The organism is Pandoraea apista (assembly GCF_001465595.2).
Taxonomy (GTDB): Bacteria; Pseudomonadota; Gammaproteobacteria; order Burkholderiales; family Burkholderiaceae; genus Pandoraea; species Pandoraea apista.
In genome coordinates this window covers 1-54,559 of record NZ_CP013482.1, presented here as the reverse complement: position 1 = coordinate 54,559, position 54,559 = coordinate 1, and the positions used below count along the sequence as shown (strand labels likewise).

The window sequence follows — 54,559 nt, the reverse complement described above, 5'->3', positions numbered from 1 at the left end:
TTTGGTACTCCAGAACGATCTCGTTATTCCGGTTGACCAGCTCGTAACGACTGCCTTTCAAGAGCTTTGAATCGCGAACCGATGAGGCTCGCAATTGCTTATCGAGAGGAACGCCAATTTTGTAAGTCAGGTTCGCACGAACCGTCGTCTGTGACACGCCACCCTGGCCGGCGCGATAGTCGAGATCCAATGAAAACAGCGGGATTGGCTGATAAGTGAGGCCGACAGTAATTGCATGGGGGTTGCGCTGCAAACTTCCAGTACCGAACAGCCCGACCTTCTGGCCGTAATACTGTTCGTAGTAGAGGCGTGCGCCAAGGTGAGGGAATGCAGGCAAATATCCTTCGGCGCGAACGTCCCAGCCGTTCGCAGGACGCTCCATATAGCCGCGAATATCCGGAGAGTCTTGCCACCCGCTCATGCGCAGGTAGGCATTGGCGGACAGACGCAGGTAATCAGTCCATGCCTCAAGGCCGAGACCACCGCGAAGATGGTCTCGGGAAATGTCATGATCAAAGAAGGCATTCCCCCCGATCATCCATTTGCCACCGTTGAAGAAGTGTCGATGTCCAACACCGATGTTCAACGTCGAACGGTAGCTGTCGGACAACGCATTCGATCGGCGGAAGCCGAGCTGCGTGAAGGTGAGATTGCTGTCGGTGTCTCGAAGCGGAAGCAGCACATCCAGACTGCCGTTCTTAAAGCCGTCTCCGGCACCCAAGGACAGCTTGGCAGAGCCGAATTGATTCAACATCCGCTGTGCGGCTTCGGTCGCCGCGCCGGTAGCTCGTTGCTTTGCTGCGCCGAGCGGGTCGCGGGCGAGAGAAACGTCCAGCGCACTCCATTCGCCCTGGATACGCTCCTTGTCGGCAGCGTCCTTTTCTTTGTCCTGTAGCTCAGCCTGATTGATGTGATCTTTCGGAACCCACGCGGCATTTGCCTTGACCACGTCGTCCAAATTGGCGGCAGCAAAGCACGGTTGCAGCGAGGAGAGGAGAACCAACCCGGCGCAGAAGCCGGCCCGGATTCTCCTTGAAAGATCGCGAGAAATGCGAATTTTCATGTCAACGTCCTCGTAATATATGCCGAAGGTAATTAGTACAACTAAACAAATGCGCTTTATCACCCGCGACACTCGTGTTGAGTGGTGGTTATTCTTTGGGCGGTCTTATCGGGAAAGCGTCTGCTGGGCCAGCAGGAGCAAGATCAGATGCGCGGGGTAGTACGTGTAGAAGATCCAGCGAGTTCGTGGGACGCGAAAATTCAGACGCGCCACGCAGGCGACCAGCGGGAAAGCCGCGAACGCCCAGAAGTTGGAGTTGACGAAGTAGAGCGCTGCGCAGGAGATGGTGCCGACTGCCAATGCGGCGACACTCGGTCGCCTGGAGTAAAACCAAACAGAAGCGCCGAGAGATATTGCCGGCCACCAGAATTCAACGCACGAACCGGCAGCGAGAAAGATGGCCGCTGCGGTAAATTTGTTGACGGATCCGCCGGACTCATACAGATACAGAACGCACGTCAGTGTGAGCAACGTGAACATGATGTTCAGCGGCCACCACCCAGACAGCAGTCCACCCAACGCCATGAAAGCCGGTGTGGCAACGAGACCCGAAATCACCAGTCGCTGAATAGCTCGGTGATACGTCCCGTGCTCGAATGCGCCGGGGCGTGCCAAGTTGTATGCCAATACAAAAACGAATATCGGCATTGCCGCTCGGCCGGCGTTGAATAGGACCGGAGAGGAGTCGCCCATCAAATACTTGTTGATGTGGTCCCCGGTCATCAAAAGCAGGGCCAACCACTTACAGCATTCCAACACGCCGTCATTGAGGTGAAGACGGGGCAGTGTGGTGCCGACTTTGGCAGGTTGAAGCTCGGTGAGTTGGGTCAAGTTCTTCATCGCTTTAGCGGCTAAAATCCGTGCCGGGAGAATCTGACGGCGCATTCAGATTGCGGCCGTAGACAGTGGCGAGTGCCTTGGCTGCTGGAGTGTTCGCGGGGTCGACCCGAAAGGCGTTCGACGTCACCCCGAGGGGAACAGTGGAGGGCAGGGCAGGGGACTCACTTGTGCCGGCATGCTCTGCCCTACCCTGCGTTGGCACACGCATTTCGACAACGCCAGCGGTGGAGTCATAGGTTACGAAGCGCGCTTCGAGCCACTTCTGCCAGCGCGCAGCACGCGGCAGGATGTAAGCGCGATAGGTGGCGTTTTTTGAAGGGGTGCGCGAGTGGTAGTTAGCCGCACGCGTCCAGAGATCCCCCGCATCGCGCAGGATGTGCCCACGCAATCGCCAGGCGGCAAGGTCGAACGGATAGCAGCCGGCTTGGGACACGTCCTCAGCCGAAATGCCGTAACGACGCAAGTCGGCGAGGTACTTGGTGTTGAACTGCATTGACCCGACGTCGACAGTGCCATCGCCGTTGCGCTTCACAAGTCCAGGCGAGCCACCCTCTTGTTCGGCAACGGCGAGCATGAGATTTGCCGGGATCTCATATTTGACCGCTGCGGCAATCGAGCAAGCGACGCGCTCTGGCAGGTGCTGGGGGATCTCGATGACGGGCATGGTTACTTGCTCGCCCCGTTAACGAGTGCGCCGCTCGCATCGGAGATCCAATGACCGTCCTTGAGCGGTTCCCCAACGTATTTGACGCCAAGAAGGTACTGATACTGGCTCTGCGTGTATGCGACGCAGTATGTGGGCAGCACGTTGCTGATGACCCGCTTCGTGTATGTGTAGCAGGACGGCCCGGTGTCACCCCCGCCATAACCGTCGCACTCGCGCACCTCTACCTCGACGATGTTGTTCATGTTGAGATAGTCGGCATCGCAGCGCCCAGCACCGTTCGCGATCGTGTTGATGAGGGACGGCATGTCGGCCCCACCGGGGACGTTACCCGCAGGGCAAAGATTCAGAAAATTGATTCGACCGCGCAGCGTATCGGTCCAGAATTTGAAGCTAATCCCGAAGTAGCGGGCCAGTGACGGCGCGCATTCACCGGGCCGGAACCCGGACGAAAGGCAGAGAATTGCTTCGCAGGCCAGCCCGACGTCGCCCGTCAAAACTTGGGCCGACGCTTGCGGCGACTGTCCGATGGCGAAAGCACACGCGAGAGTGACCAGGATTCGTTTTATAGCCTTAATCATTGTGATCTCGTGGTTAAGCGGACTTCTGTTGGTTGTTGACGAATTCGTCGATTTCTGCCTTTTCAGCGGCACTCGGAGTGAATTGCTGTGCGCCGGGTTGGGCTGCCTGAGAGGACGGGGCGTCACCTGTACTGCCGTCGCCCGTGCCTTGAGCCGCGCTGGCTTGCCCTTCACTGTTTGCCGAGCTGGACGCTGCGCTGCTGTCGGCGGCAGAACCGGCCGAAGCGTCTCCGGTACTTGATGGGTTGGCCGATTCGGCACCGCCCATGGAGTCGCCGGAGAAGTCCGGTTCTGAGGCTGTACCCGATTGAGATGCACCGTGGCCGGCGATGAAGTCACGAGCTTCGGCAGCGACTGCGGCACCGTAGAGTTCGTTCGCTTTAGCCATGTCGCGCGCATCTTGACGAGCTTGCGAGGCGCTACCAGGCGACCTAATTTCTTGCGCAATCTGGCCGCCAGTCGTTCCGGCGATTCGCTCCTTTGCGGAGTCCATCATCGCTTCCATGCGGTCCTTGGCTACAGCGGCGCTGCCTTTCGCAAGGTGAGCTGCCGTACCTGCCGCGAGCTGGCCCATGCGACCCATCGCGGCAGAGAACCCACCGCTGCCGCCTTGGCTCTTTCCGCTCGCCTGTCCGCCTCCAGCCTCACCGGAACCGCCGCCAGCACTGCCACTGCTGCCATGAGACCCGCCCCCAACGCTCGCATCCCCGGAGCTTTCGCCACCGCTGCCACCGCCCCCGGCGGAACCGCCCATTTCCTCCTTCGCTGCGTCATAGGCGGCCTTCAGTGCACTCATACCACCGCCCACGCTGGAGGCAGCGGCTTGGGCTACCGCAGCCGTTGCAGCCAACGCACCGATGCCTGCTGCCATAGTCGCCATTGCTGCGCCGGCTCCCGCAGTACCAATGCCGCCGGTCGAGGCTCCACCAAATATGCCGCCCATCATGGGAGGGAGCTTGTTAATCAGGGCAAGCAAGACGACCGCAACACTGAGCATGATCACGAGATCACGGAAAGTAATGCCGCCGGCCATGTCGCTATAAAAAACGTCGACGAAAGACTTTCCGATGCCGACGAGCAGCACCATCGTGAATGCCTGAATAGCGATGTTCACAACCGTCTTCATGTAGTTGACGGCGGTGTCCCTGGTCCAGCCCGCACCACCGAACCCAAGGAAGAATTGCCCGGCATAAATGAGCACCCAGCCCGAAACCAGCACAAGGAGCATGTTCACGCCAACAAGAAGCAGGCAGATCAAAATCGCCACGGCGATAAGTAGCCCGACGAGGCTATTTACCGGCGACCACACCGAGGAGTTGTCGATTACCTTTCCGAGAATGTCGAAGCCAATGTCAACGATCCCGGACGGAGTCATGGCCGTGGAGTAACCCCCAGCCTGGGACGCCAATTGGCGCATGCCGTCTAAGATCGCCGTTGAAATGGCGGGGCCATTCAAGACCAACCACCAGAAGAATCCGAGTGGCGTGATGAATCGAATTAGTTCGACGAACGTATCTCCGAAGTCTGCCCTGCGCAGTGCGTGGATGCCAAAAGTCCAGATCATGCTCATCAACGCAATCGACCAAAAAATGAACGTGGCCGCTGTAGAAATGGCACCGGACCAGTTGGACGCGGCAGACTTGTACTTGCCCAAAATCTGGTCAAGCATCCCGCTACTGTCGGCGGCGAATGCGGACGTCGCCATGAGCAGCGCAGCAGTCCCCGCTAGGGCCAATACAACCTTTCGATTCATGGCGTAATCACTCCCGCTTTGAATGTCATTGCCCTCTCCTTTCACCAGCTAACGGCGGGGCTTTTCGTGAAGGCTCCGCGACGAAATTGCTCGTCACCGGCCTGCAACTGGGCCTCGCGATCGGCCTCAATTTGAGAGCGGGTCACGAGAATGTTTTGCTGCGCGAGCAAAAGGCTTCGGATGTTCAGAAGTGAGTTCGCCTGGGTGCTGGCAAGCTGATTTGCGGCCTGCAACGCTTCCATTTGACCGCCGGCACCGGATGCCTGCGATTGCAACCGAGCGACCGTATCGGCGTCTTTGGAAAGGGCCGATTGCTGCTGATCCAGTTGCTTGATCGCCGCGTCGTTTGCCTTCTTCTGGCTATCCGACCAAGCAGTCCGTCCTTGCTGGATAGCTTCCATTTCGGACGCGGAGCATCCCGTGTTGGTGAAACAGGGCGATTGGCGGTAGTACCCGACGTTCTGGAACCGGTTCAAGTACGCATCGATGCTCCCGTATTGCCCTTTCAAACCCGAAAGGGTGTCTTGCAGGTTCAGCATCTTGTTGATCGTCGAGTTGACCTGGTCCCAGATATACGCAGCAGGCGCGAGCGAGTTGCGCAGCATGTTTTCGTACTGCTGCAACTGCGTTTGGTATTGCTCGATCTGCTTCGCAACGGAGGCGACCGAGTTCAACGCCGAGACCGTCGTTTGAACCACGTTCGTCCCGTCGATCACGGGGATACCGGCGTGTGCCGGCGCGGCCAGCACGCTGAGGGCGATGGCGGTAGCGCATCCGACTTTAGCCGCTAAATGCGAAATGAGATTTCTCAGATTCATGGCTGAACTCTCCCGATCAGTAGTCAAACGATTGGTAGGCTTTGCTGAAATCGAGATCCTTGACCACCACGATGTTGAATCGATAGCCAGGGCGAATTTCCAGCGTCGGCGCGATGTTCAGGTTCTTCGAGATCAGTTGTCCGGATACTTGGCCGAGCTGCTGGCCGAGTGCCTGACTAAGTTCGCTGCTGGCGGTCGGTTGCTGATAGCCCGTGCCGTTTGTGCTATTGCGGTCCTGGCTGTAAGCAACGCCGGCCGTAATTGCCGACATCAGCAACGCGGAGCTGTAGATGCGCAAATAGTGGTTATTGACTTGATCTCGGAAGCCGGAATAGCCCGCTCCATCGGCGCCAGGCATTGAGCCAATATCGAGAGCTTTACCGTCCGGAAACACGAGGCGTTGCCAGGCGATCAGAACAGCGGATTGACCGAACACGACGTTGTTGTTGTACGTGCCTACCAGTCGTGTTCCTTGAGGGATCAAAAGGTGCTTTCCGGTCGCGGTGTCATAAACGTTCTGCGACACCTGGCCCATGATCTGGCCCGGTAAATCGGAATTAATGCCGCTGATCATCACGCCAGGGATAACGTCCCCGGTGCGGATCTCGAATCGCGAGCGTGGTGCTTGCACGTCCGAATCGAGTTTCCAGCGATCACCTTGCCCCGAGGCAGAGAACTGCGAATAGCCGTTACGATTGTCGCTCGCGCCGCTGCTGGAGAGTAGAGACGGCGAACCCGACCCACCGCTGCCGATAAGACTCGGCGCACTGCCCACGCCCGCCTTCACGCGCGCCAGTTGGTCTTGGTACATGGTTTGTACCGAGGTAGTTTGCCCCCCGGCTTGCATCGCCTTTTGACGAGCGTCAGCGATTCTCGCGAGCATGTCGTCTCGCGAAGTGGGACCGCCAGGTGTCACGGTCTGACCGCCCGAAGCGCCGATCGCAGGGCCGTCTACAGCTACCTTCGACTTCGCCCGATTGGCAGTCTCGAGAGAGCGGAACCGATTTTCTTCGATCTGAGCGATGAGACGTGCGTCGGATTCCGTCCCCGCACCAGCGGCGTTTCCACGCGGCGGCGGCGGCGGTGCGTCTCGGTTCGCAACCGGAGCGATAGGAACGCCGACCGCACTGGCCGTCGCAGGTGCGGCCTGAACCCCCGACGCTGTCAAAGGCAATGCTGGCGTGCTGGGTTTGGATGAGCGAATAACTCCGCTTGGCTGGCCGGCGACAATGGCTGCCGCGACCTTGGACGAATCCGTTGGCTTCTTCACCCCGTTGGAATCGTCGTTACTCCCCACTTTCACCTGGTGTTGCTCTTGCCCCTTCTGGAACGTGAGGACGAACAGCGTGCCTGCAAAAGCGACGACGATACCTGCAATGATAAGGATCGGAAGGCGATTGAGCCGACGCACGCCAGTTACGACTTCACCCGGCGATGCCTCGGGCGACAACGGGTCAAATTCTTTTGCCATGCTTTATTCCTCCACCGTCCAAGCACCGTCCGGGGCCGGGGCACCGTTGGCCGTCGAGAATGCGCGGCTCATCGCTTTCCCGGCAACGATCAAGCTGACTCGATACGCAGTGATGCGAGCGCCGTGATCGACAACGTAGCGCAGCGGGACGCCAGCTTCGGCCGAGGGCGTCAATGCGTCCGGATTGAACTCACGGACCGCGTAGCCACGCGTACGCAGCGAGACCAGCAGCGCTTGACCAAACGCGTCGGTCGCCGGTTGCTGGAGTGATAACCGCGTGTTGGCGGGCGGCATGCGGAGCGAGAGCTGGTCGACGGCCGCGTCGGCCAGACGGTGTGCGACTTCCGGTTGAGCCGCAGAAAAATCGCCGTAGGGCTGGGGCGTAGTGCATCCAGCGAGCAGGATGCCGCTGACGATGAATGACACGAGCGGGATGAGCTTTCGCATGTCACTTCCCCTTCGTGATCGTCACGCGCTCTTGCTCCGAACCGACGCCAGCGAGAAGCACGGCTTTCTCAAAAATGGTGTCGACGATGTAGCGCTTCCCTTGCAGGCGGTAGTTCACAAGACGTGTTTGCTCATCGCTGAACACGCCGCCATCCTTACTTACGACGAGGAGAGCCGGCGCATCCCCTTGGTCGATCGTCGAGGGCATTTCGATGATCGTCTTACGCCCGTCGTTGTAGACCCGAACCGGCTTCCATGAGGCGGCCCCGTCGACCTGATAGTTGAAATTCAGGTCGCCCAGGTATTCCCCCGTATCCTTGATGGTTGCTTCGTTGCGCGCTTTGACTTCCTTCGCACGAATCGCGTCCCATTTCGCCATCGCCACCTCGGGATAGGTGAACGACACGAGCGGCATCGAGTCTTCTCGCGACGCCTTAAGACGGAAGTGGTACACGCGCCGGTTGGTTGCGACTACCATCGTTGTGCTGAGATTGGTGTCAAGCGGCTTGAGAATCAGATGGAGGCGTTCCGTATCACCGGAGCCAGAAATCGACGGCTCCACTTGATAACGAGGATCCCCGGCGTTCAATCCCGTGACCGACTCCCCAGGTTGCAAAGCGATGTCGCAGACCTGTAGAACGGCGCACACAACCGGATATTGCTTGCCGGGAAGGTACGGATAGTTGATCGACCCGTCCGGTCCCCGCGTGGGGGTAATCGTCTTGCTCGATGCCCATTCCTTACCGATCTTGATGGCCGCTTTCTCGTCCTCAGTCAGCGCCGGCGCGTTCTTCGAGAAATATGCGTCTGCGACCGGATCCGTGCCCTCGCCGCCAGCCGTCTTCGGTGCGGGGGCGGCGAAAGTGAGCGCCGGAATCATGCCAGCGATAAGTGCAATGCAGTGAATCTTGTTCATGTTTGATTTACTCCAGGCTTAGAGCTGTTTTGAAAGGCTCTGGTCTTTCACGAAGATCTTGTGACCGTTGTTGATGAGCTGGCTGTCGTCCATCTTTGCGTCCTTGTTCTGGTACACGGTGACAAGGGCGCGTAGTTTGATGACGTCCTTAACCTCGCCTTCGCGGGAACGAATCGTTTCGGTCCAGTCGACCTGCCAGGTTTGATCGGTGACGCGCAGCAACGCGTTTAGAGACGGCGTGACTGTCTCGTCGGCGGCGCGAGCGAATGGGCTGGAGTCCTTGCCCCCCGTGTAAAACTCGAAGGTCGGCTTGCCGTTCGACTTGTTGCCACCGCTGTAGAACTGAGTGACTTGAGCCGTGGCCGGATCGTTGGGCGCGAGCATCGAATACACCTTAAAGATCATCTTTCGCTGCAAGTCGGCGTCGGCCGTAACCGTGCGCTGGCTGATGATGAAATCGTTCACCGCAGTGCGGTAGTCGGCCAGCAAGGCGTCTTCGACCTTATCGCCACGCGTTGCGTGGACCTCGCCGTTGTCGCCCCGCTCAAGGAAGACGGGAATGAACTTCGACATGGCACCAATTCGGCCGTTTTCCGCGACTGCTACCAGTGCGATCAGCATCGAAAAAGCGCACAACAAATCCTTGAATCGGCGTCCTTCAACGATGGGCGCGACGTACAGATTCCAACTGAGTCGGGCGTTGAAATACGGGTCGTCTGTAGTAGGTTCGGGGCGTGGACCTTTGCCGCGCAATTTCATGAGGAGCTTCTTCACGCTGCTACTCCGTAGTCGTTGAGATTGATGTTGCGGCCGGCGAGCCATTCATTGACCCACCCTTCGCTAAGGTCACTAGCGAAGCGTCGGCCGCCGTGCTTTTCTTCGAGGCGTTGCACTTCCGCGATGGACTCCGGGTCGGTCGCGCCGACAAACGCTAAGGCGAGCGGCCCAAGCGCAAGCTGATAGAGGCGTCGGCCTTTTTCGGAAGTGAGGTAGTAGTCTTTCTTCTTCGTCGCAGCCTGGATGATCTCGATTTGGCGGCGATTGAGGCCCATTTGGGTGTAGGTCGCGCTGAATTCCTCGTCGTTTGCGGCCGGATTCGCGAGGAAAATTTTCGTTGCGGTAGATTCCACAATGACGTCAAGGATCCCGGATTCCTTCGCGTCACTCAGGCTTTGCGTAGCAAGAAGGATGTGGCAATTTTTCTTGGCAAATGCCTTCAACCATTCACGCAACTTCGCGCGGAAGGCCGGGTTTCCAAGCATCAGCCATGCCTCGTCGAGAATGATGAAAGTCGGACGTCCGTCCAACGATTCTTCAATCCGGCGGAACATGTACAGCAGCACGGGGAGTGCGTACTTGTCGCCCATGTGCATGAGCTGTTCCAACTCGAAGCACATAGTGCTTACTTCGTCGATGGAGAATCCGTCTTCCTGACCATCGAGCAGGTGGCCCATCACACCGTCGACCGTGTACTGCTGGAGGACTGCGCGGACCTCTGCGCTTTGCACCAGCGTTCTGAAAGTCGTGAGCGAGCCGCCGCCTGATGCACTGCGAGCCATCGTCATTACCGCCGTGGCGATCTCGTTGCTCAGTTCTGGCGTCATCTGAACGTTGTTCAGTTCCATGATGGTCGCCATCCATTGCATCGCCCAGGCACGGCGCGAGCGCGAACGTAGGTCCTTCAGCGGCGCATAGGCGGTCCTCTGCTTTTCGTCACCGATGTTGTAATGCACGCCCCCGACCGCTTTGCAGGCGATGTAAAACGACATGCCCTTTTCAAAGACGTAAACCCGTGCGCCTTCGTATCGAAGGTATTGCAAGGCAAGCATGCCGACGTGCGTCGATTTGCCGGCACGGGTAGGCCCGAACATTGCAGCGTGTCCCAAGTCGCCAACGTGCATGTTCACCCGGAAAGGTGCGTTACCCGCTGTGAGTGCGTGCATCAGTGCCGGCGCGTTGGGGGGGAACAGCGGGCACGGTGCGCGCTCGTCACCTGTCCAAATGGAACTCGTTGGCAGCATGTCTGCCAGGTTCATCGTGTTGATGATTGGACGGCGAACGTTTTCGACGACGTGACCGGGAACGGAGCCGATAAAGGCATCCATCGCATTCACGGTCTCGATGCGAGCCGTGAAGCCCAGTTCGTTTATCGAGCGCTCAACCAGCAGGGCCGCGGCTTCGACCACATCACGGTTCTCATCCATGATGACGACGACGCTCGTGTAATAACCCTGCGCGACCATCTTGCTGTTGGTCTCCGCAATGGCCGCTGCTGCATCCGCCACCATGTTGACGGCGTCCTCATCGACGTCCGGGCTGTTCGGGTTGACGAGTGCCGTTACAAAGCCACGAACCCTTTGCCGCCAGCGCTTCTTGAACTTCTCCAGGTGGCTGTTCGCAACGTGCTGATCCAGAAAGATGAATCGCGACGACCAGCGGTATTGCGCCGGAATCTCCCCGAGGGCGGTCAGGATTCCGGGGTGCGAAGCGCTGGGGAATCCGTCGATGGAAACGACTTGAACAAAATTCCGACCGATCTTCGGAATGACGCCCGTATACAGCTCCTTGCCCCCGATGAGGCTATCGATGTACATCGGGTTTGCCGGCAGCGCGATCGGATGGTTAACGCCAGTGACGCAGAAGTGAATCCATTGCAGGAACTGGTCGAAAACGGTCGTTGTTCCATCCTCGTTCAGCACTTTCTGTGCGCCGAGGCGTTCCAGCTTCAGAGCGCTGGAAAGGCGCGACTCGATGCCGGCGACGGCTTGCTTGAACTCGGCCAGCAGCTCGTCCGCCACACCCTGCGCGTCTGGCTTTTCGGCTTCATCGCTGTACATCAGTTCGACCAGCTTTCGTTCGGCCAGTACGGGCGGAAACCACGTTACGGTCGCCACGAACGCACCTTCAAACACTTTGCCGTTGGTCTCAAAGAAGCGTCGCCGCTCCTCGTCAATCGCCGCAGACACCGGATCCGGAAAGTGCGAGTCGTTCGGGTGGCTGTACTGCGGGGCTTTGACTCTGACGGCGTCGACGTGGCAAGCCCATCCGTTTCCCAACCGGATGATGGCCTTATTGATCTGCGCGGAGTTATATTCACGTTCGCGCTCTGTCGCGCTCGCGTTGTCATTTCCCCGATAGAACCACGCAGCCATGAGGGAGCCGTCTTTTCCCAGGATCACGCCGTCGTCGACGATGCTGGCGTGCTTCAAGAGGTCTGCAAGACCGGCCTGCTTGGAGCGGTGCAGCTTGAGCTTGTGGGACTCCCCAACGGCGCGAAGTCGCATGAACAGCGCGATCAGCACGCCGCCTGCGATCAAAGCGAACAGTGAGGTGAATGCGGTCGCGTTCACTTGTATTGCCTCCCTTGTGCTGGTGTATTCAGGCGAAAAGGCGTGGCGCGCGGCGGGTAGTAGTTCGCGTAGCGGAGACTACGCTGGTAAACCTTGCGCATCTGCGGGTCGGCCTTCGCCATCTTGCGCAACGCCCAGAGAGCGAAGATCCACAGAACCACGCCGAACACGGCAGCGATGACGCTCATTGCAACGAATACGAGCGTCGCAGCCATCAGGCCCGAGACCATTACCAATTCGCGATCACCGCCCAGGAACTCGATGACACGATTACCTGCCCGCCGAAGCGGAATCTTTCGCAGAGCCATAGTTACCGACCCAGGGAGCGAAGCTGATCAGCCGCGACGTCGATCAACGCACCCTTGCCGGTGATGGCTGCGAGTGTGTTTTGGGCCGCAACGATGAACGACAGCACCAGGACGATCCACACAAGCGTGCGCATTGCGCCGCTCATATCGGCCCCGCCAAAGATCAAGCCCGACCCGGCCGCAACGAATGCGATTACGGCGATGCCGTATGCCCAGGGTCCGGTAAAGGACGCGCGGACGTTGTTGATCCAGTCTTCGTACGGCAAACCGCCCCCGCTGGATGAACTGGCGAAGGCGGGATGCATCGACGCCACAGTGAGAGCGAGAAGAACCAGCAGGAGGACCGCTTTGGCCGGCTCCTGACGAATGTGAGACAGCGCGGTTTTCAGGCCGCAAGGAAGGGAAGTGAAAGCGAGTGCCATCGGTGGAATTTCCTTTTAGACGTTGCGTAACAGGTAGCGGCCGTCCTGGAATCCATTCAATTCCATGATTCCGGTGATGCGGCGGCCGTGTTCCTTGGTTTTGGCGATGTGGACTACTGCATGAACCGCTTCGCCAATCAGCGGCTCGATCTCTCGCGGCGCGTTGCTGTGCATCGACACCGCCATGTAGAGGCGAGAAAGCGTGGATTCGGGGGTGTTGGCGTGGATCGTCGCGGCCCCACCTTCGTGACCGGTGTTCCACGCCATCAGCATGTCCAGCGCTTCTTTGCCGCGAACCTCACCGAACAGGATTCGGTCGGGGCGCATCCGAAGCGAGGTGCGTAGCAGCTCGCCGGAGTCGACTGTTTTTGTGGTCTTGAACTCGACTTTGTTTTTCGCGCTGACTTGCAGCTCTTGTGTGTCCTCAACAATCAAAAACCGATCATCTGGGCTGACGTGAACTTGTTCCGCCGCCACGGCGTTGAGTAGCGTTGTTTTTCCGCTACTTGTGCCCCCTGCGATCAGGATGTTTCGACGATCAGCGATCAGCCCTTTGATGAGCGCAGCTTGCTCGCGAGTCATGATTTTCTTTTCTACGTACTCATCGATCGTGAACACCGACGACGCGCGTTTGCGAATAGCAAACGAAGGGGCGCGGACAACGGGCGGAATCTGGCCCGCGAAGCGGGATCCATCGATGGGGAAATTGCATTCCAGGCGTGGCGATGACTCGGTAATGATTTCGCCGTGAAATCCGGCAATCGTGCGGAGAATGGTCTGAGCGACAGACTCCTGCATATGGCCGATGTGTTTCAGAGGTTCACCAAGCCGCTCAACCCACAGGCTGCCGTCCGGGTTGAGCATCAATTCGATGGTCTGGGGGTCGTTGAACGCGTGCAAAGCGACATCGCCCATTTCCATCGCCAGGCGCTCGATTGTTCGCTTCGCGGATGAATCGGGGGGGGCACTCCCCTGCCCCGGATTCGGTAAATCGGTTTCCCTGATTCCCATTTTGTCCCGTCATGTTTCAAATCGTTACACCGTGCGAACGATATAACGAAACATGAGATTTACGCAATATCGAAAATTGGCTACACAAATTCCGATTTACCGGTAGAATCGCGTGGGAAAAATAAGATGGCAGTGCCGATCAAAACGGCAGGCAAAAAAAGTGCCCCCATATAGAGGGCACTTTAGCGGCTAAAAAGCCGGCGGGGATCTTTAGGACTACGCGTCAGTGCGTAGCTTCTTTCGCGTTGCTTCGCCCCACTTTTTAACTATGAAAGCCTGGCGCTCTGGAAGAACGGCACATACGCGTTCGTAGCCATCGGGAACACTTTTCGGTGCCTTGCCGTTAGCAATGATTTCAAGAGTCGCGGTGTCGAGATCCGTTGACTCCAGAAGCATCGGCAATGGCGTGTCTAACGCGGCGGCAATCTTAGCCATCACTTCTAAGGAGGGGTTAGCTTTACCGTTCGTCAGATCAGATAGAAATGACATGGACACCCCCGATTTTTCGGAGAGTCCTTGCTTGGTTAGACCAAGCTCGTCAATCAGTCGAAGGACGTTGGTAAAGAAGATCACGTTATACACAGTTGTGGTCTCTTCCGGGGTATGTGGTCTGGAAAACTTTAGCGGCTAAAATTCCTTGACTCCTTGCCAATGTATAGCTAAACTTTGAGGTGCGAACTCAAGGAGTAGTACACATGAGCGTGAACAGATTTCAATTCAGCGGCAATCTTACTCGCGATGCTGAGGTACGAGAATCCGGGCGCAGTACCACTATCGCTACTCTCACCCTTGCAGTAGACAGAAAATGGCGGGATAGTAGCGAGAATTTGCAGGAAAAGACTGATTTTTTCCGGATTAAAGTGTTCGGCGTAATTGCGGAGTCGGCAGGCAAATATCTTGGTAAGGGATCCAAAGTATTTGTTGAAGGCCGAGTCGAACCCACGCAGTACGACCGCGACGGTGAAACGATCTACGGGATGGACTTCATCGCAGGAATGATCGATTACTTGGATACGAAGCCCCCTTCGGGACAGCAAACTTCGGATTGATTCGATCCTGTTATGTGTGGGCGAGGCGGGATGATCTCACTTCGCCCCCGTTAGATGCACCGTACTTTGTGGAGTGTAAGCATGTCTGACACGACGAAAAGCAGCGCAGACTATTCGCGAGTTTCACGCCTTATGGAACAGCGCGCCGAGGAAGCACGGCAGCGCCAAGGCGATTTGGCCCTTTTCTCCGAGGCAGAGCGCGAACTGGTCACTGTTGAGTCGCCCTCGCCCGCCTCCCCCGAAGACGGCAAGATTGAAATAGCAACGTACCGCCGTCGTTCAAAGTTGCTGCCTATCCGCAACGTAGAGCGCGATTTTTTCCTTTGCGACATGCTGGATTACGCGATGAAGGACGACGCGCCGAGCATGGAAGCGCCGATCTTCTCGCTGTCCACGCGGCCGGATCTCAGTACATGGCGCTGGAGCAGCAAAGATAACTCCCGAAACATTGAGGTTATTCCGAGCGTTAAAGGTCGTGCGACCGTTTTCGATAAGGACGTGCTCATTTTCCTGGCGTCACAGATGACAGAGGCGCTGAACACGAAGCGGCCGGATGCCAAGAACAGACGGGTGCGATTCATCGTCTATGAATACCTTGTCGCCACGAACCGCGAAACCGGAGGGAGTCAGTACAGCCAGCTCGAAAGCGCCTTGGATCGGCTGAAAGGTACGATGATCAAGACCGACATTAAGACCGGGGGCAAACGTCAGAAAAAGACGTTCGGCCTAATAGAATCCTGGGAAGGTGTCGAAAAGGCTCCCAACGACGACCGGAACGTGGCAATTGAGGTTACTCTGTCTGACTGGTACTTTGAGGCCATTCAGAATCATGAGGTATTGACCATCCATCGCGACTATTTTCGATTGCGCAAGCCGTTGGAACGTCGCTTGTACGAGTTGGCCAGGAAGCATTGCGGGCATCAATCGACTTGGATGATCAACCTGCCGCTGTTATACGAGAAGACCGGCAGCCGAGCGTCGATGCGGGAGTTTCGTCGCATGCTCAAAGACATTCACTCTGACAGCATTCTCCCGGATTACACGTTTGTGTTGACTCCACTGGACGAAGTTCGGTTCTTCCGTAAGAGCGTCCGGAAGCTTGTGACCGAGGGCGTGAAACCGGCTCCGCGCAGTGGCCGCGACACTCGAAAGCTCAAAAAAATAGCGTCGTTCACCTGAGCCTCTACCCGCTCCCGCAAACGCCCCGCAAAACGGGGCGTTTTTCATTCTGTCGCGGCATATTACCCACGCGCGAAGTCGGCAACGCGAAAGGGAGTCACCGCCCCCAACGCTCGTGACGGCATATCACCCACACCCACCCCCTCAATAATCGATCTCAGCCTCCTCGCATTCCAAAGAGGCGTGAATTTCGGCCGACCAGGCCGTCTATTTTCGATGAATCAGTGACACGGCATATTGCCCACGCCCCCAGGGCAGCCTTGGTTCTGTCGGCATATCAGCCACGCTGTGGACAGTCCCGGCATATCAGCCACGTCTTCCTGTGGATAGCCACGGCATATCACCCCACGAAGTCACGGCATATTCCCCACAAGCGCAGGAAAAACCTTGCGCACAATCATTGGGTTATAAGCGGTTTCCACAGCCGTAACGCGCGCGCGGTTAATAACCTTTATATTCTTTAACGCGCCGAAGGGCGCTGCGCCCCTTCTCGAACCCACCCGAGCCGCAAGCGGCTCTCCCATCCCCGCTAGGGCTTCGCCCTCGGCCTTCGGCCTCACCCAATGACACAGCGCCCTACGGGCTTCGACCGCTTCGCTATGCCAACGGCAAGCCGTTGGCCTCCCCAAAAGTAATTGCTATCGGCAAGTTCGTAGCCTTCACACACCACAGAAAGCCCAGGGCTGGTTTTACTCCAAAGAGGGGGTGCCACCCCCTCACACTTCGGAACCAAGCCGCCAAAATGGCTGTAAACAGCGTTTGACAGCATAGGTCTTTAAGACCTATGCTCTATACATGGCCGGGCTTTTCGCTCAGGTCGACCACCGGAGAAATCTGATGAGCAATACCGTAATCCTCGCGCACGTCGTGCCTCACACCGAACATATGGCCTGCCTTGCAGAGCACCTGGGCCACTCGGGTTATCGCACCTTGCAGGACGCATAAGACCTGGGCGAGGAGAAGACTATGGCAAAGCGCGTTACCGACAACGAGTCAGTTGAGCTGCAATCGCTCTCGGAGCAGTTGCCTACTGACACGGCATCGCTGTTTGAGGCAGGGAAAGAATTCTCTCAAGCGTTTGATGACGCCATCATGCGAGCCGATCAGGACGGCGCGGCGCTCGCCGGACGTAGATATGACGCGTGCGTGTGGAAGCTGAACGGCGGCACGAATTTTGGAAGCTACGCTAACGCGTCGTCACCTGGAAACCTGATGGTCGCACACTGTGCAGCAGCACCGGGGGCTATTCCTCACTGGGGGCAGCGTGGGGCTTTCTTGATTCAGGTCGACGGTATGAGAGTCATCGTGCAGTACTGCGCACATAAGTTTCGGACCTCCATGCACTTTGAGTTCCTGGCGGTTGACCTCGACGCTGAGTTCATTTCAGAAACTGGGTATAGGTCGCATTTTCTCAATTGCCACTATGGCATGACTGTTGACGAGGCTGCTCGATCGGCTATTCGCACCATCCGGGCCGAAAAGCGGGGGGCGTTATTAATCGCGGTGGAATACCGGGATCGCTTGGCTCGCCAAGCACTCCCCGACTGGCTAAAGGGATTGCGTCCGCCGGCGCGGCGTATCCCGGAAACCGCACCAGACGGGTACGAAATCGTCGACGTGATCTTGCCGGCGCACAAGGCGTGGCAAGTCAAGAAATGGTCCTATGAGACTCTTGCGAAGCTGGTGGAGGAAGACGGCTCGGGAGAGGCAGTAGCAGCACCGGTCAATCGGTAATCACCGGAGATCGTCCGGGCAGGGCATGACACACCTCCCCTATTTGTGCACCAGCGTTGCAAGGTCGTCAGCTCACGCCTTGGCACAAGGACCGGAAGGGTTGTAGTGGTCGCTAAAGTCAACGATCACTCAGTGTGGGCCTACGATGACAAGCCTGCGACTTACCACACAAGCCGCCTGGGTCGTTGCGTCGTTTACTCAGATCCCAAGTGCATTCAAACGTTGTACGGCTTTGACGAGCTGGAACCGGCGTAACCGTTGATCGGGGCGGGTAAAATCTTGCCATCGAGATAACTTGCAAGGGACGCAATGGAGCAAAGCAAAATCCGAGAAGGTTGCCTCACCCCGTTTTCCGACGAATGGTTGCGGCCAAATGGTGAGGAGGTACGCGAGATCCTGAGAAGAACCGGGTTGAGCGGCGCACAGGCAGCGAAACTCGTTGGTATTGCGGATGGGCGCCAGGTGAGACGCTGGATTGGTGAGGACGCACCGATCCCGTATGCCGCTTGGGCGATCTTCTGTGACTTTGCGGGTATCGCCAGAATCTGGCAGAAAGGCATGACGGCAAACGATGTTTAGCTAAATTTCGCTTGCAAAATAGGTCTTTAAGACCTATGCTGTAAGCGTAAGGCCGAGCTAGTCGCTCAGGTCAACGACCGGGAAAGTCCGATGAAAATGTTTTCTGTGACGGCAACTGTCTGCCGTCGCTGTGGGATGAGTTATCCCACGCTGTATAGTGCGTCTGCGGTGTTTCGAGCGGATGCAAAGGAGCTGGCCGACGTGTGTGCAAGATGCATGACGCCGCCAGAAGAAATGCGCCTTGTGGCAGCGATGTTGAGTGCGGGGGACGTGCGTCCGAAGAAGTAGAGATGACGCCCCGGATAGCCAGGGCGTCCGGCCGACGCTGACACATCGAACCACAAGCTACGCGGAGATTGCTTGCGGGTACTATTCAACCTGCAATTGTGTAGAGGGTCAAGTCATGTCGAATGTCATCAAGTTTCCGGGGGGCACCCCCCCGACCGTTGAGCGTTCCGAGGGGAAGACTGTTGAGTTGCCCCCGCCCTCGGCTGTCTTTACGCCAGGAAAGGGTGCGAAGACGACCCGCGTCGGCCTGACTCCCGTGTTGTTGGCGATAGTCAAGGCGCTATGGGTAACGCTCGCACTGTTTTGGAGACCGGTTAAATGGCTTCTGTCTCTCGATGTTGCATTTCAGTTTTTTAGGATGCTCTGGCATTGGGAAACGCCAGGCGTTCACGCGGGCCTCACGTTCCTGCTGCACTTCGCTGTACTCGCTGCGTTGACCTACTTCGTTACCTGTTTTAGACCAAAGGGCGTTTAGATGAAGCGCCTCAATATGCGTCAATCACTGGCGTATGATAGACCCGGCCTTGCCGGGTTTTTTTTGCCAGCATAAGAATTTTAGCGGCTAAAGTGTTGACGGCATATCGAAGTTTAGCTAAACTATGTTTCATGGTTGCGGCTGACACCGCTTGTTGAACCCTTGACGCGGAGAGAGTGTTTTATGGGTGGAAATCATGAAGAAGGCATTGACGGAAGCGCAGTTCGTGAAGGCAACTCGCGGGCTGGACGTGGGACAGCAAACGCTCGACATAGCTCGGGCAGTGCTGGTGAACGGACAGCAGCAAGCGACGTTCGTGAAGGAGCTAAACCTCACTCGCGGAGCCGTGTCGCAGGCGGTAAATCGGGTGTGGGAAGCGCACAAAAAGGTCGATCTGCCTCAAGGGTTCGAGCGAGTAACGGCAATCTTGCCGGTACGGCAAGCGTTCATCGTGAAGAAGTGGGCGCGCGACGCGGAAAAAAAATCGGAAACACGCGGCTGAAGGCTATTGCTGGCGCAATCCAGAAGGGGGGGCAGGGAAAGACATCGCAGACAGTTCATATTGCGTTCGCTCTGGAAGAGATGGGCGTGCGTGCGGCCGTAATCGACTGCGATACCCAAGGTAGCGCGAGCTGGACACTCTCCAGTCGCGACAGTGGCTATCCGGCCAGTGCCCTATTCACTGGAACTCCTGAAGACTTGCGCTCCTATTTTGACGAGCGGGATAACACTGGTCTGTCACTGATCGCTGCTGACGACGCGTTGGCCGACGTAGAGAAGATGGATCAGGCGGAGGCAATGGGGAATTTCCGGGCGAATATGGAGGCGCTGGGCGATTATGTCGACGTTGCGGTGATCGACACCCCGCCCTCTCTTGGCGTCATTCTGAGTGCGGTGCTTGTATCGAGTGATTATGTGTTTTGCCCCCTGGAAATGGAAGCCTACAGCTTGCAGGGCATCGCAAAGTTGCTGACGGTCATCCACAACCTTATGGACTACAACCCTGGGCTTGAATTCATCGGGATGATCCCGAACAAGATCGATAGCCGGAAGCCACGCCACCTGGATAACTTGGCCCAAGTAAAGAATGCCTATCCTGACCTTGTGGCCCCTGTTGCGATCGGTCTGCGCGACAGCATCGCGGAAGCCGTGGGTGATCAAATGCCAGTCTGGCATGTGAAGAAGACCGCAGCGCGGGTGGCAACCAGGGAAATGCGCGCGATGATTGATTATGTGTTTAAGAAAATGGAGCTTGTGTAATGGGTGCTACGGCAAAGGCAGGTCAAAACCAACAGCAGAAGCGCGGCGGCCTTGGTCTCGAGAAAGTCGGGGATCTCGCATCGTTGTTGAAGAAGCCCACGCCGACGGCTAATGATGGCGGCCCGCGCATGTTCGACATGAGCTTGATCGACGAGGATCCTGCGCAGCCGCGGGGCCCCGAAAACCCTGGTTTCTCCCCCGAGAGCATCGCGGAGTTGGGCGCTACGATCAAGCGGCGTGGCCGCATCAAGACGCCCATTTCTCTTCGTGACAACCCGGATGCCCCAGGACGCTTTTTGATTAATCACGGTGCACGCCGCTATCGCGGCACGAAGTGGGCCGGATTTTCGCAGATCCCTGGCTTTCTGGATAACGACTACGATCGAGACGATCAAGTCATCGAAAATATTCAGCGCGATGGATTGACCGCGCGTGAAATTGCTGACCACATCGGAAAGCGCTTGTCTCAAGGATTCAAGAAAGGGGAAATCGCAGAGGCATTAGGTAAATCCGCAGCCTTCATTTCCCAGCACGTTGCCCTTCTCGATCTCCCGGAACCCATTGCGGAGGCTTTCTACAATGACCGTGTTCGGGATGTGACTGTCGTCAACGAGTTGGTCAAGGCGCACAAAGCGAATCCGAAGGAAGTTGAAGACTGGCTGGATGACCCGGATCAGGAAATTACGCGTGGCTCGATCAAGTTGCTCCGCGAATTCATCGATAGTCAATCGGCGGATCGTGACCCCAACACGGTCGACGGACTTACCGGGCAAACAGACGCGGAGGCGGGTCGTCAACAGAACAAAGGTGAAGGCAAAGCAGACGGCGGGAAGGGAATTCGGGAACCCGATCCGGACAAGCTGAAAAAAGCAATCGTGCAGGTGCGCTACAGTGATCGTCCCGCACGTCTGATGTTGAATAAGCGTCCTCCAGCCGAAGGGTTCGCGTGGCTCAAATACGACGATGACGGCCAGGAGGTGGAAGCAAGTTTGAGTGACGTTCAATTGGTGGCATTGGTAGAAGGCTGACACACTCTTCTCACAAGATCCCGCTACGGCGGGATTTTTTTACGGGGTGAGAATTTTAGCCGCTAAAAAAATCGGATTTTCGGTTAGCCGTAATTTTCAGTTGACAGCAAATTGGGAATGTGAATTTAGGTGTAATGCGCTAAACTATTGTTGTTTCCGTGCCACGTTTAGGACTTCGCCATCATGAACAAAAACTACGCGGAAGCCTTTCGGAAGGCCGAGGCCAGCCTTAGTCTCGAAGGGCTGACTCCATCGGAGGACGCTCGTTATGAGGCAGTCAAAGCACAAGTGATCGCCGGTGAGAACAGTTTAGAAGACGGTCGCGAGAAGATTCGCGCATATCACGCTCAGCATGCCCGCGCTCACGCGTTGGCATGACGGCGCGCAGAGATCCTTACTGCTACGACGGTTCGACAGTCCTGAGAAACCTGGCTGACTGTCGGACGCAGCACGACCTAGATGCCTTTGAGGGGCAAATGGTCGCTTTCAATCTTGTCGCGATAGCAACCTCCCCCATCACATTGCCGTTCGGCCCTGGCCGACTGAGAGAGACGCACCGCCGTATTTTTGAGGGGGTGTATGACTGGGCCGGAGACCTGCGCGCTGTCGTGCCTGAGCTGGCGAAAATCTTCGATAGCCTGTCGGCAGACGGCTACTTAAAACAACTAGATCAGAGAGCCTTCGCAACGAAGGTAGCGCATTTGTACGGTGAGCTGGACGCAGTTCATCCGTTTCGCGAGGGGAATAGCAGGACGCTACGACAGTTCACATCAGACCTGGCCATGCAGGCCGGATTTGAGTTGGGCTGGTCACGGCTTCCTGTGGACAGGGAGGCGAGAGCGCGACTTTACTTCGCGCGCGATTTGGCGGTAGTAAATGCGGACTCGAAGGCGCTCGCCGCCATCATTGAACCGGTGATCGCTCCAATTCAAGGGCGGTACCACGAACCGAGGAGCGGATTCATGAAGCACCGTGTACTCGTCATGAATGGTCAACGAATCGTTCAAAGCGAGCAACCACCCAGCGATGCGTCGGGGCAGCCAACCTGGCGCAATGATCGGGTGGATAAGGCGAACGGTCTTAAACCAGGCATCTATAACATTTCCCTGGCCGTGCCAGCAGACAGAAAGGCAACAACCGAAGGTGCGATAGTCCACGTCGACAAGGTTAGTGTTTTCCAGCAGGTCGGGAAGCAGTTTGTCGTTCATGAACGGTCTAATTTCGATAAATCCCCTGAAATTGGCAGCAGCAAATCTATCTCTTACAATCAGACCACGGGGCGTGCCGTTGTTGCGGCGGTCGGTCAGCATCAAGGCCGAGGATTGTCCCGCTAACTGATTGAGGGACTGATGATGCTCACGAAACGGGATATGCAAAGGCTGGCCGTGTCTGCTGACCGCAGATCAGAAGTCGAGGCGAAAGCGGACGCGCTTTCGGGCGAAGCGGCCGAGGCGGTCGCGGACGTTCAACACGAACCCATTCCAGACGTCGCCAATGAATATGTTGCCGGGCTGGAGTCATACATCGGCGCGAAGCACGCTCAGGTGGTGCGTATAGAGGAGCGACTTGAGGCTCTGTTACGTGAGCAGCAAGGACGAGTCGCTGGCATGCAGTCGAAGCGCCCCGGCATACTCACGCCGCGTACACGCCGAGCCACATGGGAGCGAGAAATGGCACGGCAGCGTACCACGATCCAGCGGATCTCGAGTCGCCTTGACTCAGTTCGTGTAATCGCCGAAGGGCACGACGTGTGGGGCGGGAAGCTGGAGCAGTTGGCCGCTGCGAAATTTCGCCGTGATCATCCACAATTGGCCGAGCATTGGGACGAACTAGAAAGCGCCCGCCGCGCGCACGAGACGCATGCCAAGTTAAAGCGCAAGCAGCAGACAGAAGGAAAATCCGTGTCGCACGGCAGAGGGTTGTCGTTGCGAAGGGATGTTTGACTCATCTGGCGCAAAAAAGGGGCACGGAAGTGCCCCTTTTGTTTTTTGTCGGTGTGCGCTAATCCGCCTTGATCGTCAGTCGTCGCGAGTGAAAAACTCACGCTCTTTTGCAGCATCGCGCTTCCCTTTGCGCTTTTAAGGAAAATCAACCGGTTTATCAGGTCTTTTTGCGTCCGCCGCTGAGATCAGTCGGCCGGCCTTGGGCCATGACGGCTTTCAGAGCTTCCAGCCGGCCGCGCAGCCCGGCTGCTTCCTCCCTTGCCTGCGCGGCATCGCGCTTCGCCTGGTCGCGCTCGCCCTAGGCGGCGGTCAGCCGCTCGGCCTGGCGGTGCGCCTCGGCCGCCATCGTCTTGCGCTGCTCCTGGTGAGTCTGCTCGGCCGCCTCGGCCTTGGCCTGCACCTATAAAACTGAGCAAGAGGTTTAGGTTGACTTTTTAGCGGCTAAAACACGGGCAAAAAAAGCCCCGCTCGATGGCGGGGCGATGGGGGGTTGGTGGTCGGCGACGCTCGGCGCGTGGCGCGTCAGCCACCGATTTTTAGCGGCTAAAGTTGGCCACCCAAGCCAGAAGGGCACCTGCGGAGGCAAGAAACGAAACGCCACTAGCAGCCAGAATGAGCATACTGCTTGTGCGGATAGCCTTTGCTTCCTCTCTGGCGCTCCGCAAATAAACGGCGGCTTCCGCCTGGATCCGATTGACGATGTTTGTGCTGGCCTCACTCATGGTGCGTGTCATAGCCTCTTTGCTGGCTGTGAGAGCGGCATTCAAGATGCGCTCTGCCCGCTCTTTTGACTCGGCGTTCCATCGCCCTGTGATCCCTTCCAGTTCCTCCTTAAATGTTTGCAGTATTGCCTCTTGGGCTTCCGCGCCATCAGCGATCAACTTCCGGTTGAGAGTAGACACGATCAAGATGGGATCGTCCGGGGAGAGCGCGACTCCGTGCCGAACGGCAATGTCTTTGATGAGTTCGTCGACGTAGGTTTCGGTCATTGGAGTACCGGAAGGGCTTTGAGCTGTCTCATGATTTGATCTCGCATCGAGCGGAGTCGGTGTCGAACCATGATATGGCGTTTGCTGTCTTCCACCGCTTCGTCGTAAGTCAGTCGATCGCCCATCATTTCAGACAGATCCTTGCCATAGGTCTCGGCTTTCACCTTCGGCAACTCGACGATGGCGCTGATCCGGTCCTTATGTGTGCGGTAGACGTTCATTTGCTCAAACGTCTTCCCGTTCACAACAACATCCCCAACAAACGGGTTCAGCCACACCACAAATTGAACGTCTGTGGAGAACTGGCTGGCGAGCTGGTCAAAGCCGTTGATCGTATCCAGGCACATGTCCCCCCCGGCAATGACGACGTGCAAGATTAGCTCGTGCCCCAACTCTCGAAGTAGCGCCGGAACCCGGTTGGAAATCACGTAATGCGATAGCGGGACGAACGAGCTTGCCCCGTTGTCTATTACGACGTCGGTATCGTCGCTCACACAAAATTCCACGAGCTTGTCGAATAAGCGGGTGTCGATCTCGTCGTCTTTCATGATTTCGATTCGTTGGACGTCTAGCGCCTTGAATCGGAATAACGTCGCATTGACGGGATCCGTATCGATCGCGCGGACCTTTCCCTTAATTGATTGGATAGCCTGGGCAATGTGCGTCGCTACAAACGTTTTGCCGACGCCGCCCTTACCGTTTAGTACCGCATGAATTTTTGCCATTAGCCCACCAGAGATTTTGTGTCAGGGGTTGCGTTGTAAGAAAATCCGGGCGTTGTTGCTGATGAGCGCGCCGGCTCTCGTTCGGCAGTGGGGGGATGATCCGCCGACTTCACCGTATGGGTGAGGGGGGCGTGCTGTGGTCTGTTACGAATGTGTCGGTTGACGTATGAAATGAACGCGTCATAGCCGAACTCAATTTTTCCTTCGGCGCTGAGCGTTTCCCAAATTGCCTTAACCGGCCAGTCTTTCAATGCGTCAGCCACCTCGTCCCTCACGGCCAGGAACGAAGCCCGGTTTTTCCCCCTGCTGCTCGGCACGGTTTTGGCTCGATCAGCAATTCGCTCCGTGAGTGTTTTGCCCGTCATGTCGTCCCTGCGGCCTCCTTCGATCTTCGCGCACCGTGGGTGATATGCCGTCGCCCGCGTGCGGATGGTTACGTCGCTGTGCGGCTACACAGTCCGATTCATTCCCTATTTTTCGCCGTCTCAAATCCGATGCTTTTGCGGCAGGGACGATTCTACCGCCAAAATCTCAATTTTCGTTATATCAGTTGTCATGGCAACAAATATTTGTTGCAAAATTGCGGATAAATCGAAATTACATGGCATGCTGATCCCGGAGTAATCGCGGTCGAAGACCGGGCAGGATAGGTGAAAGTAGCTAACCGGCAGGCCGGTTAGCTACTTTCACATCCCTTATTCGCACGGAGTGCTCAACGGGGATCCTGCTCTGCGAGGCAGCGGCTACCGCCGCGATACGTGCCTGTGGAAATAGGAGAAGTGATGAATGTTGAATTGACGCCAGACAGGAAGCGTGTTCGTGGTTCGCGACGGAAGAAGCACCTTCGAGTGCCTGTTTTTCCGGACGAGGATGCGCGTATTGAGGCGAGCGCTGGGAAGGCCGGGTTGCCCGTCGCGACCTATCTTCGCAACGTTGGTCTTGGTTATGACGTGCGCGGTGTGGCGGATCTCAAGCACATCAAGCAGCTCGCCAAGATCAACGCAGATCAAGGGCGTCTTGGGGGCTTGCTAAAGCTATGGCTTACCAACGACGAGAGAGTCGCCGGCTTCGGCGTTGGGTCAATCAATGCGTTGCTCGGGAAGTTGGGTGAGACACAGGAACAGCTTCGCGAGGTCATGCGACATGTGCTCAAGGGATGAGCACTTTAGCCGCTAAAGTTTTTCGGGGTTGCGATGATCGCCCGTAATTTGCCGATGCAATCGGTCAAGAAAAGCAGTTACGGAAGACTGGTGAAGTATCTATGTGACCCTCAGACAAAGCAGGAGCGGGTCGGGGCGGTGACTGTCACCAACTGCGAGCAGCGCGAAGCGCTTGACGCGATTTACGAAGTTCAGGCGGTGCAGGGGATGAATCTCCGCGCTGAGGGAGACAAAACCTATCACCTGCTGATCTCATTTCCGCCTGGCGAACATCCCTCCAGCGATGTGCTTTCCGTCGTGGAAGCCGAGTTGTGCGAAGCGCTAGGATATGGTGAGCACCAGCGAATCAGCGCGGTTCACCACGACACAGACAACCTGCATATTCACGTCGCGATTAACAAGATCCACCCGGAGCATCTAACGATGCACACGCCTTACCGGGATTACAAAACGTTGGCGCGGAAGTGCGACGAGCTGGAGCAGCGCTTTGACCTGGAGCGCGACAACCACACCGCGCGAAAGTCGCGCTCTGAAAATCGAGCCGACGACATGGAGCGCCATTCGGGCGTTGAAAGTCTCCTTGGTTGGATCAAGAGAGAGTGCGTTTCGGAGTTGCGAGAGGCCAACAACTGGCAGGAATTGCATGACATAGCTCGTGCGCGAGGATTGGCAGTTCGGGAGCAGGGCAACGGACTCGTATTTGAAAGCAGGGACGGCATCAAGGTAAAAGCCAGTTCAGTTGATAGGTCTCTATCCAGATCCCGGTTATTAAAACAGTGGGGCGACTACGAACCACCTCGCGGGGCCAAACGGCTGGCCGGCGACGATGTGCCGGACGCCGCTGGACGTAGGGGGCAGGTTGGGCGACGGGGTGTTGATAGAGTCACCATCGCAGTGCCGAGCACGAGCGCTGTGGCCTCTTGGCGGCGCAGAGCGCCACCCGTGCGTTCGGCCACGACGAGGCCCGAAAGCCCGCGAGCAATCCGGTCAGGTGGCCTGCCCGGAAGACGTGATTTGCATGCGCACATACCGCGACAAGCCCCGGATCCGGACTTGATTTCATCCTGGCGGCGGGGGCGTCGAACCGTAGAGGCGGTTGGGACGCGACCACCGCCGGCACCGTACCGTCACCGAGTAAGGCCGTCCATAGGAAATCGGGATCTTCCGGCGCAAGGCGCAGAGACGTCTATCGGTTCCCCTGCGCCGGCTTCTTGGCGGCAAGGCAAACACGGCACTTCACCCACGCAGCAGCGGCAAGAGTGGTATGCGAAGCGACCGGTGTATCCGTCCGCAGAGGCCGATGCCTTGTATCGGCGTTACCGCGAAGAGAAGGCTGACGTTCAACGCTCGAAACAGCTTCATATGGGCGCCGCGCGGCAGGCGCGGATTCAGACGATCGAAGATGCGAAGCGATCTGCGGCCCGCCTGCGCGCGCTTATCAAGTTGCTCAAGGGGAGCGGTTACAACAAGCGATTCCTATACGGCATCGTGAGTAAGCGTCTGCACGGCGCTATTTCCAAGGCGCACGCAAATTTCAATTCGCAACGCCCCCCGAAGGCGAGCAAGGCGCATAAGGCCCTAGCGTGGGCGGACTGGCTTAGAGATCGAGCTGAGGAGGGCGACCAAAGCGCCCTCGCCGTTTTGCGATACCAAGCGAGTTGGGACGCCCGGGCACAGGCACGGGCCGTCGAACGCTCCTCCGACTCGGAAGCACTGAGGCCGAGGGCGATTGACTCCATTACCAAGGCTGGAACGGTCATCTACCGAGTGGCGAATGCCGCCATTCGCGATGACGGTCGTCGACTCAGCGTTACCCGGAACGCGCCTGACGAGGTGCTTGCGACAGCGCTGCAACTCGCGGCCGACCGGCATGGCGGGAAGGTTTCCCTGACAGGAAGCACAGAGTTTCAACAGCGCGTGGCCGATTTGGCGGCGAGCGCGCGAATCCGTGTCTCGTTCGTCGACCCGAACCTAGAGAGTCGGCGTGTCGAGGCACTTAAGCAGAAGCATCAACAGGAGAGTTTTGATGAGCGAACACAACGGAATCGACCAGACGGTGCTCAGCGAAGTGCCGGGTTCAACGAACAGCGACACCATGAGCGACGCGGATCTGGACGCAGCGGTGGCGATGTTGGGCGTGGGCAATATGCCGAGTCGATCAAGCGAGGGGGAGGCCGAGGATCTGACCGATTCGTCAGGGGGCGCAGCAGCCCATTTGCCCCTAAGCCCAACGTTGGCGCAGTTGGACGAAAAGCACCGCCCCCTCAAGCGTACCGCATGCGAAACCTGCCCACACTCTATATGGAACCACACGCCGGATCGCCTGGCCTGCTGGTGCCGCGTGATGTACGCGGAAGTCTGGACGACAAACAAGCCGACCGAGGTTCTGGCGTGCGACGGGCCGCACCTGCTGACCGACTGAGTACTTCGGCGTGGTCCGCAGCGGATAAGTACGTCCAAGAACGCGAAGGGAAACGTGCCAATAGTTTCGATATACAGAAACATGAGCGATATAATGATCGTCACGCAGGCGTATTGAATTTCACCGGCCTTCGCACGGTTGACGGGCACCAGTTAGCCCTTTTGAGGCATGACGACACGGTGCTGGTGTTGCCCGTCGACGCAGCTACAGCGAACCGGTTGCGGCGTCTTGCGATTGGTGCCGCGATCTCGACGGAAGTCGGCGGCAAGATCCGAACACGAGGAAGATCCTTATGAGTGACACGATGCGGGGGCTTGTGTGAGACAGACCCTCAATAACCCCGTTGGCCCTCAAGTGCGGCAAAAGCGGCGTAAGGGAAAGGCAGTGCCGGTAATGGCGCTGACGTCTTTCGCCGCTGGCATGCAAGCCGCAACCCAATATTTCGCGCACGGCTTCGAGTATCACCCCACGCTTGGCGTGAACTACGGACATATGTATGCCCCGTGGTCGATCCTAAGTTGGTACTCGAAGTGGGCAGAGCTGTTCCCCGAGCAGTTTCACACGGCCGGGTCTGTTGGCGTTCTGGCGGCTGGTGGCGGCTTGCTTGTGACGGCGGCGGCGGCGAATGCCATCGCTAACTCCAGCCGCCCCAATGAGTATTTGCACGGATCGGCGCGTTGGGCCAACAAGAAAGACGTGAAGCGCATGGGGTTGTTGGGGGACTCTGGCGTATACGTCGGTCAGTGGATCGACAAAGCGGGTAACACGCATTGGCTTCGGCACAACGGCCCGGAGCATGTCCTGTGTTACGCACCCACCCGTTCGGGCAAGGGTGTTGGCCTGGTTGTCCCCACGCTCTTGTCGTGGAAGCACAGCACTGTCGTGACGGACTTGAAAGGGGAGCTGTGGGCCATGACGGCCGGATGGCGGCGCGAGTACGCGAAGAACATCACCCTTAAATTCGAGCCGGCCGCGGTGTACGGCAGCGTCGCATGGAACCCGCTGGACGAAATCCGAATGGGGACGGAATACGAAGTCGGTGACGTGCAGAACTTGGCGACGCTGATTGTGGATCCGGACGGCAAAGGGTTAAACACCCACTGGCAAAAGACGGCTCAAGCGCTGCTTGTCGGGGTGATCTTGCATGCGTTGTACAAGGCGCAGATTGAGGGGACGCCGGCGACGCTGCCCTACTGTGACAAGATGCTGGCCGACCCGAATCGACCCGTGGCTGAGTTGTGGATGGAAATGACTCAGTACGGGCACGTCAACGGTAAGAACCATCCAGTCATCGGTTCCGCCGCGCAGGACATGCTTGACCGACCGGAGGAGGAAGGGGGATCGGTCCTTTCGACCGCGAAATCGTATCTCTCGTTGTATCGGGATCCGGTGGTGGAGCGCAACGTCAGCCGGTCGGATTTCCGCATCAAGGATCTCATGTGCCATGAGTTTCCTGTCAGTCTCTACATCGTCACGCAGCCCACCGACAAGGATCGTCTGCGACCACTCGTCCGCGTCCTGTTGAACATGATCGTCCGGGTGCTGGCCGACAAGATGGAGTTTGAGCGTTTGCAGAAGGAAATGGATCCGTGGACGCGGTTCCTCGCAAAGCTCGGCCTGCGCGACTCCGAGACCACCTATGTACAGGCCAAAAAGAAGTACAAGCATCGCCTCCTTGGCATGCTCGACGAGTTCCCGAGCCTGGGTAAGCTGGACATTATTCAGCAGTCCCTAGCCTTCCTTGCTGGATACGGCATCAAGTTCTATCTCATCTGCCAGGACATTAACCAGCTCAAGAGCAGAGAGGAAGGATATGGTCCGGACGAAACCATCACGTCGAACTGCCATATTCAGAACGCCTACCCCCCGAATCGCATCGAGACAGCCGAACACTTGTCGAAGCTGACGGGCACAACGACGGTCCTTAAGGAGCAGGTGACAACGAGCGGAAAGCGCTTCGGCAGCATGCACGGCCAGGTCTCGCGCACCGTCCAGGAGGTCGCCCGACCATTGCTCACGCCAGATGAGTGCTTGCGTATGCCAGGCCCAAAGAAGTCGCCGGATGGTCGCATCGAGGAGGCGGGCGATATGGTCATCTATGTGGCCGGCTTCCCCGCGCTCTATGGTCGTCAAGGACTCTTCTTCGACGACCCGATTTTTTCGAGGCGCGCAGCAATCCCCGAGCCGAAGGACACGGATCGCATCCGGCCCGCTGCAAAGTTGGCTGAGGCCGAGGGGATCAGACTATGAGTCGGTTTAATCGATGTGTCATGACTCGCGTGAGTCGTGCGGCAATTATTGGCGCGACTTTGGGACTTGTTGGTGTGTCCCTCATGTACATGGCGGGATACCGGGTCAACACTTCCGAGAGCATCCGTGTCGGTGTCTACCGAGTTACGACGGAAAGCGCCGTGAAAGGGGATTACGTCATCTTCTGTCCTCCCGCACGAGATCTGTTTTTCGCTGCACTCAAGCGGGGCTATATCGACGCCGGTTTCTGCCCTGGTGGCCTCGGTCAGATGATGAAGCGGATTTTAGCCGCTAAAGGTGATTCCGTTGAAATCGCCCCGCAGGGCGTGATCGTCAACGGCACGCTTCTACCGCATTCCGCTCCCATCGGGGCCGACGCACACGGTCGTCGTCTGCCGAGTCTCATCGGCGCGCATTACACCCTTGGCGCGCGGGACTTTCTGTTGATGACCGACATTAACCCGGCTTCGTTTGACGGGCGCTATTTTGGCCCTTTGTCGACAGACCAAATTGAAGCCGTAATCAAGCCGGTTCTAACTTGGTGAGCGAACGACATGAACCTGTTTCCTAACCGCACACTTCATCGCATTCGCGGCGTCGTCGACCGCGAGCAAAGCGGAATCCACAAACGAATCGACGAGAACAGAGAACTGTTGGAGTTCCTGCTGGATTACGCGCCGGATCTAATGGTTCGGTGTCCGTGGGTCGAGGGTTGGATTCGGTCCACGGACGAGTTCCTGGTGCAACTCCACGCAGCAGTTGGTGAGACGACGCAAAGCCGTCCCATGTATCGCTTTCCGCGACCGATGCCCTCGCTGGGGCATCGTCGAAACGCACGAGAAGGAGAATCGAATTGAGATTGTTCATCGCTGAGAAGCCGTCAGTCGCCAAAGCAATCGCGGGCGAATTGGGAGTTACAGGAAAGGGCCGAGGCTACATCGAGTGCGGTGCAGATATGGTGACTTGGTGCATCGGCCACATGCTCGAATTGGTCGAGCCAGACGAGTACACAGCGGCTGATGCGCCGCGTAACGCATCTGGAAAGAAAATCTGGCGCGTTGAGGACCTGCCGATCATCCCGCAGCAATGGGTGATGAAACCGAAGGACGAGTACGCCGACCAGCTTGCCGCCATCGGGCAACTGGTACGAAAAGCGGACGTGATCGTCCATGCAGGTGATCCAGATGCCGAAGGTCAGGCGCTGGTCGACAACGTCTTGCGGCATTTCGATTGCGCTGCGCCTGTAATCCGCTACTGGGTGAACGCCACCGACACGGTGAGCATTCAGCGTGGGCTTGCCGCATTGAAGGACAACGCGGAATACGCTGGGCACGGAAAGTCGGCGACGGCGCGAGCGCGGGGCGACTGGTTGATCGGCATGAACGTCAGCCGTGCCTACACTTTGGCGGCACAACGGGGCGGCTCGCGCGCATTGGTGACGGCGGGGCGCGTACAGTCACCAACGCTGTCGCTTGTCGTGACTCGCGATCGTGAGATTGAGGCGTTTAAGCCCGTTCCATACTTCAAAGTCGAAGCGGCGTTCGCACACAAGTCGGGAGCATTCGTCGCAGAGTGGATCATGGCCGACGATCAGGTCGGCACCGACACCGAAGGCCGGTTAGTAGATGCGTCCGTTGCCGACGCCGTGGTGAAAGCCGTCGCCGGCCAATCGTCGACGGTTTCCGAGTTCAGTCAGACACCGGGCAAGCGAAATCACCCGCTCACGTATTCGCTTTCGGACATCACCCTTGCTGCCGCAGGGAAGTGGGGATATTCAGCCGATGACGTGCTGAACACCTGCCAGCAACTTTATGATCCGGGGCTTTCGCTCACAACGTACCCTCGCACGGACAGCGGCTACCTGCCCGAGACGCAGTTTGCAGACGCCCCGGAGGTAATGGCCGCGATTCGTATGGTTTATCCCGAAATGGCTGACCTCATTGATGGCGCAGATTTGTCGATTCGGTCTGATACGTGGAATACCGCGAAGGCACCCGTCCACCACGGCATCATCCCGACGATGCACAAGGGCAGCATGGCCGGACTCACCGACATGCAGCGCAATATCTACGACCTAATCGTGCGTGCCTACATTGCGCAGTTCTACCCCCGGCACGAGTACAAGACCACCAATATCACCGTCGAGTTGGCCGAGCAGAAATTTGTCGCGCAGGGGCGTGAAATTACACGTCCGGGTTGGTACGTCGTGTATGGCGATGTGGACGACGACGCGGAACAGATTCTGCCGGCAGTGAAGAAGGGTGATGCTGTGGCATGCGCAGGCGCGAAGCGGATTGACTCCAAGACGAAGGCCCCGCCCCGGTTCAACGAGGGGACGTTGCGTAAGGCGATGGAGAACATCCACAAATACGTTGCAGATCCCGAGCAGAAGAAATTACTGCGCGATGGGGAGGGCATTGGAACGGCGGCAACGCAAGCGTCGACGATTACCGAATTGAAGGAACGCAAGTACCTGGAAGTGAAGGGCAAGGCTATCGTGAGCACGCCGTTGGGGCGCGGCGTACATGATGCCCTTCCTGAGATTGTGCGTAGCCCTGTCCTGACAGCCCTGTTTGAACGAATGTTGAAGTCGATTCAGGGCGGCAATAGCTCCGTCGACGAGTTCGTCAACAAGCAAGCCGACCTGGTGCGCGGCCTCGTCATCACGGCCAATTCCGGGGCGATCAAAGTGGCAGGAGCACCAGCCGCAGCCGCCGTGTCGTCAGCCTTTAAGTGCGGAGTCTGTGGGAAGGGGCTTAGTCGTCGTGCTGGCAAACAGCCCGGTAAGTTCTTCTGGTCATGCAGCGGCTATCCCGCCTGTAACCAGACATATCCAGACGTCAAGGGACGACCAAACTACAACGTGGCACAGCGTAAGGAGAAGTGACAATGCACTCAATTGACCAATTCGCGTCTCTGGATGAGGGCGCCAGCGTTCGCCCCTGGGTCAGATCGTCCGCCGTGTCGGACAAGCTGACCGACGCCTATCAACCCGGCGTGCAAGCGGAATTTGACCCGATTGAAGCGGAGCATGCGGGGGCGTTCCACGAAGACGCGTTGTCGGATTCCGACGCGCTCGATACGGTCGTCGACCTGGTTGTGCTGCTGGCGGATCCCGACCACCTCACCGAAGCTGCCGTCGCACGTCGCATTGCTGGACCGAACAGTGACCTGGTGCCGTGGTTCGCCATCGCTTTGAGCCACGCGGCCACGCAGCTACCCGTGGGCAGCTCGATCACGCCTATCTCCCTGTCTGGAGTTATCCGAACGCTGCCGTTGTCGTTCGCGGGATTGCGCGCCCGCCTGCTGACCGTAGCCAACGCCAAGGTATTCCACTTCGCTTGGGTCGAGGACGCCTATGATTCCGGCCGCGCGGGCTTCGTCGAACTCGAAGGGGGCCGCCATGACTGAACCGAAGAAACGTCCGTTCCACGAGCAGGTCGCGGAAACGTTGATCGCCCAGCTTGAGCGCGGCGTGGCCCCCTGGCAGCGCCCTTGGTCGCCGGGCGAGCCGTCGACATTTCTTCCGCACAACCCAACAACCGGAAAGCGCTATCGAGGTATCAACGCGATGTTCTTGATGGCTCAAGGGCGAAGCGATACGCGATGGCTTACGTACAAGCAGGCTACGTCGGTCGGTGCGCAAGTCCGTCGCGGGGAGCGCGGTACGCCGATCCAGTATTGGAAGTTCTCGGACGAAGAAGTCAAACGTGACGCAAAAGGCGAAATCGTTCGCGACCAAGCCGGCGAGCCAGTCAAGGTGCAGGTGAAGCTTGAACGGCCGCGCGTTTTCACAGCGGTCGTGTTCAATGGGGAACAGATCGACGGAATGCCCGAGATGGACCGCGTGACGAAGGTGCCCAGCCTCGGGGGCGATCATGAGGGCGATTCTCCGGCCCTACAGCGGGCCGAGCGGGTCTTGAAAGCATCCGGCGCCCGGATTCATCACGGAGGCAATGGCGCGTTCTACAGGCCGTCCAGTGACGACATTCACATGCCAGATAAGTCGCGGTTTGCTGAACCGGCCGGGTATTACGCGACCGCATTGCATGAATTGGGGCACTGGACGGGGCATGAGTCGCGCTTGGGCCGGGATCTCGCGCATCCGTTCGGCAGCGAGGGATACGCCAAAGAGGAGTTGCGCGCCGAAATCGCGAGCATGATCCTGGGCGATGAGTTGGGCATCGGCTACGATCCGGGGCAGCACGCCGCGTATGTGAAGTCGTGGATAAAGGTCTTGCGAGACGATTCGATGGAGATTTTCCGCGCAGCAGCCGATGCCGAGAAAATCCAGGAATACATCCTGGGGTTGGAGCAGAAGCAAGAGATCGCTCAAGATTTGACGTCAGGGCAGGAGCCGGTTGAAGAAGTGTCGCCGAAACAAGGCGTGCAGATGATGGGCATTGACCCTGACAAGGAGGAGATCGTGAAGGCGTTTGATGGCGATGTGAACATCAGCGAGGATGCGCTGCGCAAAGTTGCTGGAGCGTATCAGCAGTTCGACGCCGGCCAGCTTGCAGACGCCGATTTTGAGACCGTCTCCAAGGACAGCATTGGTGTAGCGTTGCCGGCGGGTTGGACCGGCCGATTGCAGGTGCAAGGCTGCGTCGAAGTTGAAGACGATGGTGAGCGCTTCGTAAGGGCGGCTGGCGAGGGTGACGCGCCGGAATTTTGGGGCGTCTATGCCCAGGACTCTGACGGCACGCACACCTGGATCGCGGATGTGGCATCTCAGGACGAAGCGCAGATGCTGGCCGACCGTGTGGGCAAGATTCCGGGTTTCGTGCGTGAAGCACAGGAGGCACAGGCCATAGCGAGCCTGAGTGATGGCGACGTACCTACGCCCGACGCTACTCCCCAACGCGAAGGGTTGACGTACCTGGACGTACCGTACAAACAGAAGAACGAAGCGAAGGCGCTGGGAGCCAAGTGGGACAGAGGCGCGTCATCGTGGTACGTGCCCCCTGGCGTTGACGCTAATGCGTTTTCCAAGTGGATTCCAGCCGCAGGAGCAGCCGAAGGTGCCGCGCAGCAACCATCGCAACAGCCTTCTCGCACGCCAGACCAAAACCATCGCGTCTACCTGGCTGTGCCGTATGACGACCGCGAGGAGGCTCGTGCGGCCGGCGCGAAGTGGGATAAGCGGGCCGGTTCCTGGTACGTCGGCTCTGGGGCTGACGTATCGAAGCTCGCGCGGTGGAAGCCAGAAAATGTGCCGCTTGAGCAGGGGCCGGCGAAGGATCCTCGGGAGGAGTTTTCGGACTTTCTCCGCAGCATGGACGCCGATTTGTCCGAGTACGACCCGAAAATCAAGGGGTTCCACCCTTTGATGGATGGGAAGAAGCACAGGGTGCGTGCCACGGACGATAAGCCTGGATCCGCAGACCGCTCGATTTTCTATGTCGGCCACCTTGAGGGAACGCGGCCGGCAGGATTCGCGATGAACAATCGTACCGGAGCGCAGGCCAAATGGAAGGCGAAGGGTTATAGCTTTGATGGCGCTGAGTTGGCTGCGGTCTTGGCAGAGGCCGAACAACGGCGAAAAGAATTTGAGGCCGAGCGCCAAGCGGCTTACGAGCTGACAGCGTCGAAGGTCTCAGAGCGAATTGGCAAGCTGACACCGATAACGACGGCCACGCCGTACTTGGAAGCAAAAGGCGCGCTTGCGCGTGAATTTGTCTTGAAAGACTCCAGCGGGACAACCTATGTCCCCGCGTACGACGTAGATGGCAAGGTATGGACGATGCAGTCGATTAATCCGAAGGGCGAGAAGCTGTTCGTATCGGATTCGAGAAAGGAGGGCTGCTTTCACGCGCTAAACGGTTACGCATCCCTGGCGAAAGCGAAAGCGTTCGTGATAGGCGAGGGCTACGCGACGATGGACACCGTAGACAGGGAGCTTGCGGGTCTGGGTGTTCAATCGATCTCAGCGTTTGACGCTGGCAACCTCGCACCCGTCGCTAAGGCGCTGAAAGCCAAGTTTCCCGACACGCCAATTTTATTCGCCGGCGACGACGATCGACACGTGACGATGACAGTCGGCAAGAACCCTGGCAGAGAAAAGGCGTTGGCCGCAGCCGAAGAAGTAGGCGGGACCGTATTGTTCCCGATCTTCCCTGACGCAGAGGCGAAGTACCCCGAAGGGATTCCGCCAGTGACACCCGAGTCATGGCGTGAACACAAACGTCGGCTGGATGCGGAAGACGGTTACGTCCTTATGAGCGGAAAAACGCTGGATGACGTTAAAACCAATCTTTCGACGGAGCAGCGGCGTGCGATCGACGGGATGAAGAAATTCACCGATTGGAACGATCTCGCTATGCGAAGCGAGGCAGGCCGCGATGGAGTGCGACGTCAGTTGCGACCAGTCATTGAGCGCGCGGTTGCCGAGCGTCAGCAAGAAAACAACCAGGGGGTTAAGAAAGCACGAGGGATTAAGATGTAACGCCTGATCAACCTCGCAGCATTAACAAGGGGCCGACAGCGTTCGGCCCCTTTTTTGTGCCGGCGCGATTTTCCGAGGACGGTAGAAATGGCGCGTCCTCAGCTTGCGTTTTACGATCGCGCCTCACATACTTCCTCGTAATACAACTCATCCGGAGTGCATTACAGGATGGCAAAAGCCGCCGTTATTGAAGAACATCAGATTCGGCACGCGCGAAAGGTCGCCGCTGTCACTGGCCATGCCAAGGAGCGCGACGTCGCGTTGCTGCTCATCGCGTACGGGACCGGGCTCGCACCCAACGAAACAGCCAAGCTGACCGTAGAGGACTACCTTCTCGAGAATGGTGAAGTCAGGGTGCATTCAACCGTTCGGGCTGAGATCGCTTTCAATGGGAAAGCAAGGCCGCTGTTCTTCTCCAGTCCGAAAGTCCGCGAGGTCATTGACGCCTATCTCGCTCACCGAAAGGAGACACGTCAAGGCGTAACGATTCTACGTGCAGCGTATCGTGGGCTCGATCCGCAGAGCCCACTCTTTTTGGCCAGCGACGGGGCGCCCTTTACCTTCACCAAGCGCGTGAGTCCAAATGGCGTGGTCAGCTATTCGTGTGAGTCGCTGACTGAGATCTACCGCCGTTTGCACCACCAGGCGGGCATCGCTAATGGCAACGCAAGCGCAGCGCGCCGCACCTTTGCGGTTCGCCTTCATAGGGAAGGGCGGAGCCTAAAGCTGATTCAGGAACTGATTGGAGTTTCGAGTTTGAGTGCCGTTAAAAAAATGGTCGAAAGCGATCCTGTGCGTATGGCTTCGATCGTAAGTGGAGTGATTTGATGGGAGTGAAAAAAGCCACCACACAAGCTCAGCAAGAGTTTCTGCGGGAAGCGATGAGCGAACTCGGCATGACGCGCGCCGCGTTCGCGAAGCGCATCAGCGTGCCTGACAAGACCCTCGACAAGTGGCTCGCCCCTGCCAATACCAGTGACTTCCGGGCGATGCCAGATGTGGTTTGGGCATACATCCGAGAGATTTTGCTTTGGAGCACAAAAACACCTTGATATACCCCCAATGGGGGTATATTATGAGCGACATAGCGCAGTAATCCCAGCGTCGTCTCAACGGAGAAGGAGAGCGGCAATGCAAACGCGATACTTCGGTGAAGTGAAAGCACTCGGTTTCGACGGCAAGTGGTATCCCGACGAAGAAGCACTGCAAAACGCAATCGTGCAAGCCGAATGGGCCAAGGGCATTCTCGCCGGTCCTGACACCGTTTGGCCCAATGGCCGACACTCGCACGAAGCGGCAAGTGCGGTACTCGATGAGTCGCTGGACACTCTCTGCGCTCGCGAGTTCTTTTTCGCCAGCTAAACGAATCGGGGAATTCATGCGTATCCAACCAGAATCCATGCGCGCGTTGAAGCGCTCTAAGGGCTCGGACGGCAAAGCTGTCCCCGGCCTGTGGGAGAGCGACATCGTCAGAATGGAGTGGTTCGACGGAGCTTGGCATTGCCAAGTACCGATGCGCGAGATAGGCAGGACGCAATTCTACGAGTTCCGGCCACTGGCGATGGGCGGGCATTGGCAGTCGATCGGATCTCTTCGCACGCGAGCTGCTGCCTGCATGTACGCGGAGAGGCTGAGGGACGGTACGCACGTCTACAAGCCTGAGAGCCGAGACGAAGCTGGGAAGATTCCAGGGTACGTCGTTGAGTGGACCGAAGTGTCTGCCGACATCGCGGCGCATCCGTCTGCACGCTAAACAGGAAAAAATCGCCGGACTGACCGGCACAAAGGATAAGACAAAACATGAGCATTTTCGACAACGAAGCCGCCACGGGGATCCTCCGTGAAGCAGCACAGAAATTGAAAGCCCTTGGCCTGCACACGGACATCTCTGTGAGTAGCCTCCCCCAGGGGGACGCGCTGGCCCTGATCGTATCGGACTCGAGCGAAGGGGCTGAGGCGAACACCGTAGCGTTGACCGAAGGCGGTTCCATTGCTCACTCCGACGGTGTGCATTTCGCGAAAGAAATTGAATTCGCCCGTACGACTCGCCTTGCGAATCGACTGGCGTATCTGCACCACGAACTGGAAGACAAGGGCGATCGCGGAACGGACTGGTCACTCGCTCGCGCACTTGAAGATCGGCTCGGCTCGGGTCAGCCGATTCCCGGAGACGAAGAGGACGCTAAGCGTCTTCTCGCGAAGTACGATCGGTAGGAAAATGCTGCGCTCCCGTATAGCAATGGCCGGTTGACCGCCCTTGGAAGTCAGTTCGGTCGAACCAGAGGGGCAATTCGAGCACGCCTCATAAAGCTAGGTCTCCTGTCGGCCGAATAACCCATTTCACCAATAGAGAATAGTCATGAGAGGTTTTGCGTTAGGTGCCATTGTCATCGCGCTCGTGGCGTTTGCCATCGGGCTCGTCAGTACGGCGGTTAGCTGGGCTTGAGATGAGTGAGAGGTGCAGAAGATGGTGAACCATGTTCAGACTGTACGGGCAGCGATGGTCGATTGCGGACGTAGCATTGCATTGGGCGTCGCGGGTGCCATCCTGTTGGTTGCATTGGCCCTCAAGGGAGGGAGTGTATTCGGGTGGGTGTGGTACGGATGGCACGAACTTTTGACCGGAGGTTACTCAACGGCGTGGCCAGCGATTCTCATGGTTTGGGCATCCTCTCTCGGAGCTGTGTGGAGTGGTTGTGTCGCCACAAAGCTGACTGGTGTGTGGCAATCTCGCTTCGCGATTTCGTGCATGCTGCTTGTTCTTGTTGTCGCGTTGCCGGCGAATTGCGCGGTATGGGCGATGCTGGATTCGCTCGGTCGAGACAACATTCAGGCAAAGCTTGCGGCTATGACCGCAGTGACTTTCCCTGTTGGCCTCTTGGGCGCGTGCATGATGGGGTTCGTCACGGCGGTGGTTCCACTGATGACCGCCGATGAATGACCTTCCAAGTCGGCGCGGACGGAATTGACGAAAGGACAGAACATGACTACGAAGCAACAAGCGAAGGCAAAGCTGAATGCGGCTGAGAAGGGTTGTGACGCCGCCGAGAAGGCTTGGCAAGCTGCGTACAACGCCTTGTCAGGTTCGGTGAGAAAGAACGGCTATGGAGTTCACCACAACCCTTACGAGTTGCGCGACAAGTTGCTCCAGGCGCAGGCCCGCATTCAAGAGTCCCTTCGCGCCCTCGATGGCGTTAATTGGCCGACCAGTGCCGACTACGACCTTGCCGAGTAAATGAAATATTCCGCCGTAGCAATGTTGCTGGGAGGGGTTTCAACCCTCGTTCGTGCGGGAGACAGGCTAGCGAGCGCAATGGAAGGCGAGAGCAATTGGTGGTTCGCTGTTTTGGGTGTGATTTGCCTTCTCTTTGCGGGGGGCCTCTGGGCGTTTCTGAAGAAGCGTGTGGCGTGCAACAACCACTAATCGGAGATTACATGACCACACCAAAACTCGGACGCGAATGGATGGGCTCCGTCACGAAATGGACCGTCTACTTGGCCGCCTCTGCGCTGCTTAGTGCTTGCGGCGAACACGCTCAACCGGGATCGTTGCTTGCAGCACGATTTGCTGCCGCCGAGGCAGTCGGGAAGGCGTACAAAATCGATCCGGTTCATGTGAACGAGGAGCCGGAAGTTGTGGGCGAGGTTGCTCACGTCAAGACGACTTTCAGCGGGGGAGCGTGCACGGTTGAACTCGTGAAGCGTGCGCTCGCGAATCGACATGGCTGGCTCGCCAAGACCATCACCTGCGACAAGTCGGCGTAACTACGGAAATATCACATGGAACAAGTCACGACGAGACGTTGGTTTGTTGCGAAGCGATTCGCAGCGGCAGTATTTGTGCTCGGATTCGCCACGTTCGTTTATTTAATATTCGCCCCCTGGATGACGGACATCATGGGGCAACATTTGCTGGATGTTCTGGCGAACCGTGGGCGCTAACTACTCGGAAAAACGCTCGTCTTTGATAACGATCCGTTGGCTCCAGGCAAGTAACGAAATATCACGGACGACGGTTAAAGCCCTCCTGCCGTGAAGTGATCGCTCAATGCAACAGAAAAATCGAGATGAAACTATCAAAAACGACGCGTTTTATTGCACCGTACATCGTGGTTCCGGTCCTGTGCGCAGTGGCTGGCGGTGCCCTTGGGGCGTGGGAATCCGCGAAAGAAATCCCTGCCTGGCAGTACACAAACATCGCAAACAACTGGCCTGATAGCCGCGCCGCCCGTCAGGTCATCGCAGATGCCATGACAGACGGGAAGATCCGGCAGAGTGCGTCGCATAACATCTTCATGGCAATTATGGATGACAGGGGGACGTACGTGACGAAGTCACCTGACGAGAATCTCGACTACGAGACGGCGCGTAACGCGGTGGCGGACAAGCTACGCAGCGATGGCCCGCAAAACGGCAGGGAGAAGGTGGGGAAATGAATAGCGTTATTCTGAGGTTCGGCCGATTTTGGGGGCGCTGGACATTCATTGCGTGGAGCATGCCGGTTGTTCTGCTTGGCTTCGGCGTTTGGGCTGGCGCAGACGTGAACGAGGTTCTTCCCCCCGCATTGCCGTCACTTGCGATCGCCTTGTTCGTGACGGTGGTATGGATCCGGTTTCGCGCGTTGAAGCGCAAGGAAATTGAAGGTCGATGATGAAGAGCAAAGCCGAAACTTCAACACAGCAGGCCGTGGAAAAGCCGCGAGGCCGCGGACGGCCGAGAGTGGACACCCCGCGACCGCGGGAAATTTCCACTGTCCGTACGCGTCGGCTAAAGGAGCAACTCGAAGCCGAAGGCGGACGTGAACTCAGTCGAGTACGCCTCTGCGCGGAGGCCAACCAAGCGTTGATTTATCTGGCGGAAGATGACCGCTCAGAGCGAGCGGCAATCGAGAAAGCTCTTATCGACCAGGCGGAACGCCGGCGGAAGAAGTCACGATGAACACCTCAAGCTTGCCCCGTCAGGCGTTTGCCCTGACGGTCCTTGGTGCGGCCTTTGGGCATCTCGCCTATGTCGTGATGGGTTACACGTCCTCGTTGACCGACTGGTGCCTCTCGCTACCGATTTATTTTATTGGGGCATTCCTGGGCTATCGCGGTTTGCGGGTTAAAGGCGTGCTTTTCGTCGTGGCCGCATTGTTTCTGATTTATTTCACCTACGTTTTCGGCAATCGAACCCTCGGGCTGCCTTACAACCGGGCCGTGGACATGTTGCTCAGGCAAGTCGCCGCCGCATGGATTCTCATCCCGCAAACGGTTCTTGGATACGTTGCGATTCTCGGCGCCGCTGAGTGGTGGCACGGACGGAGCAGGACAGCGCAGTCATGAACCTGTTGAGCCTGGTGCTGAGTGGCGCTGCGGGGCTTTGCGCAGGGGCGCTCCTTTTCCCTGCGGCGTCGCGAGCGGCAATGGTTCTCGCATGCGAGAACGAGTGCGATGAGGGGGTTGCGTACCAAGCAAGTACAAAAGCGGCCGTCACCTTAGCGTTTGCCGCGATATGTGCGGCTCTGACGGCTAGAAGTCAGAGTGCGGGCATCGTCGTCGTGGGGGCAACTCTGGCATGGTTGCTGACCCTGCTTGCCCTCGTCGACTACCAAACACTCATGCTTCCCGACGTCATCACCCTCCCGTTGATTGGCGTCGGAATTTTTGCGAATTGGATGGGGTGGCGCACGTCTGTAGCCGAGTCGGTCGCCGGCGCGACAGCGGCTTTTGCTGCGCTCTGGGCGGTAAATGCATTCCGGCGGATCCGCAAAGGCGAGGACGGCATGGGGCAGGGCGACTTTAAACTGGCCGCCGGTATAGGCGCGTGGATGGGCGTCGCCTCAGTTCCGTCAATGCTCCTGATTGCGGCCGCGACGGGCTTATTCCTCGCGGTGATTAGATGGGGTAGTCGCGCGGAAGACGTGTTGCCTTTTGGCCCGTTTCTGTCGGGTGCGGGGCTGTTTCTGTTGATTTCCGGTTCTGATCCTGTGGTTTGGCTTGCGACGCGGATCTGACCCGCCGTGAGGGTGATAGAAACGCCCGCCGCCCGCTCGCATTTCTCTAACCGCACTTCTTCAAAAATATTTCGGGGTCGCTCTCCATCGGTGAGCGAAGCACGTGAATGACCAGCAATAAAAACTATCGTCCCGACGTGGACGGCCTCCGCGCGCTCGCCGTGCTTCTCGTCGTAGCCTGCCATGCTGGGGTTAGCCAACTCGCCGGTGGCTTCGTTGGGGTCGATATCTTTTTCGTAATCTCTGGATTCGTCGTCACCCGGAGCATCTGTAGTGCTCAAGCGGCGGGGAACTTCCGCTTCCGCGACTTCTACGTGCGCCGTGCGAAACGGTTAGTTCCGGCATTGTTCGTGATGATGGCAGTCACCTTCGCTTTCAGCGTGGTGTTTCTCATCCCGGACGACGCGATGGAGGTTGCCAAGAACATGGCCTACGTCGCGGGCTTCGCATCGAATGTCTACCTGGCGAAGATGACGGGCTACTTCGCACCGACGGCGGAGCAACAGCCGCTACTTCACACATGGTCTCTCTCGGTCGAAGAGCAATTCTATCTGGTGTTTCCGCTGGTGTTGTTTGGGCTTCGTCATGCGCGAGCACGCGTCAAAATTGCTTCGTTCATTGCACTCGGGCTTGCGTCTCTGGCTTGGTCAGAGATGGCAGTCCGCGCGGGAGCGCCAGGGGCTTACTACTTCAGCCAGTATCGTGCGTTCGAGTTCATCTTGGGCGTTGTAGTTGCGTTTCTAGGCCAGTGGAATAGCGCGCGAACCGCTCGTGGACTCTTAGCCGTTCTCTCGCTTATTGGCGTGCTGGCATGCGCCACTTTTATTGGCGGAAAGCCGTTCCCTGGAGTTTGGGCGCTCGCCCCGACGGTGCCCGCTGCTCTGCTGATTCTTTCGGGACACGACTCGAAAGTGATCCGTGCAGTGCTTGGAAATCGCGTTGCGCTCTGGATCGGCCTCCGGTCGTATGGCATCTATCTCTGGCACTGGCCGATACTTTTTGCGTTTCGGCGGTTCGGGCTGACGAGCGACGTCGCGATCGTCTGCGCGGTAGCGTTGAGTTTCGTTGTTGCTGCGCTTTCCCATCGGTATGTCGAGCAGCCGTTGCGCTATGCGCGAGTGAGCTTTAGGAGAGCCGTGATCGGTTACATCCTGGCACCGATCGCACTTGCTGCTTCTACTGTGGCGGTGGGAAGAACGTCCACAAACTTTCTGTTCATGTATCCCCAGCAATTTCGAGAAATCTATACCGCGTCGACCGACCGTGACTGGATGCAGGGACGAGGGGCACTGTGCTGGGGGGCTGTAGGGGTTACGTCGGAAGCGAAATGTTCTGTCGGGGCGCCAGGCGGAAGAAAGGCCGTCCTGTGGGGCGACTCTCACGCCTATCACTTCGTGTACTTCTTCCGGGAGTTGGGCAACGAGTTCGGGTTAAGTGTTCACGACATGGCGCGGCCGCTCTGCCCTCCGGTCGCGGATCCTCCGATCGGCACGCGGCCGAATATGGATGAACCATGCCGCGAACATGATCGACTGGTCATGAACTATCTGCTGAAAAGCAGCGACATTGAAGTTGTTTTCCTATCGGGTACATGGGGGGCGTACGTAGCGCCGTCAAACGTGAAGCGTAACGAGCGAGGGTTTGGCCCAGAGCAGATTGACGAGGATCTCTACCGCACGGCGAAGGCGCTGCTCGACGCCGGCAAGCAAGTCGTCATCCTTGATGATGTTCCCCCCATGCCTGACGGGCTCATCAACTGTCCGTTGTACAACGGATTGAGGTGGTCACCGTTCGCTCGATCGTGCGAATTCAGCCGCCAGTCGGCGGCCGGCGTTGAGGCGGCGAATCATGAGGTTGTAGGGAATTTGGCGGCCCGCCTGCCGGCGGTGAAAGTGATGCACACGTATGGTGCCGCATGTAGTAATGGGATGTGTGCCACGGCCGCCGGAAACATCCCGCTTTACAGAAGCAACGACACCACTCACCTGAATCTTGAGGGCGGAGCCCACTACTATCAACTGTACCGACGGAGCCGACCGGGGGAGTTAGAGGCCATCATTACCGGCCGTCCTTAATTATTGGGTTGCGCGCAACACAATAATTATCTACAATGTATTCATTGAACATTGCGCGGCTCATGTGCCGCTCTTACGGCGAGGGTGATATGGAATTTGGCTCGGAAATCGAATCGATGGAATCGATGGTGGAGCGTCTCGGTAGCTCCGGATCGTCGGAGCAAGCGAAAGCGGTGGTGAAGGGTATTGCACTCATCCGGGCGGCATCGGGGATGCTCGACAGCAACAACCGTGCCGTCGCCCTGTTTCACGTGGCTGTTGCACTTTCGGGCCGGGAGCATGCCGCAAGCACGCTCGAAACGGCGGCATTCCTTGCCAATCCGGAACTGTGAGACAGGCGGCCATGCTGAGGATCATCCTGCTCGCAGCCATCCTTTCGTCGCAGGGCTATGCATCCGCAGCGCCGGGCGGCCGCGCAGGCTGGCATGTCAACCAACCGACTCGATTCATGGTCTCCGCAGTCATGCGCAAGGACGGCTCGACGGACGTAATTAAGCCTGTTCACGGGATTATCGCGGCCACGGACGAGGATGAAGCGGTTGCGACGTTCTCACGAACCGCAAAGCAGACTTATCCGGGGTACACGATCATTTCAACACTCGCGTCTCCCGTGCCGCTCGCAGGCTTCTGCGAGAACAACATCTGAAACACCTTTTTGGCCGAGAGCGTTTGTTCCCGGCTCGCCACCCAGGTTCGTTTGAGCCTGCTGGCATCTGCAAAAGCAGTGCGCGGATTGCCGATCGTTGGGCGTGTAGGAAAACTCGATGAAAAGCCAGATTTTTGGACGCAAGGCCGGTTCGGGCGCAGAAATGACGCTCCTGATCAGTGGCGAGGGAGCGTCGAGCGGCGGTCGCCCTGCCGACACGGGCAGGCTTCACGAATTTGAGGTCGCGAACGCCCGACGCGCAGTGAAGGTGCTCCGCGAGAAGGGTGTCGAGGGCTACGTGATGTTCGAGAGCGATCCTGCCCGGTACGAATTTACGCCCGACGAAGATTTCGTCTATCCGGCCGTGAGCCACTAGGAAAAAGGTTGGTTTACTCGCAAATGTGCATTGCTTCTTTGACGTCATCGTTTCTCTCTGGCGGTCACCATATGCCCAGTCGAGAGGAGGCTAAGGCGAATGGCCTGAGCTGGGTAGACGCCCTTCAGCGAGTCGCCGACGAATGCTCCTCCAACGGGCAGCACCGCGAGAATTGCCTCACCAGTTGGGTGACGTACGGAGGTCGCATTCGCGAAGAAATCGGCGACGACAAGCTCTTGGTTCGGCTGCTGCTGGCCGTGTTACCACGCTACGAAGGCCCGTCGTTGACGCTGTATCGTGGCGAGAGCACCGAGCGCTTCAATGCCGGGAGGATTGGCCTCTGTTGGTCGTCGCAGCGTCGTACCGCAGAAATGTTCGGAAGTGGTCTGAACGCTTACTACTCCGGCGGTGGCGTTCTACTCAGTGCGAATGTTGACGCAATGGCAATTATTTCCGGCCCTGGGAAACACAGTAGATGGCTTGGCGAGGAAGAGTACACAATCGACCCATGCGCGCTAACGGGGTTGGAGGTGTTGCAACGGTATCCCAATCCGAACGACCGCATGCGGCGATAACCACGGAAAATGAACGACCGACACTTAGACGATCTTCGCGCCCTCACTTCGATTTACGAAGAGGTAATGTGGCTGTCAGGCCGCCCTAATGTGACGGCCAGTCGAGCGAGAGCGTGGTACACGCACGTGATGGCCGAGAGTGTAAAACGTCGAGTGAGGCAGTTTTCTGGGCTAGTTTCAATGGAGGCAATCGCGAGTCAAAGCGGCGACCTGCGACTAGAGCACCACAAGAGAATTCAGACGACACTCACGGCGCTTGTTGATCGACATCGACGGGAGCAGCGACAGGACCCTGACGAGTTCGTGCGAACTGTGATTGAGTGCGAGTCCGTCCACATCGTTACGAGCGCGGAGAACTACGCCGCGATGCGCGCTCGCGGGGACTACGAAATGGCCGGGATCGAGCTGGTGCCTTGGGGCGAAATCCATGAGCACCGTCGGCGCGAGCTGTGGAACAAGATGCTCAGAAGCCGGGTTGCCAACGCTACCACGTTCATCGTGACTTAGGCCAGAAAGCACAAGCCCGCTATGGCGACCTACAAGGACATCCAGATCCCGAGGAAGCCATGCGGCATTAGGGCTGGCTCCGCTGACAACGGAAAGATTGCCATGAAATTTGCAGGAGAGCAGGATGCTTGGAACTGACGAATGGAAGGACCGAGTCATCGCGTCCAGCACGACGCTGTGCCCATCCTGCGAATCAACAGAGGTGACGATGGGTGCTTGCGCGATCGGCACCAAGACGGTTCACCAGGAGTACGTGTGCGAGTCTTGTCAGCATGAGTTCACGGCACTGTTCGTGCTTGCTGGTTGCTATGTTGGACATCCGAACAACTAGACGGGAGTGGCCGTGATGCGGAACTGCAAATGTGGATGCGGTGAGCCTGTGAAGGGACAGAGAGTCTTCGTCAATAAGGAGCACCAGTTGGCATGGATGACTGTCGGCGGAGCAGCCGAAATCGGGGCACTACAACCCCTCGAAGCAAAAATGCGAGGCGGAGCGACGGCAGGACGCATGTCGGCAGAAAACGGGAAACTCGCGGAGGCGTCGAAGAAAGGCGCGGAGCGCGCGCGGGAAATCGCAAAGCAGTTTCGCGATCGCAAAGCTGACGTCAAATAGGAAGAATCATGACCACGCCCGTAGATGAAGACGACGACGGAATTGAAACTTCGATGTTCTATTCCGTCATCGGCGAGATGGAGCGCGTCTGGGGAGAACCGGGATTAGACGGCACGTCAGACGAGTACAAGTGGTTGGAAGCGAACTACCAAATCACGGAGGAGGAGGACGTCAAGTGGCAGATGGCCTTGCAGTACTTCGTTAATCATGACCTTCCTGAAGACGATGAGAGCGATCCAGAGGTCATGGCATTTCTCGACGACTACGATGCGGTGAGGTCATTCTTGGCCGAATTCCTTCGGAAGTATCGAAGCAGTGACAAGGTCTATCTGCGACCGTCAGCGCTTTAGGAAAACCGCGGAAAAGGCGATATGAGTCTCGCAACCCTCTGGAGATCACCGCAGGCGATGGTGGTATCCGAATCAGACATAGACGCTGCCCTAGCGCACCTATCGGGTTTGCCGTTTAGGGCTAGGTCCCCAGTCCGATGGGAGAGGCAGCGCCTTTTCCAGAGAATTCGCGAGGTCATAGGAGCCGAGCGGCGAGTCGACCGACTGTACAACATTGCGCCCGGGGTGTTCGCTATTGTGAAGCCCTTCGGGATTGATCTCGCCCATCCAGTGGCTGAACCGGAAGAGCGCTTGCAAGTATGGCTCGCCATCCGGTCTGTAGGTACAGACCCGGCGCGCATCAGTTCACTTTAGCAACTGGAAAACATAATGACCCACTGGAAGGACATTCATCTCGACACAATTCTGAACGCTGATTTCGTTGCGCCAGGGGAGGGGCAGAAGTATCAGCGCATCATGCAGCATCGAACGAACGAGGCGATGAATGGACTCTCACACCGCCTGGACAAAATTCTTAGCCAAGCAGAGAAGGATGGTAAGGCACAAGGGCGTCAGCAAGCGGTGATGATTGCGTTGACGGCGGTGCTCGCAATATCGACTGTGGCCTACACGGTAACTACAGTTTGGTCCACATTGAAGACGGTCGCCGGACAGCAGACGGTTTATGTTAGCGGCATCGGCGCTGTACCCGAAAGCGCGGCGGTCCACATGGGTTTCGATGAAACCGGTCGTGCCGCAGTTTGCATCAATGGAACGGCACACAACCCACCAACCGGAAACGCAACGACGATTGAGGCGCGCTATCCGGATCTTCGCAACAAAGCGGGTGACGCGCCTGCCCCGGTTGCTGCGTTGCGTTGTGTAAAGTGACAAGGAAAAAGTGAGCTGCCCGAGATGAATGGACACGTAATGATGGTCACACCGCCTGTTGCCTTCCGGCGGCCCTCGGACGGCGAGAGTTTCTTGGTGACCGCCAAACAGCTTTGGCAGGGGGCGAAGGCATTAGAGGCGAGCACCGTGGAAACTCATCTACCCGGTGCGCTGCTCGCTGCCCAGGCACTTGAGGGGGCGTTGAAGGCGCTGCTCTGGTCCGCGAAGATACCTGCCTCGAAGTTGAGCAAGAAGCCATTTGGGCACGATCTCAGTGCGTTGTGGGGCGCAGCAGCCAAGTTGGCGCTTGTCGCTCCCACGTCGCCCCCGGATTGGTGTGTGCTGCTGAATACGCTCCACGACTGGCCGTATCGTGGTCGGTATCCGCAAGGTCTAAATGGGTTCGTGACGCCGAACCCGGCTCAATTGATCGGCGCAGTTGAGCAAGTATTGCTGCTGGCCGAGAACGCAGTTAAGGCTGCATCCTTCGGCACCATTGCGAATCCCGACGCCGCTCGATCGGGATTGTTCGCCTCAACTGCCAGCACACTCGAAACACCTCGGCCGGACGAAAATCGAGTCGATCAGGTATTTCAGTCCAATCGCGGCACCTGAAGGCGCGAAAGATCGTCACCGCAGGCGTCCGGATACCCTTCAGGCCATCCGAGCAGATTTGCGAGAATGTGAGCGTTATGTTTGCCAGGGCCGGCTTCTCCGTCGCATTTCGTCACAGCCCACGCCATCAGCTCGCTATCTACGAACTCAAGGAGCATCTTCAGAAACCAGTGACGGTGCTGATAGAACGAACCCGGATTGATACTCGCGTGGAGCGGGACGTTGAGAGCAACCGGCTGCTCCTGACTAGCGATGCGCTCAACAACGGATGCGGTGTACCCGTTGATTGTCGAAATGACGGTCACGCGGAAGTTGCGTTCCCGGGCGTTGACCGGATACGTCTTCGTCGCTCGCATGAGATCCGCCCATACCTTTTTGGCCGCTTGAAAAAACTGGGTCTGCTGAGTCTTGTCCGCGTTTGTCGCTTCGACTAGTTGTATTCCATCACGAATCGCGATCGTGTCGCCGCCTGTTGTTCCGACGCTGAACGACAGCTCAAAGTCCGGCAAAACAGCAACCAACCGCTTTTGATACTCGGTTTGGTCAACGTGAAATTTCTGAAGGGAATAGGCGTCGAGAATCACACGGAATTGCGCGGGCATAAGGTTCAAAGTTAGTGATTGCTGGTTGTCGGCGGCCGGCCGGCGCGGAGATTCAGTTTTTCAGGGTGACAATCTGAGGTGTCACGTACATTACGGCCCCGTCTAGTTTGCTAGTACGGCTAGTGGATTGGTTCGCTATTCAAGGCGTCGACGTAGGCTCTGTTGAACTCCACCAGGAACGCATTCACGCCGTCTCGAGAACCGTAGGCCATGATTATCGGCCGCTGGTTTCCGGGCCGGTCGTGTGGCGTCCACGTCACGCTCATCAGGCTATTGATGGCTTGCCGAATCTCGTTCACAGACGGTTTGTGCATGATCTGAGCGAAGTCAACCGGCGACACCAGCGCAATCGAGCCGTTCGCGACAAATCCAACAAGCGCGCCCTGGAGTACAGCAAGAGTCTTCTCTTCCTTTGCCGTGAGTGGCCGGCTCGTGATGATGGGCATTACCACTCTCGCTTCTCACTCTTGGTGAAAGAGCCTGAGCGGAAGCACTTGTCGGCCAGCTCGCGTTGCGCGGCGTCGGACAAGCCCGCTGCGCGCTGTGCGTCCCTGTCGCAAGCGTCGATGTTCGCAGCGCTCGTTGCAACAGCGCTGCTGGACTCATGACGCGTTACCATCAGTACAGCGATGACGCACACCACGGAGATGGCGAGCAGAGCGATGATGCGTTTCGGAAATGCCATGAGTGACCCTGATTAGGATTTTGGAAAGAAGACGCCGCCGGAGCAACCGAACGGAGGTATGAAACTGCTGCACACCATGCCTGAAACGCTGCTCACGGAGTTGATGGCCGCAACGAGCATGCTTGCCAACAACACGACCCAATAGACCCGTTGGTTCAGCGGGATTCCCGCCATGCTGGCGTAAAACATGGTGAGACCAGAGACGGCCATTGCGACTGTTGAGATACCCCACACGAGCGGATTCACAAGAAATTCCATTTGTTGCTCCTATGTTCATCGAATTACACGCGCCAGGCCAAGTCTGTGTACTTCAAGACATTGGCATCTGCTGTGAATAGCTGTAGCGGCTCACACATCGCTTGCGCGACCAGCAGCCGGTCGAACGGGTCACGATGAATGTCGGGCAGTGTGCATACCTTGGCGGCATGCGCCGTAGTGATCGGCAACTCCCAAAAAGCCAGCCGCGCGTATCTCCGCCGTAAGGGCGGTCGGATCGACGTCGATCTTGCCGAGACCGGCCTTAATAGAAATCTCCCAAATGCTCGCGGCGCTTACGTAGACCTCATCAGCCAACTGAATAACCTCACGCGAAGCAAGGCTCAGTTTCGGGTCGTCTGTGACAGCCCACAGAAAAACGTGCGTGTCGAGAAGCAAGCGCATCACTGTCCCTCAAACGCGGCAAGCACATCGGCCGGCAAGGCGTCGTCGAAATCCGAAGCGATACGGATCTTACCCTTGAGGCCACCGAAGCGGCGTTCCGGCTTGGCCGGGACGAAGGCGACGAGACGGGCGACCGGCTCCCCCGCCTTGGCGATAACAACGTCCTCGCCACTCTTGGCGCGCTCGATGAGCTTCGACAATTGCGATTTGGCGTCGTGGATGTTGACGGTTTGCATGGCACCTCCTTAGCTAACCTTGGTTTGATGACTCATATTAGCTAACCTGAGCTAATGACGCAAGTGAAAAATAGGCTCTTTTAGGTGGTCCAAAAATAGATGGCTTTTTTGAGTTGCCTCTTGTATATTTGGGCTACTAAAATTCGTATGGTTAAATTAGGTATACCCAAAATGACCGAGAGACTTTCCGGAATCGCATCGGCGATATTGCTTCCACCAAGGCAGATAAACCGGCAAGCGGAATCAAAAATAACCAAAGCTGACACAGAGATAACATGACGAAGAAATATGCAGAGATTCGCGCACAGATCGAGGCAATTGAAGCAGAGACCCTCAAGCGCGTTGAGGCATTAGAAGCCGAGGCGGCTAAAGCACTGGCGGCGGAAAAAGGCAGTGTTGTGGCCGATGTTCGACGCCTTATCGTTGAGTACCAATTGACCGAGCGGGATCTATTTGGGGCGCGCCGCAAGCGCAGCGGCCCGCTTGCGGCTAAGTACCGGGACCCTGCTTCGGGTGCCACATGGAGTGGTCGCGGGCGAGCGCCCGCTTGGATAGTTGGTAAAAAGCGGGATCGCTTTTTGATCTCCCCGGAAGGATAAAGCGAGGTGGTCGCGCGTCAGACGAGCAAAACCGCCGCTTCTCGCAAGCGTGATCGGGCGGCTATCAAGGTCGCCCGAATCTATTTGCGCGTAAGCACTGCGCAACAGGACATAGAGAGGCAAGAGGGGCTTGTAGACGAGGCGAGGAGGGCAGGGTACTACGTAGCAGGTGTGTACCGTGAGAAAGCGTCCGGTGCCCGCGTGGATAGACCAGAGCTACTGCGAATGATTGCTGACCTGCAACCGGGGGATGTGGTCATCGCGGAAAAAATTGATCGCATTAGTCGCCTTCCATTGCCCGACGCCGAGCGCCTGATTGGATCGATACGCGACAAAGGAGCGACGTTGGCCGTGCCTGGTGTGATCGATTTGTCGGAGTTGTCCGAGAAATCGGAGGGCGTTGCTCGGGTTGTCCTTGAGTCGGTGCAGCAAATGCTCATGCGGCTCGCTTTGCAGATGGCCCGTGACGAGTATGAGACCCGGCGGCAGCGCCAGGCGCAGGGCATAACTCTTGCCCGAGCTGCTGGAAAGTATCGTGGGCGCAAGCCCAATACTGCCGTGAACGAGCGCGTTATCGCGTTTAGGAAAGCTGGACACACCATCGCTGAAACAGCGCGTATGGCGGGATGCAGTATCAGCCAGGTTAAGCGAATTTGGGCTTCCTGCACGCGAGATGGCGAAGCCGCTGAGTTCGGCGTTTCGGAAAATGGGAAGTAACGTCGTTGTTGATTTACGTCAGGAGGATCGCCAGCCGCTGGGGCTGGCGATATGCACTCGGGACGTCAGAATTGCTGCCAGCCGAGAGTGATGAAAGCGCTGCGTTTGGGCGTTTCATACGAGTAGGCAAGCTCGTAATCCTTGTTCAGCAGATTCTGCACTTGCAGGGCGACGTACCACGCCTTTGTGATGTTGTAGCGGGCCGACAGGTTCACTAGGCCGTATCCGCCGAGGTGCTTGGTGCCATCGAGCCGCGCACCGCTCAGAATCCATTCAGCGCCCACGCGCACACTCTCAATGTTCCGGTTGACAGCGAACGACGCGAAGTGCCGTGCGCGGCGGCTCAGATCGGTATGCGTGTCCTCGTTCACAGGATTTTGGAAAGTGAAAGAAGCGCGCACGTCGGTCTTGTAAACCTGCCCACTCCAAGAGCCTTCCAGGCCCTGCACCTTGGCCGTGCCCACATTCTGTGCCGTGTAGTTGCCCGCAAGGTCTGACGCATACTGAATGAGATTCGAGTAGCGAGTTTGGAACACTGTCAAACGCATCACGCCAAGCGCGTCGGTGGCGTACTGCACTCCAGCTTCGACGGAGTGACTTGTCTCTGGGCGAATGTTGGTGTTGCCGCCGTAGGGGTAGTACAGGTCGTTGAAGGTCGGCGCGCGGAAGGCGTCCGAATAGCTCGCAAGAACCTTCCAGCTATCAGTTATGTCGTAGCCGTACCCGAGGTAATAGCTGCTTGCACCGCCGAAATCGGAGTACTGGTCGCGCCGCAGGTTAGCTTGAAACTGATGAGCACCAAAGCGCCCGTTGTAGCCGATAAAGCCTGAGTCGACGCGACGGGAGGGGGCGGCATAGGCACTAGAATCAAAGCTCTGGTCGAGGTGTTCATAGCCCGCGAGGATCTTCTGGCCGCTGGCGATGGCGAAATCATTCTGCCATGTGTATTGCCTATTGTCCGTGTCAAACCGGCCGTTATAGAGGCCGTTCGTTTTCTGGATACTACGGTCGTTGCCGGCTGCGATCGTAACGTGCGTTTTCCACCAGTCGGTTACGTTTCCGTTGGCGAAAACGGATGCCTGCTGCACCTTGCTAATACCGTAGTTCAAGTCGGTAGGTTGGCCGTAAGCATTGTCGTAGCTGTTGTAGCCGTTGGATTGAAAGTAGCGGACACCCACGTCCCAACGTTCACGAATCGGTGTTTGATAGATGCGCTACCACTCTCGTTGAGGTAGCCGTTGGCGTTCGGGTTTACGCTTGGTTGCTTG

The 54,559-nt window shown here is 57.6% G+C and carries 66 protein-coding genes and 4 pseudogenes (1 of these 70 cut by a window edge); 44 read left to right on the top strand and 26 right to left on the bottom strand.

The annotated features are described in order from the left end of the window. The 15 genes from AT395_RS25135 to AT395_RS25065 all read right to left on the bottom strand — a co-directional run. Positions 1–1,063: the 5' portion of an Ig-like domain-containing protein gene (locus AT395_RS25135; RefSeq protein WP_082164639.1), read on the bottom strand. It extends 3,599 nt beyond the left edge of the window; the window shows 1,063 of its 4,662 coding nt (coding positions 1–1,063); the start codon lies at positions 1,061–1,063; the stop codon falls past the left edge of the window. Positions 1,064–1,168: 105 nt separating this feature from the next. After that, on the bottom strand, positions 1,169–1,948 hold the full coding sequence (locus AT395_RS25130) for a TraX family protein (RefSeq protein WP_231606008.1): 780 nt from the start codon (positions 1,946–1,948) through the stop codon (positions 1,169–1,171). Continuing rightward, complete coding sequence (locus AT395_RS25125; RefSeq protein ID WP_048627723.1) at positions 1,908–2,567, bottom strand: lysozyme family protein; 660 nt, start codon at positions 2,565–2,567, stop codon at positions 1,908–1,910. Before AT395_RS25125 ends, AT395_RS25130 begins: the two co-directional genes overlap by 41 nt. A 2-nt stretch (positions 2,568–2,569) precedes the next feature. Further along, entirely contained in the window at positions 2,570–3,148 is a 579-nt protein-coding gene (locus tag AT395_RS25120; protein WP_053086312.1) for a TrbM/KikA/MpfK family conjugal transfer protein, read from the bottom strand. Between the two features lie 13 nt (positions 3,149–3,161). Then, positions 3,162–4,901 carry a P-type conjugative transfer protein TrbL gene (gene trbL / locus AT395_RS25115; RefSeq protein WP_058375335.1) on the bottom strand — a complete coding sequence of 580 codons (1,740 nt, stop codon included), beginning with the start codon at positions 4,899–4,901 and terminating at the stop codon, positions 3,162–3,164. A gap of 41 nt (positions 4,902–4,942) precedes the next feature. Further along, positions 4,943–5,719 carry a P-type conjugative transfer protein TrbJ gene (gene trbJ, locus AT395_RS25110; RefSeq protein ID WP_048627721.1) on the bottom strand — a complete coding sequence of 259 codons (777 nt, stop codon included), beginning with the start codon at positions 5,717–5,719 and terminating at the stop codon, positions 4,943–4,945. Positions 5,720–5,735: 16 nt separating this feature from the next. Then, the gene (locus tag AT395_RS25105; RefSeq protein ID WP_048627720.1) at positions 5,736–7,190 is read right to left on the bottom strand and encodes a TrbI/VirB10 family protein; all 1,455 of its coding nucleotides are present in this window, start codon (positions 7,188–7,190) and stop codon (positions 5,736–5,738) included. 3 nt (positions 7,191–7,193) lie between these two features. After that, the gene (locus AT395_RS25100) at positions 7,194–7,637 is read right to left on the bottom strand and encodes a hypothetical protein (RefSeq protein WP_048627719.1); all 444 of its coding nucleotides are present in this window, start codon (positions 7,635–7,637) and stop codon (positions 7,194–7,196) included. 1 nt (position 7,638) lies between these two features. Further along, the gene (gene trbG, locus AT395_RS25095) at positions 7,639–8,553 is read right to left on the bottom strand and encodes a P-type conjugative transfer protein TrbG (RefSeq protein WP_053086311.1); all 915 of its coding nucleotides are present in this window, start codon (positions 8,551–8,553) and stop codon (positions 7,639–7,641) included. 18 nt (positions 8,554–8,571) lie between these two features. After that, positions 8,572–9,312, bottom strand: coding sequence for a VirB8/TrbF family protein (locus AT395_RS25090; RefSeq protein ID WP_072633032.1), 741 nt, complete (start codon positions 9,310–9,312; stop codon positions 8,572–8,574). Positions 9,313–9,323: 11 nt separating this feature from the next. After that, complete coding sequence (locus AT395_RS25085) at positions 9,324–11,909, bottom strand: VirB4 family type IV secretion/conjugal transfer ATPase (protein ID WP_418303962.1); 2,586 nt, start codon at positions 11,907–11,909, stop codon at positions 9,324–9,326. Further along, positions 11,900–12,211, bottom strand: a complete 312-nt coding sequence (locus AT395_RS25080; RefSeq protein ID WP_048627717.1) for a conjugal transfer protein TrbD — start codon at positions 12,209–12,211, stop codon at positions 11,900–11,902. The genes AT395_RS25085 and AT395_RS25080 overlap by 10 nt, the downstream gene beginning before the upstream one ends. 2 nt (positions 12,212–12,213) lie before the next feature. Then, entirely contained in the window at positions 12,214–12,633 is a 420-nt protein-coding gene (locus AT395_RS25075; protein ID WP_082164638.1) for a TrbC/VirB2 family protein, read from the bottom strand. Between the two features lie 15 nt (positions 12,634–12,648). Further along, positions 12,649–13,548, bottom strand: a complete 900-nt coding sequence (trbB, locus tag AT395_RS25070) for a P-type conjugative transfer ATPase TrbB (protein ID WP_231606006.1) — start codon at positions 13,546–13,548, stop codon at positions 12,649–12,651. A gap of 312 nt (positions 13,549–13,860) precedes the next feature. Then, entirely contained in the window at positions 13,861–14,226 is a 366-nt protein-coding gene (locus AT395_RS25065) for a transcriptional regulator (RefSeq protein WP_048627715.1), read from the bottom strand. Between the two features lie 113 nt (positions 14,227–14,339). Between AT395_RS25065 and AT395_RS25060 the strand changes: the two genes are divergently transcribed. From AT395_RS25060 to AT395_RS25010, 13 genes and pseudogenes are all read left to right on the top strand, one after another. Further along, positions 14,340–14,693 (top strand): single-stranded DNA-binding protein, encoded by a 354-nt coding sequence (locus tag AT395_RS25060; RefSeq protein WP_048627714.1) that lies wholly within the window; start codon positions 14,340–14,342, stop codon positions 14,691–14,693. A gap of 81 nt (positions 14,694–14,774) precedes the next feature. Beyond that, positions 14,775–15,872 carry a replication initiator protein A gene (locus AT395_RS25055; protein WP_167370779.1) on the top strand — a complete coding sequence of 366 codons (1,098 nt, stop codon included), beginning with the start codon at positions 14,775–14,777 and terminating at the stop codon, positions 15,870–15,872. Between the two features lie 966 nt (positions 15,873–16,838). Then, complete coding sequence (locus AT395_RS25050; protein ID WP_048627713.1) at positions 16,839–17,606, top strand: hypothetical protein; 768 nt, start codon at positions 16,839–16,841, stop codon at positions 17,604–17,606. 309 nt (positions 17,607–17,915) lie between these two features. Further along, complete coding sequence (locus AT395_RS25045; RefSeq protein ID WP_048627712.1) at positions 17,916–18,185, top strand: hypothetical protein; 270 nt, start codon at positions 17,916–17,918, stop codon at positions 18,183–18,185. 90 nt (positions 18,186–18,275) lie between these two features. After that, positions 18,276–18,473, top strand: a complete 198-nt coding sequence (locus AT395_RS26430; RefSeq protein WP_167370778.1) for a DUF2688 domain-containing protein — start codon at positions 18,276–18,278, stop codon at positions 18,471–18,473. A 115-nt stretch (positions 18,474–18,588) separates the two neighbouring features. Further along, positions 18,589–18,948 (top strand): KleE stable inheritance protein, encoded by a 360-nt coding sequence (gene kleE, locus AT395_RS25885; protein ID WP_053086309.1) that lies wholly within the window; start codon positions 18,589–18,591, stop codon positions 18,946–18,948. A gap of 196 nt (positions 18,949–19,144) precedes the next feature. Continuing rightward, the gene (locus tag AT395_RS25035) at positions 19,145–19,450 is read left to right on the top strand and encodes a TrfB-related DNA-binding protein (protein ID WP_048627711.1); all 306 of its coding nucleotides are present in this window, start codon (positions 19,145–19,147) and stop codon (positions 19,448–19,450) included. Further along, positions 19,447–20,208 (top strand): ParA family protein, encoded by a 762-nt coding sequence (locus tag AT395_RS25030; RefSeq protein ID WP_048627767.1) that lies wholly within the window; start codon positions 19,447–19,449, stop codon positions 20,206–20,208. Before AT395_RS25035 ends, AT395_RS25030 begins: the two co-directional genes overlap by 4 nt. Then, positions 20,208–21,236 carry a ParB/RepB/Spo0J family partition protein gene (locus AT395_RS25025; RefSeq protein ID WP_048627710.1) on the top strand — a complete coding sequence of 343 codons (1,029 nt, stop codon included), beginning with the start codon at positions 20,208–20,210 and terminating at the stop codon, positions 21,234–21,236. Before AT395_RS25030 ends, AT395_RS25025 begins: the two co-directional genes overlap by 1 nt. 183 nt (positions 21,237–21,419) lie before the next feature. Further along, entirely contained in the window at positions 21,420–21,614 is a 195-nt protein-coding gene (locus tag AT395_RS25020; protein ID WP_048627709.1) for an antitoxin VbhA family protein, read from the top strand. Beyond that, positions 21,611–21,946 (top strand): annotated as a pseudogene (locus tag AT395_RS26210) (hypothetical protein); the annotation flags it as partial. The gene AT395_RS25020 and the pseudogene AT395_RS26210, both read left to right, overlap by 4 nt. Before the next feature lie 252 nt (positions 21,947–22,198). Beyond that, a complete protein-coding gene (locus AT395_RS26205; RefSeq protein ID WP_048627779.1) occupies positions 22,199–22,570 on the top strand; it encodes a KfrB domain-containing protein in 372 nt (123 codons plus the stop codon). A 15-nt stretch (positions 22,571–22,585) separates the two neighbouring features. Beyond that, the gene (locus AT395_RS25010; protein WP_048627766.1) at positions 22,586–23,179 is read left to right on the top strand and encodes an IncP plasmid survival protein KfrC family protein; all 594 of its coding nucleotides are present in this window, start codon (positions 22,586–22,588) and stop codon (positions 23,177–23,179) included. A 157-nt stretch (positions 23,180–23,336) separates the two neighbouring features. Here the strand turns inward: AT395_RS25010 and AT395_RS26200 are convergent. The 4 genes and pseudogenes from AT395_RS26200 to AT395_RS24990 all read right to left on the bottom strand — a co-directional run. After that, positions 23,337–23,579: pseudogene (locus AT395_RS26200) on the bottom strand (hypothetical protein); the annotation flags it as partial. Between the two features lie 136 nt (positions 23,580–23,715). Further along, positions 23,716–24,168 (bottom strand): hypothetical protein, encoded by a 453-nt coding sequence (locus AT395_RS25000; protein ID WP_048627764.1) that lies wholly within the window; start codon positions 24,166–24,168, stop codon positions 23,716–23,718. Further along, entirely contained in the window at positions 24,165–24,893 is a 729-nt protein-coding gene (locus AT395_RS24995; RefSeq protein ID WP_048627763.1) for a nucleotide-binding protein, read from the bottom strand. Before AT395_RS24995 ends, AT395_RS25000 begins: the two co-directional genes overlap by 4 nt. After that, the gene (locus tag AT395_RS24990; protein ID WP_072633024.1) at positions 24,893–25,258 is read right to left on the bottom strand and encodes a TraK family protein; all 366 of its coding nucleotides are present in this window, start codon (positions 25,256–25,258) and stop codon (positions 24,893–24,895) included. Before AT395_RS24990 ends, AT395_RS24995 begins: the two co-directional genes overlap by 1 nt. A gap of 417 nt (positions 25,259–25,675) precedes the next feature. Here AT395_RS24990 and traJ point away from each other — a divergent pair, with 417 nt between their 5' ends. From traJ to AT395_RS24840, 29 genes are all read left to right on the top strand, one after another. Continuing rightward, a complete protein-coding gene (gene traJ / locus AT395_RS24985) occupies positions 25,676–26,053 on the top strand; it encodes a conjugal transfer transcriptional regulator TraJ (protein WP_048627762.1) in 378 nt (125 codons plus the stop codon). A gap of 33 nt (positions 26,054–26,086) precedes the next feature. Further along, positions 26,087–28,771: a TraI/MobA(P) family conjugative relaxase gene (gene traI / locus AT395_RS24980; RefSeq protein ID WP_072633023.1), complete on the top strand. Its 2,685-nt coding sequence runs from the start codon at positions 26,087–26,089 to the stop codon at positions 28,769–28,771. A 22-nt stretch (positions 28,772–28,793) separates the two neighbouring features. Continuing rightward, positions 28,794–30,725, top strand: a complete 1,932-nt coding sequence (locus AT395_RS24975) for a type IV secretory system conjugative DNA transfer family protein (protein ID WP_048627760.1) — start codon at positions 28,794–28,796, stop codon at positions 30,723–30,725. Between the two features lie 20 nt (positions 30,726–30,745). Then, the gene (gene traF / locus AT395_RS24970) at positions 30,746–31,270 is read left to right on the top strand and encodes a conjugative transfer signal peptidase TraF (protein ID WP_048627759.1); all 525 of its coding nucleotides are present in this window, start codon (positions 30,746–30,748) and stop codon (positions 31,268–31,270) included. 9 nt (positions 31,271–31,279) lie between these two features. Beyond that, positions 31,280–31,582, top strand: a complete 303-nt coding sequence (locus AT395_RS25790) for a hypothetical protein (protein WP_156219647.1) — start codon at positions 31,280–31,282, stop codon at positions 31,580–31,582. Further along, a complete protein-coding gene (locus AT395_RS24965; RefSeq protein WP_048627758.1) occupies positions 31,579–33,612 on the top strand; it encodes a DNA topoisomerase 3 in 2,034 nt (677 codons plus the stop codon). The genes AT395_RS25790 and AT395_RS24965 overlap by 4 nt, the downstream gene beginning before the upstream one ends. Before the next feature lie 74 nt (positions 33,613–33,686). Continuing rightward, positions 33,687–34,136, top strand: a complete 450-nt coding sequence (locus AT395_RS24960) for a hypothetical protein (protein ID WP_167370777.1) — start codon at positions 33,687–33,689, stop codon at positions 34,134–34,136. Continuing rightward, on the top strand, positions 34,129–37,170 hold the full coding sequence (locus tag AT395_RS24955) for a zincin-like metallopeptidase domain-containing protein (RefSeq protein WP_048627757.1): 3,042 nt from the start codon (positions 34,129–34,131) through the stop codon (positions 37,168–37,170). The genes AT395_RS24960 and AT395_RS24955 overlap by 8 nt, the downstream gene beginning before the upstream one ends. 168 nt (positions 37,171–37,338) lie before the next feature. Continuing rightward, positions 37,339–37,998: a site-specific integrase gene (locus AT395_RS24950; RefSeq protein WP_048627756.1), complete on the top strand. Its 660-nt coding sequence runs from the start codon at positions 37,339–37,341 to the stop codon at positions 37,996–37,998. Next, a complete protein-coding gene (locus AT395_RS24945; RefSeq protein WP_048627755.1) occupies positions 37,998–38,222 on the top strand; it encodes a hypothetical protein in 225 nt (74 codons plus the stop codon). Before AT395_RS24950 ends, AT395_RS24945 begins: the two co-directional genes overlap by 1 nt. 79 nt (positions 38,223–38,301) lie before the next feature. After that, the gene (locus tag AT395_RS24940; protein WP_048627754.1) at positions 38,302–38,532 is read left to right on the top strand and encodes a hypothetical protein; all 231 of its coding nucleotides are present in this window, start codon (positions 38,302–38,304) and stop codon (positions 38,530–38,532) included. 438 nt (positions 38,533–38,970) lie between these two features. Then, positions 38,971–39,384, top strand: a complete 414-nt coding sequence (locus AT395_RS24930; RefSeq protein ID WP_048627752.1) for a hypothetical protein — start codon at positions 38,971–38,973, stop codon at positions 39,382–39,384. 535 nt (positions 39,385–39,919) lie between these two features. Next, the gene (locus AT395_RS24925) at positions 39,920–40,111 is read left to right on the top strand and encodes a hypothetical protein (RefSeq protein ID WP_072633021.1); all 192 of its coding nucleotides are present in this window, start codon (positions 39,920–39,922) and stop codon (positions 40,109–40,111) included. 42 nt (positions 40,112–40,153) lie between these two features. After that, entirely contained in the window at positions 40,154–40,405 is a 252-nt protein-coding gene (locus tag AT395_RS24920; RefSeq protein ID WP_048627750.1) for a hypothetical protein, read from the top strand. Further along, positions 40,406–40,594, top strand: a complete 189-nt coding sequence (locus AT395_RS26425) for an LPXTG cell wall anchor domain-containing protein (RefSeq protein WP_082164640.1) — start codon at positions 40,406–40,408, stop codon at positions 40,592–40,594. Between the two features lie 11 nt (positions 40,595–40,605). After that, entirely contained in the window at positions 40,606–40,935 is a 330-nt protein-coding gene (locus AT395_RS24915; protein WP_231606016.1) for a hypothetical protein, read from the top strand. 15 nt (positions 40,936–40,950) lie between these two features. Next, positions 40,951–41,112 carry a hypothetical protein gene (locus AT395_RS25785; RefSeq protein WP_156219644.1) on the top strand — a complete coding sequence of 54 codons (162 nt, stop codon included), beginning with the start codon at positions 40,951–40,953 and terminating at the stop codon, positions 41,110–41,112. A gap of 125 nt (positions 41,113–41,237) precedes the next feature. Continuing rightward, positions 41,238–41,606 (top strand): hypothetical protein, encoded by a 369-nt coding sequence (locus AT395_RS24910; protein ID WP_048627749.1) that lies wholly within the window; start codon positions 41,238–41,240, stop codon positions 41,604–41,606. A 498-nt stretch (positions 41,607–42,104) separates the two neighbouring features. Continuing rightward, positions 42,105–42,494: a hypothetical protein gene (locus AT395_RS24895; RefSeq protein WP_048627746.1), complete on the top strand. Its 390-nt coding sequence runs from the start codon at positions 42,105–42,107 to the stop codon at positions 42,492–42,494. After that, positions 42,491–43,165, top strand: a complete 675-nt coding sequence (locus tag AT395_RS24890) for a prepilin peptidase (RefSeq protein ID WP_048627745.1) — start codon at positions 42,491–42,493, stop codon at positions 43,163–43,165. Before AT395_RS24895 ends, AT395_RS24890 begins: the two co-directional genes overlap by 4 nt. A 107-nt stretch (positions 43,166–43,272) precedes the next feature. Then, on the top strand, positions 43,273–45,240 hold the full coding sequence (locus tag AT395_RS24885) for an acyltransferase family protein (RefSeq protein ID WP_048627744.1): 1,968 nt from the start codon (positions 43,273–43,275) through the stop codon (positions 45,238–45,240). 89 nt (positions 45,241–45,329) lie between these two features. Next, a complete protein-coding gene (locus tag AT395_RS24880) occupies positions 45,330–45,572 on the top strand; it encodes a hypothetical protein (RefSeq protein ID WP_048627743.1) in 243 nt (80 codons plus the stop codon). A gap of 11 nt (positions 45,573–45,583) precedes the next feature. Next, the gene (locus tag AT395_RS24875; RefSeq protein WP_048627742.1) at positions 45,584–45,886 is read left to right on the top strand and encodes a hypothetical protein; all 303 of its coding nucleotides are present in this window, start codon (positions 45,584–45,586) and stop codon (positions 45,884–45,886) included. A gap of 118 nt (positions 45,887–46,004) precedes the next feature. Beyond that, positions 46,005–46,262, top strand: coding sequence for a hypothetical protein (locus tag AT395_RS24870; protein WP_048627741.1), 258 nt, complete (start codon positions 46,005–46,007; stop codon positions 46,260–46,262). 71 nt (positions 46,263–46,333) lie between these two features. Further along, on the top strand, positions 46,334–46,837 hold the full coding sequence (locus AT395_RS24865) for a hypothetical protein (protein ID WP_053086313.1): 504 nt from the start codon (positions 46,334–46,336) through the stop codon (positions 46,835–46,837). A gap of 303 nt (positions 46,838–47,140) precedes the next feature. After that, positions 47,141–47,344: a hypothetical protein gene (locus AT395_RS25780; protein WP_156219640.1), complete on the top strand. Its 204-nt coding sequence runs from the start codon at positions 47,141–47,143 to the stop codon at positions 47,342–47,344. Positions 47,345–47,965: 621 nt separating this feature from the next. Beyond that, the gene (locus tag AT395_RS24855; RefSeq protein ID WP_048627737.1) at positions 47,966–48,307 is read left to right on the top strand and encodes a hypothetical protein; all 342 of its coding nucleotides are present in this window, start codon (positions 47,966–47,968) and stop codon (positions 48,305–48,307) included. Between the two features lie 369 nt (positions 48,308–48,676). Further along, on the top strand, positions 48,677–49,177 hold the full coding sequence (locus AT395_RS24845; protein ID WP_048627735.1) for a hypothetical protein: 501 nt from the start codon (positions 48,677–48,679) through the stop codon (positions 49,175–49,177). A 39-nt stretch (positions 49,178–49,216) separates the two neighbouring features. Continuing rightward, a complete protein-coding gene (locus tag AT395_RS24840) occupies positions 49,217–49,792 on the top strand; it encodes a HEPN domain-containing protein (protein ID WP_048627734.1) in 576 nt (191 codons plus the stop codon). Here the strand turns inward: AT395_RS24840 and AT395_RS25405 are convergent. The 6 genes and pseudogenes from AT395_RS25405 to AT395_RS24815 all read right to left on the bottom strand — a co-directional run bounded on the left by AT395_RS25405 (position 49,771) and on the right by AT395_RS24815 (position 51,975). Beyond that, complete coding sequence (locus tag AT395_RS25405; protein ID WP_156219638.1) at positions 49,771–50,376, bottom strand: hypothetical protein; 606 nt, start codon at positions 50,374–50,376, stop codon at positions 49,771–49,773. The genes AT395_RS24840 and AT395_RS25405 overlap by 22 nt on opposite strands. Before the next feature lie 137 nt (positions 50,377–50,513). Next, positions 50,514–50,840, bottom strand: a complete 327-nt coding sequence (locus AT395_RS24830) for a hypothetical protein (protein ID WP_048627732.1) — start codon at positions 50,838–50,840, stop codon at positions 50,514–50,516. Further along, positions 50,840–51,079 (bottom strand): hypothetical protein, encoded by a 240-nt coding sequence (locus tag AT395_RS24825; RefSeq protein ID WP_048627731.1) that lies wholly within the window; start codon positions 51,077–51,079, stop codon positions 50,840–50,842. Before AT395_RS24825 ends, AT395_RS24830 begins: the two co-directional genes overlap by 1 nt. 12 nt (positions 51,080–51,091) lie before the next feature. Then, on the bottom strand, positions 51,092–51,337 hold the full coding sequence (locus AT395_RS25775; protein WP_156219635.1) for a hypothetical protein: 246 nt from the start codon (positions 51,335–51,337) through the stop codon (positions 51,092–51,094). Between the two features lie 23 nt (positions 51,338–51,360). Continuing rightward, positions 51,361–51,739: pseudogene (locus AT395_RS24820) on the bottom strand (type II toxin-antitoxin system VapC family toxin). Beyond that, on the bottom strand, positions 51,739–51,975 hold the full coding sequence (locus tag AT395_RS24815) for a type II toxin-antitoxin system Phd/YefM family antitoxin (protein WP_048627729.1): 237 nt from the start codon (positions 51,973–51,975) through the stop codon (positions 51,739–51,741). Before AT395_RS24815 ends, AT395_RS24820 begins: the two are co-directional and overlap by 1 nt. A 275-nt stretch (positions 51,976–52,250) precedes the next feature. Between AT395_RS24815 and AT395_RS24810 the strand changes: the two genes are divergently transcribed. Further along, the gene (locus AT395_RS24810; protein WP_048627728.1) at positions 52,251–52,574 is read left to right on the top strand and encodes an H-NS histone family protein; all 324 of its coding nucleotides are present in this window, start codon (positions 52,251–52,253) and stop codon (positions 52,572–52,574) included. Positions 52,575–52,580: 6 nt separating this feature from the next. After that, positions 52,581–53,291: a recombinase family protein gene (locus AT395_RS24805; protein ID WP_231606014.1), complete on the top strand. Its 711-nt coding sequence runs from the start codon at positions 52,581–52,583 to the stop codon at positions 53,289–53,291. Between the two features lie 65 nt (positions 53,292–53,356). Here AT395_RS24805 and AT395_RS24800 read toward each other — a convergent pair. Next, positions 53,357–54,552: pseudogene (locus AT395_RS24800) on the bottom strand (TonB-dependent receptor domain-containing protein); the annotation flags it as partial. Positions 54,553–54,559: the final 7 nt, after the last annotated feature.

What these genes read in the sequence shown, in the direction of transcription:
- AT395_RS25130 (WP_231606008.1), bottom strand. Translation starts at nt 1,948, where the DNA reads ATGCGCCGTCAGATTCTCCCGGCACGGATTTTAGCCGCTAAAGCGATG.
- AT395_RS25125 (WP_048627723.1), bottom strand. Translation starts at nt 2,567, where the DNA reads ATGCCCGTCATCGAGATCCCCCAGCACCTGCCAGAGCGCGTCGCTTGC.
- AT395_RS25120 (WP_053086312.1), bottom strand. Translation starts at nt 3,148, where the DNA reads ATGATTAAGGCTATAAAACGAATCCTGGTCACTCTCGCGTGTGCTTTC.
- trbL (WP_058375335.1), bottom strand. Translation starts at nt 4,901, where the DNA reads ATGAATCGAAAGGTTGTATTGGCCCTAGCGGGGACTGCTGCGCTGCTC.
- trbJ (WP_048627721.1), bottom strand. Translation starts at nt 5,719, where the DNA reads ATGAATCTGAGAAATCTCATTTCGCATTTAGCGGCTAAAGTCGGATGC.
- AT395_RS25105 (WP_048627720.1), bottom strand. Translation starts at nt 7,190, where the DNA reads ATGGCAAAAGAATTTGACCCGTTGTCGCCCGAGGCATCGCCGGGTGAA.
- AT395_RS25100 (WP_048627719.1), bottom strand. Translation starts at nt 7,637, where the DNA reads ATGCGAAAGCTCATCCCGCTCGTGTCATTCATCGTCAGCGGCATCCTG.
- trbG (WP_053086311.1), bottom strand. Translation starts at nt 8,553, where the DNA reads ATGAACAAGATTCACTGCATTGCACTTATCGCTGGCATGATTCCGGCG.
- AT395_RS25090 (WP_072633032.1), bottom strand. Translation starts at nt 9,312, where the DNA reads ATGAAATTGCGCGGCAAAGGTCCACGCCCCGAACCTACTACAGACGAC.
- AT395_RS25080 (WP_048627717.1), bottom strand. Translation starts at nt 12,211, where the DNA reads ATGGCTCTGCGAAAGATTCCGCTTCGGCGGGCAGGTAATCGTGTCATC.
- AT395_RS25075 (WP_082164638.1), bottom strand. Translation starts at nt 12,633, where the DNA reads ATGGCACTCGCTTTCACTTCCCTTCCTTGCGGCCTGAAAACCGCGCTG.
- trbB (WP_231606006.1), bottom strand. Translation starts at nt 13,548, where the DNA reads ATGGGCGATGTCGCTTTGCACGCGTTCAACGACCCCCAGACCATCGAA.
- AT395_RS25060 (WP_048627714.1), top strand. Translation starts at nt 14,340, where the DNA reads ATGAGCGTGAACAGATTTCAATTCAGCGGCAATCTTACTCGCGATGCT.
- AT395_RS25055 (WP_167370779.1), top strand. Translation starts at nt 14,775, where the DNA reads ATGTCTGACACGACGAAAAGCAGCGCAGACTATTCGCGAGTTTCACGC.
- AT395_RS25050 (WP_048627713.1), top strand. Translation starts at nt 16,839, where the DNA reads ATGGCAAAGCGCGTTACCGACAACGAGTCAGTTGAGCTGCAATCGCTC.
- AT395_RS25045 (WP_048627712.1), top strand. Translation starts at nt 17,916, where the DNA reads ATGGAGCAAAGCAAAATCCGAGAAGGTTGCCTCACCCCGTTTTCCGAC.
- AT395_RS26430 (WP_167370778.1), top strand. Translation starts at nt 18,276, where the DNA reads ATGAAAATGTTTTCTGTGACGGCAACTGTCTGCCGTCGCTGTGGGATG.
- kleE (WP_053086309.1), top strand. Translation starts at nt 18,589, where the DNA reads ATGTCGAATGTCATCAAGTTTCCGGGGGGCACCCCCCCGACCGTTGAG.
- AT395_RS25035 (WP_048627711.1), top strand. Translation starts at nt 19,145, where the DNA reads ATGAAGAAGGCATTGACGGAAGCGCAGTTCGTGAAGGCAACTCGCGGG.
- AT395_RS25025 (WP_048627710.1), top strand. Translation starts at nt 20,208, where the DNA reads ATGGGTGCTACGGCAAAGGCAGGTCAAAACCAACAGCAGAAGCGCGGC.
- AT395_RS25020 (WP_048627709.1), top strand. Translation starts at nt 21,420, where the DNA reads ATGAACAAAAACTACGCGGAAGCCTTTCGGAAGGCCGAGGCCAGCCTT.
- AT395_RS26205 (WP_048627779.1), top strand. Translation starts at nt 22,199, where the DNA reads ATGAAGCACCGTGTACTCGTCATGAATGGTCAACGAATCGTTCAAAGC.
- AT395_RS25010 (WP_048627766.1), top strand. Translation starts at nt 22,586, where the DNA reads ATGATGCTCACGAAACGGGATATGCAAAGGCTGGCCGTGTCTGCTGAC.
- AT395_RS25000 (WP_048627764.1), bottom strand. Translation starts at nt 24,168, where the DNA reads ATGACCGAAACCTACGTCGACGAACTCATCAAAGACATTGCCGTTCGG.
- AT395_RS24995 (WP_048627763.1), bottom strand. Translation starts at nt 24,893, where the DNA reads ATGGCAAAAATTCATGCGGTACTAAACGGTAAGGGCGGCGTCGGCAAA.
- AT395_RS24990 (WP_072633024.1), bottom strand. Translation starts at nt 25,258, where the DNA reads ATGACGGGCAAAACACTCACGGAGCGAATTGCTGATCGAGCCAAAACC.
- traJ (WP_048627762.1), top strand. Translation starts at nt 25,676, where the DNA reads ATGAATGTTGAATTGACGCCAGACAGGAAGCGTGTTCGTGGTTCGCGA.
- traI (WP_072633023.1), top strand. Translation starts at nt 26,087, where the DNA reads ATGATCGCCCGTAATTTGCCGATGCAATCGGTCAAGAAAAGCAGTTAC.
- traF (WP_048627759.1), top strand. Translation starts at nt 30,746, where the DNA reads ATGACTCGCGTGAGTCGTGCGGCAATTATTGGCGCGACTTTGGGACTT.
- AT395_RS25790 (WP_156219647.1), top strand. Translation starts at nt 31,280, where the DNA reads ATGAACCTGTTTCCTAACCGCACACTTCATCGCATTCGCGGCGTCGTC.
- AT395_RS24955 (WP_048627757.1), top strand. Translation starts at nt 34,129, where the DNA reads ATGACTGAACCGAAGAAACGTCCGTTCCACGAGCAGGTCGCGGAAACG.
- AT395_RS24950 (WP_048627756.1), top strand. Translation starts at nt 37,339, where the DNA reads ATGGCAAAAGCCGCCGTTATTGAAGAACATCAGATTCGGCACGCGCGA.
- AT395_RS24945 (WP_048627755.1), top strand. Translation starts at nt 37,998, where the DNA reads ATGGGAGTGAAAAAAGCCACCACACAAGCTCAGCAAGAGTTTCTGCGG.
- AT395_RS24940 (WP_048627754.1), top strand. Translation starts at nt 38,302, where the DNA reads ATGCAAACGCGATACTTCGGTGAAGTGAAAGCACTCGGTTTCGACGGC.
- AT395_RS24930 (WP_048627752.1), top strand. Translation starts at nt 38,971, where the DNA reads ATGAGCATTTTCGACAACGAAGCCGCCACGGGGATCCTCCGTGAAGCA.
- AT395_RS24925 (WP_072633021.1), top strand. Translation starts at nt 39,920, where the DNA reads ATGCTGCTTGTTCTTGTTGTCGCGTTGCCGGCGAATTGCGCGGTATGG.
- AT395_RS24920 (WP_048627750.1), top strand. Translation starts at nt 40,154, where the DNA reads ATGACTACGAAGCAACAAGCGAAGGCAAAGCTGAATGCGGCTGAGAAG.
- AT395_RS26425 (WP_082164640.1), top strand. Translation starts at nt 40,406, where the DNA reads ATGAAATATTCCGCCGTAGCAATGTTGCTGGGAGGGGTTTCAACCCTC.
- AT395_RS24915 (WP_231606016.1), top strand. Translation starts at nt 40,606, where the DNA reads ATGACCACACCAAAACTCGGACGCGAATGGATGGGCTCCGTCACGAAA.
- AT395_RS25785 (WP_156219644.1), top strand. Translation starts at nt 40,951, where the DNA reads ATGGAACAAGTCACGACGAGACGTTGGTTTGTTGCGAAGCGATTCGCA.
- AT395_RS24910 (WP_048627749.1), top strand. Translation starts at nt 41,238, where the DNA reads ATGAAACTATCAAAAACGACGCGTTTTATTGCACCGTACATCGTGGTT.
- AT395_RS24895 (WP_048627746.1), top strand. Translation starts at nt 42,105, where the DNA reads ATGAACACCTCAAGCTTGCCCCGTCAGGCGTTTGCCCTGACGGTCCTT.
- AT395_RS24890 (WP_048627745.1), top strand. Translation starts at nt 42,491, where the DNA reads ATGAACCTGTTGAGCCTGGTGCTGAGTGGCGCTGCGGGGCTTTGCGCA.
- AT395_RS24885 (WP_048627744.1), top strand. Translation starts at nt 43,273, where the DNA reads ATGACCAGCAATAAAAACTATCGTCCCGACGTGGACGGCCTCCGCGCG.
- AT395_RS24880 (WP_048627743.1), top strand. Translation starts at nt 45,330, where the DNA reads ATGGAATTTGGCTCGGAAATCGAATCGATGGAATCGATGGTGGAGCGT.
- AT395_RS24875 (WP_048627742.1), top strand. Translation starts at nt 45,584, where the DNA reads ATGCTGAGGATCATCCTGCTCGCAGCCATCCTTTCGTCGCAGGGCTAT.
- AT395_RS24870 (WP_048627741.1), top strand. Translation starts at nt 46,005, where the DNA reads ATGAAAAGCCAGATTTTTGGACGCAAGGCCGGTTCGGGCGCAGAAATG.
- AT395_RS24865 (WP_053086313.1), top strand. Translation starts at nt 46,334, where the DNA reads ATGCCCAGTCGAGAGGAGGCTAAGGCGAATGGCCTGAGCTGGGTAGAC.
- AT395_RS24855 (WP_048627737.1), top strand. Translation starts at nt 47,966, where the DNA reads ATGACCACGCCCGTAGATGAAGACGACGACGGAATTGAAACTTCGATG.
- AT395_RS24845 (WP_048627735.1), top strand. Translation starts at nt 48,677, where the DNA reads ATGACCCACTGGAAGGACATTCATCTCGACACAATTCTGAACGCTGAT.
- AT395_RS24840 (WP_048627734.1), top strand. Translation starts at nt 49,217, where the DNA reads ATGATGGTCACACCGCCTGTTGCCTTCCGGCGGCCCTCGGACGGCGAG.
- AT395_RS24830 (WP_048627732.1), bottom strand. Translation starts at nt 50,840, where the DNA reads ATGCCCATCATCACGAGCCGGCCACTCACGGCAAAGGAAGAGAAGACT.
- AT395_RS24825 (WP_048627731.1), bottom strand. Translation starts at nt 51,079, where the DNA reads ATGGCATTTCCGAAACGCATCATCGCTCTGCTCGCCATCTCCGTGGTG.
- AT395_RS25775 (WP_156219635.1), bottom strand. Translation starts at nt 51,337, where the DNA reads ATGGAATTTCTTGTGAATCCGCTCGTGTGGGGTATCTCAACAGTCGCA.
- AT395_RS24815 (WP_048627729.1), bottom strand. Translation starts at nt 51,975, where the DNA reads ATGCAAACCGTCAACATCCACGACGCCAAATCGCAATTGTCGAAGCTC.
- AT395_RS24810 (WP_048627728.1), top strand. Translation starts at nt 52,251, where the DNA reads ATGACGAAGAAATATGCAGAGATTCGCGCACAGATCGAGGCAATTGAA.